At 65.2% G+C, this 56679-nt stretch carries 54 protein-coding genes and 1 riboswitch (2 of these 55 only partly in view); of the genes, 16 read left to right on the top strand and 38 right to left on the bottom strand.

The genetic code is table 11. From position 1 onward, the window contains the following. A protein-coding gene (locus tag ACZ415_RS11880; protein WP_344704517.1) for a flavin prenyltransferase UbiX crosses the window boundary here: on the bottom strand, nt 1-164 show its 5' portion. It extends 487 nt beyond the left edge of the window; only the first 164 of its 651 coding nucleotides appear in the window; the start codon lies at nt 162-164; its stop codon lies off the left edge, out of view. Beyond that, complete coding sequence (gene mpl / locus ACZ415_RS11885) at nt 161-1576, bottom strand: UDP-N-acetylmuramate:L-alanyl-gamma-D-glutamyl-meso-diaminopimelate ligase (protein WP_344704673.1); 1416 nt, start codon at nt 1574-1576, stop codon at nt 161-163. Before mpl ends, ACZ415_RS11880 begins: the two co-directional genes overlap by 4 nt. Before the next feature lie 212 nt (nt 1577-1788). On the opposite strand from mpl, the gene ACZ415_RS11890 reads away from it, so the two are divergent. From ACZ415_RS11890 to azu, 10 genes are all read left to right on the top strand, one after another. Further along, nucleotides 1789-2181 carry a glutaredoxin family protein gene (locus ACZ415_RS11890; RefSeq protein WP_344704515.1) on the top strand — a complete coding sequence of 131 codons (393 nt, stop codon included), beginning with the start codon at nt 1789-1791 and terminating at the stop codon, nt 2179-2181. A gap of 152 nt (nt 2182-2333) precedes the next feature. After that, a complete protein-coding gene (locus tag ACZ415_RS11895; protein ID WP_344704513.1) occupies nt 2334-3932 on the top strand; it encodes an ABC transporter substrate-binding protein in 1599 nt (532 codons plus the stop codon). A gap of 91 nt (nt 3933-4023) precedes the next feature. After that, nucleotides 4024-5070 (top strand): ABC transporter permease, encoded by a 1047-nt coding sequence (locus ACZ415_RS11900; protein ID WP_344704511.1) that lies wholly within the window; start codon nt 4024-4026, stop codon nt 5068-5070. After that, nucleotides 5067-6038 carry an ABC transporter permease gene (locus ACZ415_RS11905; protein WP_344704509.1) on the top strand — a complete coding sequence of 324 codons (972 nt, stop codon included), beginning with the start codon at nt 5067-5069 and terminating at the stop codon, nt 6036-6038. The genes ACZ415_RS11900 and ACZ415_RS11905 overlap by 4 nt, the downstream gene beginning before the upstream one ends. Nucleotides 6039-6090: 52 nt before the next feature. Then, nucleotides 6091-7107 (top strand): ABC transporter ATP-binding protein, encoded by a 1017-nt coding sequence (locus ACZ415_RS11910; RefSeq protein WP_344704507.1) that lies wholly within the window; start codon nt 6091-6093, stop codon nt 7105-7107. Beyond that, complete coding sequence (locus ACZ415_RS11915; RefSeq protein ID WP_344704505.1) at nt 7104-8204, top strand: ABC transporter ATP-binding protein; 1101 nt, start codon at nt 7104-7106, stop codon at nt 8202-8204. Before ACZ415_RS11910 ends, ACZ415_RS11915 begins: the two co-directional genes overlap by 4 nt. A gap of 15 nt (nt 8205-8219) precedes the next feature. After that, on the top strand, nt 8220-9137 hold the full coding sequence (locus ACZ415_RS11920; RefSeq protein WP_344704503.1) for a LysR family transcriptional regulator: 918 nt from the start codon (nt 8220-8222) through the stop codon (nt 9135-9137). Nucleotides 9138-9184: 47 nt separating this feature from the next. After that, nucleotides 9185-10483 carry a Xaa-Pro dipeptidase gene (gene pepQ, locus ACZ415_RS11925; RefSeq protein WP_344704501.1) on the top strand — a complete coding sequence of 433 codons (1299 nt, stop codon included), beginning with the start codon at nt 9185-9187 and terminating at the stop codon, nt 10481-10483. Between the two features lie 105 nt (nt 10484-10588). Further along, entirely contained in the window at nt 10589-10759 is a 171-nt protein-coding gene (locus ACZ415_RS11930) for a hypothetical protein (RefSeq protein ID WP_344704499.1), read from the top strand. 11 nt (nt 10760-10770) lie between these two features. Then, the gene (gene azu / locus ACZ415_RS11935; RefSeq protein ID WP_344704497.1) at nt 10771-11244 is read left to right on the top strand and encodes an azurin; all 474 of its coding nucleotides are present in this window, start codon (nt 10771-10773) and stop codon (nt 11242-11244) included. A 105-nt stretch (nt 11245-11349) separates the two neighbouring features. Here azu and ACZ415_RS11940 read toward each other — a convergent pair whose 3' ends face one another. The 14 genes from ACZ415_RS11940 to cobT all read right to left on the bottom strand — a co-directional run bounded on the left by ACZ415_RS11940 (nt 11350) and on the right by cobT (nt 24659). After that, a complete protein-coding gene (locus tag ACZ415_RS11940) occupies nt 11350-12582 on the bottom strand; it encodes a CynX/NimT family MFS transporter (RefSeq protein ID WP_344704495.1) in 1233 nt (410 codons plus the stop codon). A gap of 226 nt (nt 12583-12808) precedes the next feature. Next, nucleotides 12809-13249, bottom strand: a complete 441-nt coding sequence (locus tag ACZ415_RS11945) for a YtoQ family protein (RefSeq protein WP_344704493.1) — start codon at nt 13247-13249, stop codon at nt 12809-12811. A gap of 197 nt (nt 13250-13446) precedes the next feature. Further along, on the bottom strand, nt 13447-14217 hold the full coding sequence (locus ACZ415_RS11950) for an ABC transporter ATP-binding protein (RefSeq protein WP_344704491.1): 771 nt from the start codon (nt 14215-14217) through the stop codon (nt 13447-13449). Continuing rightward, the gene (locus ACZ415_RS11955) at nt 14214-15188 is read right to left on the bottom strand and encodes a FecCD family ABC transporter permease (RefSeq protein WP_344704489.1); all 975 of its coding nucleotides are present in this window, start codon (nt 15186-15188) and stop codon (nt 14214-14216) included. The genes ACZ415_RS11950 and ACZ415_RS11955 overlap by 4 nt, the downstream gene beginning before the upstream one ends. An 8-nt stretch (nt 15189-15196) precedes the next feature. Beyond that, nucleotides 15197-16108, bottom strand: a complete 912-nt coding sequence (locus ACZ415_RS11960; RefSeq protein ID WP_344704487.1) for a cobalamin-binding protein — start codon at nt 16106-16108, stop codon at nt 15197-15199. Continuing rightward, nucleotides 16098-17936, bottom strand: a complete 1839-nt coding sequence (locus ACZ415_RS11965; protein WP_344704485.1) for a TonB-dependent receptor domain-containing protein — start codon at nt 17934-17936, stop codon at nt 16098-16100. Before ACZ415_RS11965 ends, ACZ415_RS11960 begins: the two co-directional genes overlap by 11 nt. A gap of 158 nt (nt 17937-18094) precedes the next feature. Further along, a riboswitch (cobalamin riboswitch) is annotated at nt 18095-18359 on the bottom strand. Nucleotides 18360-18430: 71 nt separating this feature from the next. Then, nucleotides 18431-18871, bottom strand: coding sequence for a bifunctional adenosylcobinamide kinase/adenosylcobinamide-phosphate guanylyltransferase (locus ACZ415_RS11970; RefSeq protein WP_344704483.1), 441 nt, complete (start codon nt 18869-18871; stop codon nt 18431-18433). Continuing rightward, on the bottom strand, nt 18817-19506 hold the full coding sequence (locus ACZ415_RS11975; protein ID WP_344704481.1) for a histidine phosphatase family protein: 690 nt from the start codon (nt 19504-19506) through the stop codon (nt 18817-18819). Before ACZ415_RS11975 ends, ACZ415_RS11970 begins: the two co-directional genes overlap by 55 nt. Continuing rightward, nucleotides 19458-20225, bottom strand: a complete 768-nt coding sequence (gene cobS / locus ACZ415_RS11980) for an adenosylcobinamide-GDP ribazoletransferase (protein ID WP_344704479.1) — start codon at nt 20223-20225, stop codon at nt 19458-19460. The genes ACZ415_RS11975 and cobS overlap by 49 nt, the downstream gene beginning before the upstream one ends. Next, nucleotides 20222-20812, bottom strand: a complete 591-nt coding sequence (locus ACZ415_RS11985; protein WP_344704477.1) for a bifunctional adenosylcobinamide kinase/adenosylcobinamide-phosphate guanylyltransferase — start codon at nt 20810-20812, stop codon at nt 20222-20224. The genes cobS and ACZ415_RS11985 overlap by 4 nt, the downstream gene beginning before the upstream one ends. Continuing rightward, nucleotides 20796-21878 (bottom strand): threonine-phosphate decarboxylase CobD, encoded by a 1083-nt coding sequence (gene cobD, locus ACZ415_RS11990; RefSeq protein WP_344704475.1) that lies wholly within the window; start codon nt 21876-21878, stop codon nt 20796-20798. The genes ACZ415_RS11985 and cobD overlap by 17 nt, the downstream gene beginning before the upstream one ends. After that, nucleotides 21878-22858, bottom strand: a complete 981-nt coding sequence (gene cbiB / locus ACZ415_RS11995; protein ID WP_344704473.1) for an adenosylcobinamide-phosphate synthase CbiB — start codon at nt 22856-22858, stop codon at nt 21878-21880. Before cbiB ends, cobD begins: the two co-directional genes overlap by 1 nt. Further along, complete coding sequence (locus ACZ415_RS12000) at nt 22855-23574, bottom strand: adenosylcobinamide amidohydrolase (RefSeq protein ID WP_344704470.1); 720 nt, start codon at nt 23572-23574, stop codon at nt 22855-22857. Before ACZ415_RS12000 ends, cbiB begins: the two co-directional genes overlap by 4 nt. Then, nucleotides 23571-24659 (bottom strand): nicotinate-nucleotide--dimethylbenzimidazole phosphoribosyltransferase, encoded by a 1089-nt coding sequence (gene cobT / locus ACZ415_RS12005; RefSeq protein WP_344704468.1) that lies wholly within the window; start codon nt 24657-24659, stop codon nt 23571-23573. Before cobT ends, ACZ415_RS12000 begins: the two co-directional genes overlap by 4 nt. Nucleotides 24660-24777: 118 nt before the next feature. Between cobT and edd the strand changes: the two genes are divergently transcribed. Then, nucleotides 24778-26637, top strand: coding sequence for a phosphogluconate dehydratase (gene edd, locus ACZ415_RS12010; protein ID WP_344704466.1), 1860 nt, complete (start codon nt 24778-24780; stop codon nt 26635-26637). Here edd and ACZ415_RS12015 read toward each other — a convergent pair. The 6 genes from ACZ415_RS12015 to ACZ415_RS12040 form a co-directional block, all read right to left on the bottom strand. Beyond that, nucleotides 26631-27290: a bifunctional 4-hydroxy-2-oxoglutarate aldolase/2-dehydro-3-deoxy-phosphogluconate aldolase gene (locus ACZ415_RS12015; RefSeq protein ID WP_344704464.1), complete on the bottom strand. Its 660-nt coding sequence runs from the start codon at nt 27288-27290 to the stop codon at nt 26631-26633. The two genes, edd and ACZ415_RS12015, sit on opposite strands and share 7 nt — an antisense overlap. A gap of 42 nt (nt 27291-27332) precedes the next feature. Further along, a complete protein-coding gene (gene pgl / locus ACZ415_RS12020) occupies nt 27333-28010 on the bottom strand; it encodes a 6-phosphogluconolactonase (RefSeq protein ID WP_425552753.1) in 678 nt (225 codons plus the stop codon). Between the two features lies 1 nt (nt 28011). Beyond that, a complete protein-coding gene (gene zwf / locus ACZ415_RS12025) occupies nt 28012-29535 on the bottom strand; it encodes a glucose-6-phosphate dehydrogenase (RefSeq protein ID WP_344704462.1) in 1524 nt (507 codons plus the stop codon). 56 nt (nt 29536-29591) lie between these two features. Further along, nucleotides 29592-30392 carry a DUF2797 domain-containing protein gene (locus ACZ415_RS12030; protein ID WP_344704671.1) on the bottom strand — a complete coding sequence of 267 codons (801 nt, stop codon included), beginning with the start codon at nt 30390-30392 and terminating at the stop codon, nt 29592-29594. A gap of 37 nt (nt 30393-30429) precedes the next feature. Continuing rightward, the gene (locus tag ACZ415_RS12035) at nt 30430-30717 is read right to left on the bottom strand and encodes a YeaC family protein (protein ID WP_344704460.1); all 288 of its coding nucleotides are present in this window, start codon (nt 30715-30717) and stop codon (nt 30430-30432) included. 66 nt (nt 30718-30783) lie between these two features. Beyond that, nucleotides 30784-31626 (bottom strand): rhomboid family intramembrane serine protease, encoded by an 843-nt coding sequence (locus tag ACZ415_RS12040; protein ID WP_344704458.1) that lies wholly within the window; start codon nt 31624-31626, stop codon nt 30784-30786. 133 nt (nt 31627-31759) lie between these two features. On the opposite strand from ACZ415_RS12040, the gene tnpC reads away from it, so the two are divergent. Beyond that, nucleotides 31760-33202, top strand: coding sequence for an IS66 family transposase (gene tnpC / locus ACZ415_RS12045; RefSeq protein ID WP_464387713.1), 1443 nt, complete (start codon nt 31760-31762; stop codon nt 33200-33202). 323 nt (nt 33203-33525) lie between these two features. Here the strand turns inward: tnpC and ACZ415_RS12050 are convergent, their stop codons facing one another. The 4 genes from ACZ415_RS12050 to ACZ415_RS12065 all read right to left on the bottom strand — a co-directional run bounded on the left by ACZ415_RS12050 (nt 33526) and on the right by ACZ415_RS12065 (nt 37011). Further along, the gene (locus tag ACZ415_RS12050; RefSeq protein WP_344704304.1) at nt 33526-34506 is read right to left on the bottom strand and encodes a metallophosphoesterase; all 981 of its coding nucleotides are present in this window, start codon (nt 34504-34506) and stop codon (nt 33526-33528) included. A gap of 2 nt (nt 34507-34508) precedes the next feature. After that, nucleotides 34509-35438, bottom strand: coding sequence for an NAD(+) kinase (locus ACZ415_RS12055; protein ID WP_344704302.1), 930 nt, complete (start codon nt 35436-35438; stop codon nt 34509-34511). A 61-nt stretch (nt 35439-35499) separates the two neighbouring features. Beyond that, nucleotides 35500-36384: an EamA family transporter gene (locus ACZ415_RS12060; protein WP_344704300.1), complete on the bottom strand. Its 885-nt coding sequence runs from the start codon at nt 36382-36384 to the stop codon at nt 35500-35502. A gap of 66 nt (nt 36385-36450) precedes the next feature. After that, on the bottom strand, nt 36451-37011 hold the full coding sequence (locus ACZ415_RS12065; protein ID WP_344704298.1) for a YqaE/Pmp3 family membrane protein: 561 nt from the start codon (nt 37009-37011) through the stop codon (nt 36451-36453). A 338-nt stretch (nt 37012-37349) separates the two neighbouring features. On the opposite strand from ACZ415_RS12065, the gene ACZ415_RS12070 reads away from it, so the two are divergent. From ACZ415_RS12070 to putP, 3 genes are all read left to right on the top strand, one after another. Next, complete coding sequence (locus ACZ415_RS12070) at nt 37350-37709, top strand: hypothetical protein (RefSeq protein ID WP_344704296.1); 360 nt, start codon at nt 37350-37352, stop codon at nt 37707-37709. A 186-nt stretch (nt 37710-37895) separates the two neighbouring features. Further along, nucleotides 37896-41087, top strand: coding sequence for a bifunctional proline dehydrogenase/L-glutamate gamma-semialdehyde dehydrogenase PutA (putA, locus tag ACZ415_RS12075; protein WP_344704294.1), 3192 nt, complete (start codon nt 37896-37898; stop codon nt 41085-41087). A gap of 38 nt (nt 41088-41125) precedes the next feature. Beyond that, a complete protein-coding gene (putP, locus tag ACZ415_RS12080) occupies nt 41126-42616 on the top strand; it encodes a sodium/proline symporter PutP (RefSeq protein ID WP_344704292.1) in 1491 nt (496 codons plus the stop codon). A gap of 75 nt (nt 42617-42691) precedes the next feature. Here the strand turns inward: putP and murB are convergent, their stop codons facing one another. The 7 genes from murB to ACZ415_RS12115 form a co-directional block, all read right to left on the bottom strand. After that, nucleotides 42692-43717 (bottom strand): UDP-N-acetylmuramate dehydrogenase, encoded by a 1026-nt coding sequence (murB, locus tag ACZ415_RS12085; RefSeq protein ID WP_344704290.1) that lies wholly within the window; start codon nt 43715-43717, stop codon nt 42692-42694. Beyond that, on the bottom strand, nt 43717-44181 hold the full coding sequence (locus ACZ415_RS12090; RefSeq protein WP_344704287.1) for a low molecular weight protein-tyrosine-phosphatase: 465 nt from the start codon (nt 44179-44181) through the stop codon (nt 43717-43719). Before ACZ415_RS12090 ends, murB begins: the two co-directional genes overlap by 1 nt. After that, nucleotides 44178-44972, bottom strand: coding sequence for a 3-deoxy-manno-octulosonate cytidylyltransferase (kdsB, locus tag ACZ415_RS12095; protein ID WP_344704285.1), 795 nt, complete (start codon nt 44970-44972; stop codon nt 44178-44180). The genes ACZ415_RS12090 and kdsB overlap by 4 nt, the downstream gene beginning before the upstream one ends. Next, nucleotides 44973-45182 (bottom strand): Trm112 family protein, encoded by a 210-nt coding sequence (locus ACZ415_RS12100; protein WP_344704283.1) that lies wholly within the window; start codon nt 45180-45182, stop codon nt 44973-44975. Further along, nucleotides 45175-46188: a tetraacyldisaccharide 4'-kinase gene (gene lpxK, locus ACZ415_RS12105; protein WP_344704281.1), complete on the bottom strand. Its 1014-nt coding sequence runs from the start codon at nt 46186-46188 to the stop codon at nt 45175-45177. The genes ACZ415_RS12100 and lpxK overlap by 8 nt, the downstream gene beginning before the upstream one ends. Then, a complete protein-coding gene (gene msbA, locus ACZ415_RS12110; protein ID WP_425552749.1) occupies nt 46185-47903 on the bottom strand; it encodes a lipid A export permease/ATP-binding protein MsbA in 1719 nt (572 codons plus the stop codon). The genes lpxK and msbA overlap by 4 nt, the downstream gene beginning before the upstream one ends. 73 nt (nt 47904-47976) lie before the next feature. Continuing rightward, a complete protein-coding gene (locus ACZ415_RS12115) occupies nt 47977-50292 on the bottom strand; it encodes a DNA internalization-related competence protein ComEC/Rec2 (RefSeq protein ID WP_344704277.1) in 2316 nt (771 codons plus the stop codon). Nucleotides 50293-50393: 101 nt separating this feature from the next. Here ACZ415_RS12115 and ACZ415_RS12120 point away from each other — a divergent pair, with 101 nt between their 5' ends. Then, a complete protein-coding gene (locus ACZ415_RS12120) occupies nt 50394-50936 on the top strand; it encodes a DUF2062 domain-containing protein (protein WP_344704275.1) in 543 nt (180 codons plus the stop codon). A gap of 27 nt (nt 50937-50963) precedes the next feature. Here ACZ415_RS12120 and ACZ415_RS12125 read toward each other — a convergent pair whose 3' ends face one another. From ACZ415_RS12125 to secA, 5 genes are all read right to left on the bottom strand, one after another. Continuing rightward, nucleotides 50964-51695 carry an ABC transporter ATP-binding protein gene (locus tag ACZ415_RS12125; RefSeq protein WP_344704273.1) on the bottom strand — a complete coding sequence of 244 codons (732 nt, stop codon included), beginning with the start codon at nt 51693-51695 and terminating at the stop codon, nt 50964-50966. A 10-nt stretch (nt 51696-51705) separates the two neighbouring features. After that, on the bottom strand, nt 51706-52947 hold the full coding sequence (locus ACZ415_RS12130; protein WP_344704271.1) for a lipoprotein-releasing ABC transporter permease subunit: 1242 nt from the start codon (nt 52945-52947) through the stop codon (nt 51706-51708). A 74-nt stretch (nt 52948-53021) separates the two neighbouring features. Beyond that, nucleotides 53022-53978 (bottom strand): Nudix family hydrolase, encoded by a 957-nt coding sequence (locus ACZ415_RS12135; RefSeq protein ID WP_344704269.1) that lies wholly within the window; start codon nt 53976-53978, stop codon nt 53022-53024. Nucleotides 53979-54059: 81 nt separating this feature from the next. Beyond that, nucleotides 54060-55289, bottom strand: a complete 1230-nt coding sequence (argJ, locus tag ACZ415_RS12140) for a bifunctional glutamate N-acetyltransferase/amino-acid acetyltransferase ArgJ (RefSeq protein WP_344704267.1) — start codon at nt 55287-55289, stop codon at nt 54060-54062. 91 nt (nt 55290-55380) lie between these two features. Next, nucleotides 55381-56679, bottom strand: the end of a protein-coding gene (secA, locus tag ACZ415_RS12145; RefSeq protein WP_344704265.1) for a preprotein translocase subunit SecA. Its footprint extends 1443 nt past the window's final position; only the last 1299 of its 2742 coding nucleotides appear in the window; the start codon falls outside the window, past its right edge — the gene reads right to left on this strand; the stop codon is at nt 55381-55383.

The raw sequence follows: 56679 nt of genomic DNA on the forward strand, positions 1-56679 counted from the left end.
GCAATCACCATGTGCGCCGCCTTGGAAATCATCACCCAGACTTCGTGGCCGGCCGCCACCAGCACATCGATCAGACGCAGGGCATACTGCGCGCCGGAAGCGCCGGTCAGCGCCACGGTCACCGGCGGCTTGAAGCCGGCCGTCTCGTTTTCTGCCCCGCTCATGCCCGGCTCCCCGCATGGGCGCGCTCAAGGGCGTCCAGCAGCCGCTGGTGAATGCCGCCAAAGCCGCCGTTGGACATCACCACGATGCGGTCTCCGGCCTCGGCGCGGCTGACCACGGCCGCCACCAGCGCGTCGATGTCGTCGTGCAGGCTGGCCCGTTCGCCCTGGGGGGCAATCAGCGAGGCAAGCGACCAGCCAAGCTTTGCCGGCTGGTACCAGAACGCATGATCGGCGCTTGCGACACTTGCGTTGAGCTGCGCTTTGAGCGCGCCCAGACGCATGGTGTTGGAGCGCGGCTCGATCACCGCCAGCAGCCGGCCTCGGGCCGTGGCGGCGCGCAGGCCGGAAAGCGTCGCGGCAATGGCTGTGGGGTGGTGGGCAAAGTCGTCGATCACCTGAACGCCGGCGACCTCGCCGCGCACTTCCTGACGCCGGTGCGGGTTCTCAAAACGCGCAAGCGCGGCACAGCCGCGCGCCAGGTCCACCCCGCAGGCGTGCGCCGCGGCCAGTGCGCCAAGCGCGTTATAGGCGTTGTATTCGCCGGTCAGCGACCATTCCACCACGGCGTCGTCGCCGTCTTCCACCGCGTGGGTTACGGCAAAGCGGCTGGCGTCGGCGTGCTCAAGGGCCAGCTGCCATTCGCTGGCGTTTGCGTCTTCCTTTGCCGCCTTGCCAAAGCGTGCCACCGGCGTCCACACGCCCTGGGCAAGCGCCCGCTCAAGGGCCGGCTGGCCGTTTGCCACCAGAATCTTGCCGTTTCCCGGCACGGTGCGCACCAGGTGATGAAACTGGCGCTCGATGGCGGCCAGATCAGAAAAAATATCCGCGTGATCAAATTCAAGATTGTTGAGCACGGCAATGTTGGGCCGGTAGTGAACGAACTTCGAGCGCTTGTCGAAAAACGCCGTGTCGTATTCGTCGGCCTCCACCACAAAGGGCGCATCAGCCCCGCCAAGCCTGGCCGACACGCCGAAGTTGCGCGGCACCCCGCCGATTAAAAAGCCCGGATTCTGCCCTGCACTTTCCAAAAGCCACGCCAGCATACTGGCCGTGGTGGTCTTGCCGTGCGTGCCGGCCACGGCGATGACGTTTCTGCCGGGCAAAACATGCTCGCCGAGCCACTGAGCCCCCGAAGTATACGCCAGCCCGCGGTTGAGCACGGCTTCCACCTCCGGGTTGCCCCGAGACAGCGCGTTGCCCACCACAACCAGCGCAGGCGCGCTGCCCGTAGCGGCGTCCAGATTCTCCGCGCCGTAGCCTTCCTGCAGGGCAATGCCGGCGTTTTTCAGCTGGGTGCTCATGGGCGGATAGACGTTGGCGTCCGAGCCGCTGACCCGGTAGCCCCGCTCCCGGGCGAGCAGCGCCAGGCTGCCCATGAAAGTGCCGCAGATGCCGATGATATGCAGATGCACGGTAGTCATGCCCTCCTGAAAATAACCCGTGTACGGCCGGCGTTGGCCGCCTTGGCAGCCGCGCGTGGACGGCGGCAAAGCCTAGCATGGCGTGGCCGGGGCTCACAGCGATGTGACAAACGCCGCTGCGTGCGTCACGATGGCCGGCACTACGCGCCGGTCAACGGCGTTTTCCTCCGCTGTTTTTTTACCTTTGCTGTTAAGGAAGGCCCATGCGTATTCTGATTCGCTACTTTTTTCGCGGCGTGCGGCTTTTGCTCGCGCCGGTGATGCTTGTTTCCGAGAAACTCTCCACGCCCAAGGCGGTGGAGCGCTCCGAGGCCGAGCAGGCCAAGGTCGATCGCGCCTGCGAAAAGCTCGCGCTGTATCAGTTTCGCACCTGCCCGTTTTGCATCAAGGTGCGCAAGGAAATGGCGCGGCTAGGGCTTGACATCGAGCGCCGCGACGCCCAGCTCGACCCGGCCCACAAGCAGGCGCTCAAGGAAGGCGGCGGGCGCGTCAAGGTGCCTTGTCTGCGCATCGAAAACGACGATCAAAGCGTTGAATGGCTGTACGAATCCGACGACATCAACGCCTATCTCAACCGCCGCTTCGGCGCGGCCTGAGACCTTGGCCGGCGGCGGCCGGCCGCCTTCATTCGGCGGATGAATACCCCCTGTCATTATTTCGATTGTACCGCTGGCGTGCTCGGCCAACAATCAACGACGCTACCGTCGTTATAAAGCGCTACCAACAACAACCACAGAGACTTTCCGCCATGACCGTGACTTGCACGCCCCGCGTCAACAAGACGCTGATCGCCGCCGCCGTTGCCGCCGCTTTTGCCGGCGGTGCGCTAAACGCCGCCGCCCAGGAAGATATCACGCTGCGCATGGCCTACGACGCCGACCCGGTGTCGCTGGACATCCACGAGCAGCTCTCCGGGGGCATCATGCAGCTGTCCCACCTTTTGTTCGACCCGCTGGTGCGCTGGGACCAGTCGCTGAACTTCGAGCCCCGCCTGGCCAGCGACTGGGAGCAGATCGATGACACCACCATGCGCATGTCGCTGCGCGAAGGCGTCACCTTTCACAGCGGCAACCCGTTTACCGCCAAGGACGTGGTCTGGACCATTGAGCGGCTGAAGCAAAGCCCGGACTACAAGGCCATCTTTGCTCCCATTGAGCGCGCCGAGATCGTTGACGAGCATACCGTCGAGATCCACACGACCAAGCCCTACCCGCTGCTGCTGAACCTGGCGACCTACATCTTCCCCATGGACAGCCGGTTCTACTCCGGCAGCGCGCCGGACGGCGACCCGAAAGACGAAATCGTCAAAAACGGCAACTCCTACGCCTCTTCCAACGTCTCCGGTACCGGCCCGTTCACCGTCACCGAGCGCCAGCAGGGCGTGCGCACCGAGTTTGCCCGCAACGCTGACTACTGGGATGAAAGCTCGCCGGGCAACGTCGACAACCTCGTGCTGACGCCCATCAGCGAAAACGCCACCCGTGTGGCCGCACTGCTCTCCGGCGACGTGGACTTCATCGCCCCGGTGCCGCCCAACGATCTGGAACGCGTGCGCCAAAGCGACGACGCCAAGCTGGTCACCATGTCCGGCACGCGCATCATCATGCTGCACATGAACCAGCAGCGCGTAGAGGCCTTTGAAGACCCGCGGGTGCGCAAGGCCTTTGCCTACGCCGTCAACCAAAAGGGCATCGCCGACCGGCTGATGAAAGGCTTCGCCACCCCGGCCGCTCAGATGTCGCCGGAAGGCTACGTGGGCCACGTGGACTCGCTCAATCCGCGCTACGACGTCGCCAGGGCCAAGGAGCTCATGGCTGATGCCGGCTACGCCGACGGCTTTGACATCACCATGATGGCGCCCAACAACCGCTACGTGAACGACGCCAAGATCGCCCAGGCGGTCGCCGCGATGCTGGCCCGCATCAACGTCGACGTGGACCTCAAGACCCTGCCCAAGGCCCAGTACTGGGGCGAGTTTGACGATCGCGCCGCGGACATGATGCTGATCGGCTGGCACGCCGACACCGAAGACAGCGCCAACTTCCACGAGTATCTCACCGCCTGCCCCGACGCCGACACCGGCGCCGGCCAGTACAACGCCGGCAACTACTGCAACCCGGAGCTGGACAAGCTGGTCAAGGAAGCCAACCAGGAAATCGACCTGGAAAAGCGCGCCGCGATGCTCCAGCAGGTCGAACAGACGCTGTACGACGACGCCGCTTTCGTGCCGCTTCACTGGCAGGATCTGGCCTGGGCTTCCGCGCCCAGTGCTCAAATCGAGCCGGTGCTCAACGTCATGAACTTCCCCTATCTGGGAGATCTGGTGGTCAACGCCGACGCGGAATAACCCCGCCGTCTGACCGCCCTGTCTGACCCGCTTGATGACGCGCCCCGCTCGGGGCGCGTTGCTTCCCTGTTGCCGCTACGGGATATTTTTCATGATCGCTTTTCTGATCAAGCGCCTTTTTCACGCGCTGCTGGTGATGTTTGTCATCAGCATCATTGCCTTCGCCATTCAGGACAACCTGGGCGACCCGATCCAGCAGCTGGTGGGCCAGTCGGTCCCCGAAAGCGAGCGCGAGGCGCTGCGCGAGGAGTTCGGGCTGAACGATCCGTTCTTGACCCAGTACCTGCGCTTTGCCGGCAACGCGCTGCAGTTCGACTTCGGCTACTCCTACGTGTTCAACCAGCCCACCACCGAGGTTATCGCCCGCCACCTGCCGGCGACTCTGGAGCTGGTGGCCGCCTCGACGTTTTTGATCATTGCGCTGTCGATTCCCATCGGCGTGTACAGCGCGATCAAACCCAAGGCCTGGCTGACGCGCTTTTTCATGAGCGTGTCGATTGTGGGCATCTCCATTCCGGTGTTTCTCACCGCCATTGTGCTGATCCAGCTGTTTGCCATCGGCGTGAGCGTCTCGCCCTTCCCGGCGGATACCGGCTGGGGCGCCTGGCTCAACGACGTACTCTCCACCGAAGGCGGCATGCCGGCCTACGGCCGCGGCGATCCGGTGCCCGTGTTCGGCACCTGGGAGACCAACTTCGCAAGCCTCGACGGCCTGACCTATCTGGTGCTGCCGGCGGTGTCGCTTGCCTCCATTATGCTGCCGCTGTTTATCCGCCTGATACGGGCGGAAATGCTGGAAGTGCTGCAGTCCGAGTACGTCAAGTTTGCCCGGGCCAAGGGCATCTCCATGCGCCGCATCTACTTTTTGCACGCGCTGAAAAACACCATGCTGCCGGTGATCACCGTAGGCGGGGTGCAGATCGGCACCCTGGTGGCCTACACCATTCTCACCGAGACGGTGTTCCAGTGGCCGGGCATGGGGCTGATGTTTCTTAACGCCATCCAGCGCTCGGATATTCCGCTGATCGTCACCTACCTGATGATCGTGGGCCTGATTTTCGTGATCACCAATACCCTGGTCGATCTGATCTACGGCCTGGTCAACCCCACCGTCAAACTCACAGGGAAACCCGCATGAGCCAGCCGACACCGACTCCCGAATCCCGGGCAGATGCCGCGCCGGCGCTACCCGGCCGCTGGGAACGCTTTCGCGATTCCTATCTGCTCTACAGCTTCAAGCGCGACGTCATCGCCCAGCTGAGCCTGGTAGTATTCATCGCGCTGGTGGCCATCGCCGTCTTCGCCCCCTGGCTTGCGCCGATGAACCCTTACGATCTGGCCCAGATCGACATTCTGGCATCAGAGCTTCCGCCCTTCTGGGTCGACGGCAGCGACCCGGCCTATCTGCTGGGCACCGACGCCCAGGGCCGGGACATGCTATCGACGATTCTCTACGGCGCCCGGGTCTCGCTGGTGATCGGCTTTGGCGCGGTAGCGCTGCAGGCGATTCTCGGCGTCACCTTCGGCCTGATGGCCGGCTATCTGGGCGGGCGCATCGACGCCTTTTTGATGCGCCTGGCGGATATTCAGCTGTCGTTTTCCACCCTGATGGTGGCGATCATCGTCGGCGCGCTGGTCAAGGCGGTGTTCGGCGGGGCGACGTTCAGCACCTACGCCGTGCCGCTTTTGGTGGTGATTATCGGGCTGGCCGAATGGCCCCAGTACGCGCGCACCGTGCGCGCCTCGGTGCTGGCGGAGAAAAACAAGGAGTACGTCGACGCCGCCCGGGTCATGGGGCTCAAAAGCCGGCGCATCATGTTTCGCCACGTTTTGCCCAATACGCTGTCGCCGATATTTGTGATTTCCACGGTGCAGATTGCCAACGCGATCATTTCCGAAGCCGCGCTTTCGTTTCTCGGCCTTGGCATGCCGGAAACGCACCCGTCGCTTGGTTCTTTGATCAAGGCCGGCTTTGACTACATTCAGTCCGGCTCCTGGTGGATCACGCTGATCCCCGGCGCGGTGCTGGTGGTGCTGGTGCTGTCGATCAACCTGCTGGGCGACTGGCTGCGCGACGTGATGAATCCGCGCTTGTACAAAGGCTAAGTCGACAAGGGCTAAAAGCACAAAGGCTAGAACAACAAGGGCTGAAAACACTATGGCACTGCTGGAAGTCAACCATCTCGACGTTCGCTTCGCCCTGCGCAAGGGCGAGGTGCGCGCCCTGCGCGACGTCAACTTTACCCTGGAGCGCGGCGAGCGGCTGGGCATCGTCGGCGAGTCCGGCGCGGGCAAATCCGTGGCCGCCTTTTCACTTTTGAACCTGATCGCCAAGCCCGGCTTTATCGCCGGCGGCGAGGTCACCTTCGAAGGCAAGACGCTCAACCACATGAGCGAGCGCGGCCTGCGCAAGGTGCGCGGCAACCGCATCTCGATGATCTTTCAGGACCCGATGATGACGCTCAACCCGGTGCTGTCCATCGGCGAGCAGATGGTCGAGTCGCTCAAGGCGCACCGGCGCATCAATACCAAAGCCGCACGCGAGATCGCGCTTGATCGGCTGCGCCAGGTGCAGATCCCCTCGCCGGAGGCGCGGCTCGATCAGTACCCCCACGAGCTTTCCGGGGGCATGCGCCAGCGCGTGATCATCGCCATCGCGCTGCTGCTCGACCCCGACATCATCATCGCCGACGAGCCCACCACCGCGCTTGACGTGACCATTCAGGCGGAGATCATGGCGCTTCTGCTCAACCTTTGCGAAGAGCACAACGTCGGGCTGATTTTGATCACCCATGACCTGGGCGTGGTCAGCCAGGTCACCCAGCGCATGCTGGTGATGTACGCCGGCCGGGTAATCGAACAGGGGCCGACCCGAGAAATCATCAACGACCCCCAGCACCCCTACACCCAGGGGCTGATCAACGCCCTGCCGCAGATGGCCACACCGGGCGAGCCGCTCAACCAGATTCGCGGCAGCATGCCGTCGCTTTCCAATCTGCCCGGCGGCTGCGCGTTTCATCCGCGCTGCGACTTTATTCGCCGTGCCGACGGCGAGGTGCGTCCGGCCTGCGTAGAACAGGTGCCGGGCTTTACGCACTCGGGCAATTGCCGCGTGGCCTGCCACATGGTCGCGGAACTGCAGCAGGACCGCCGCACGAAGGAGGAAGGCCAATGAGCGCCCCCGCATCCCGCATTCCCGCCGTTGCGCATGCCGAAACGGCCCAGACCTCCGCGACGGCCCGGCCAAGCGAAACGCTGCTGGAAATTCGCGATCTGGAAAAACACTTCTCGCTTTCCGGCGATTTTCTCGACCAGCTCAAGTTCAAGGGCGGCAAGCTCATCCGCGAGCAGAAGTTTGTCCACGCCATCAACGGCGTCAACCTCAACATCCAGCGCGGCGAGGCGCTGTGCGTGGTGGGCGAGTCCGGCTGCGGCAAGTCCACCGTGGCGCGTACGGTGATGGGGCTTTTGCACCCCTCCGCCGGGGAGATCCGCTACGACGGCACGCGCATCGACAACCTTGATACCAAAGCGCTGATGCCGTTTCGCCGGCGCATGCAGATGATCTTTCAAAACCCCTACGCCTCGCTCAACCCGCGCATGACCATCCAGCAAACGCTGGAAGAGCCCGTGCGCCTGCACCACCCCGACTGGAGCCGCCAACAGGTGGCCGACCAGGTGGAGCGGGTGATGGCCTCGGTGGGCATCGACCCGGACTGGGGCAAGCGCTTCGGCCACGAGTTTTCCGGCGGCCAGCGCCAGCGCATCGCCATCGCCCGGGCGCTGGCGGTGGACCCTGAGTTTATCGTCGCCGACGAGCCCATCTCGGCGCTGGACGTGTCCATCCAGGCCCAGGTGCTCAACCTGCTGATGGACGCCCAGCGCGAACGCGGGCTGACGTATCTGTTCATCACCCACGATCTGGCCGTGGTGGAGCACTTCGGCACTCGCGTGGCGGTGATGTATCTGGGCACGGTATGCGAAATCGCCGACACCGCCACGCTGTTTGCTCGGCCGCGCCACCCCTACACCCAGGCGCTGCTCTCGGCGATTCCGCGCCTCGACGACGACGGCCCCCGCCACATCCGCCTGGAAGGCGAGGTGCCCACGCCGGTCAACCTGCCCTCGGGCTGCGTGTTCCACGGCCGCTGCCCCTACGCCAACGCCCGCTGCAAGGCCGAAGTGCCCGCGCTCATCACACAGGATGACGGCGTGCGCGTGGCGTGTCACGCTGTAGAGGAAGGACGCCTTCAGGCGGCCGAAGATTCCTGACGGGCAGAGCAGACTATGGAAATACGCTGGCTGGAAGACTTTATTGCGCTGGCCCGAACGCGGCATTTCTCCCGCGCCGCCGATGAGCAGCATGTCTCCCAGCCGACGTTTTCCCGACGTATCAGGCTGCTGGAAGAGGAAATGGGCGCCACGCTGATCAACCGCCAGACCCTGCCGCTATCGCTGACCGCCGAGGGCGAGGCGTTTCTCGCGCTGTGTGAAAAAACCACCGAAGGCGTGCGCCTGACCCGGGAGCGCATTCGCGATATCAGCGCCGGGCACGAGCGGCGCATCAGCGTGGCCGCCCCGCAAAGTCTGCTGGCGCATTTCTTCCCCGACTGGCTTGCCATCAACGGGCTGGAAGGCCGCATGCAGCCTGACCTGCGCGCTACCGGCTGGGCGGCGGCGGACTACTTCAAAGCGCTCAACCGCGGCGAATGCGACCTGGCGCTGTGCTACTGGCCGCTTGCGCGCTGCGACCTGGAGCTGGATACCCGGACGTGTCGCTACCGCACCGTCGGCCATGAGCGCTTGATCGCGGTCAGCGCGCCCACCTCTGCCGGTACGCCCTGCTTTACTCTGCCTGCCAGCCGCGAAGCGCCGGTGCCGTGGTTTGCCTACCCCCGGCTCGGGCTTTTGGGTGCAGCACTGCACACCCACCTGGCACGGCTGCCCGAAGCGCCGGGGCTGGCGGTCAAAAACCAGGACCTCTACGTGACCAGCATCAAAGAGCTGGTGATGCTGGGCTACGGCATCGGCTGGCTGCCCGAGCGCGCCATACGCCAGGCGCTTTATGCCAACACCCTGGTGCGCGCCGGCGACACCCGCTGGGATGTACCGCTGGCGCTCAGGCTGTATCGTCACCAGCACCACCATCATGCCGAGCTCGACACTATCTGGAATGCGCTGCCCCAGGCCAGCCCGCCCCCCTGATCTTTTGGTGTCAACGGCGTATCCCTGTCACCCACAAAGGAGGCCCCATGGCCCAGACTCTTGATCGTCTGCAACAAGACCACATCCAGCGGCTGCTGGCTGCCTATCGCACGCTCATGCAGCAGCACGGGCTGGACGCCATTGCCCTTTACAGCGGCCACGCGCTGCCCCACTACGGCGACGACCAGTACCCCAACTTCAAGGCCGCCGGGCATTTCGTCCACTGGTCACCGCTGTTTGAAGCCCAGCACAGCTGGCTTGTGATTACACCAAACGCCAAGCCGCGCCTTTTGCTCCACGCGCCCACGGACTTCTGGCACCTGACGCCTACGCTGCCCGACGAGCCCTGGGTCGGCGAGTTTGATGTTGAGCTTGTCAACGAGCCGGCCACGCCGGCCCTGCAAGGCAACGTGGCGCTCATCGGCGACGTGGACGCCCTGCAGCAAGGCCCCGTCGCGCTGCCCCACGGCGAGGCCAACCCGCCCGCCCTGGTGGCCGCGCTGGACGAGCTGCGCATGCACAAAAGCGCCTACGAAATCGCCTGCCTGCGCGAGGCCAACCGCCTGGCCATGGCCGGCCACGAAGCCGCCCAGGCGGCATTCGCCGGCGCCGGCGCAGAGCTTGATATCCAGCTGGCCTACCTGGGCGCCAGCCGCCAGCGCGAGTCCCACGTGCCCTACGACAACATCGTCGGGCTTAACCAGCACGCCGGCGTGCTGCACTATCAGCACTACGACCTCCACCCGCCGGCCGGACGCTACAGCCTGCTGGTGGACGCCGGCCGGCGCTTTCGCGGCTACTGCTCCGACATTACCCGCACCTGGGCCGGCCCGGACGCGCCGACGCTTTTTGCCGAGCTGATTAAAGCCGTACACGAGCTCAAGGACACGCTGATTGCACGCATTGCCCCGGACGTGGACTACGTCGAGCTGCAGCGGGCCATGCACCGCCAACTGGGCGAAATTCTTGTGCGCCACGACCTCTACCACGGCTCGGCCAGCGACTGCGTTGCCAGCGGCGTTACCCGCGCCTTCTGCCCTCACGGCGTCGGCCATTCGCTGGGTATCCAGGTGCACGATATTGCCGGACTCAAAGCCCCCGATGCCACGCCCGCACCGCCGCCCGAAGAGCATCCGGCGCTGCGGCTGACCCGCAAACTGACCCCGGGCATGGTCGTTACCATCGAGCCTGGGCTTTACTTCATTCCCATGCTGCTTGACCCGCTGCGCGATACCGGCGCTCCGATCAACTGGCCACTGGTTGAACAGCTCATGCCCTGCGGCGGCATCCGCATTGAAGACAACGTCGCGGTAACCGATACCGGCCATGACAATCTGACGCTTTGAATCCGGGTCTTGAAAAGCGGCGCTGAAAGATGCCGATAGAAAAATCCTGAACTTTATTTATACAGGCCAGTCACAAAAGGTGCACAAGCGCAGGGAGGCGCTGCCTTGACAGACACCGCCAAGGCATCAAGAATGGAGCGCGCATCACGTATGACTCACATAACCGAACGGCCAACAGCACCGCTGCTGTCCGGCAACGCCCTCACCCTGACGACCGTTGCCGCCACCGTTACGGTATTACCGCAACGCGGTAATTCGCCCGTCAACCAAGCGTAAGGACCATCACCATGAAAACATCCTGGATGCTGATTCCCGCCGCCGCTTTTGCCGCCATGGCTTTCGCATCTCCGACCATGGCCGCCGACGATGAGGCGTGTAACCTCACCATCGAAGGCAACGACGCCATGCAGTTCAACAAAGACGCAATGAGCGTGCCGGCCAGCTGCGACGAAGTCACCGTTACGCTCAAGCACACCGGCCAAATGGCCGCCAGCGCCATGGGCCACAACTGGGTGCTGTCCGACTCTGACGTTTACGAAGACGTCGCCAAGGCCGGCATGAGCGCAGGCATGGACAACGACTATCTGCCCCAGGACGACGAGCGCGTCATTGCCTCTACCGACGTCATCGGCGGCGGCGAAGAAACCAGCGTGACCTTCTCCACCGAAGGCCTGGAAGACCGCGATCTGACGTTCTTCTGCTCCTTCCCGGGCCACTACGCCGCGATGAACGGCAGCTTCACCATCACCAAGGAAGACTAACCGCAAAAGCGCTCGGGCCACGCCCGGGCCAGCGTTTAGCCGCACGCCGGCAGGCAAGCCCTGCCGGCGTTTTTGCGTGCCGGGCAAAGCCGGCCATCTGCTGGGTTACCGCGCGGCACGGCGCATGACCGCGGGGTAGCGGGCAGGATTAAAGCGCAGGGTAACGGCCAGCATAGCGACGATGCCCACGGCCAAAAGCGCCCAGGCTGCGATGAAGCTGCCGGTCATTTCCCGCAGGGTGCCGCTGATCCACGGCGACATGGCGTTGAGCATAAAGCCAAAGCCCTGCATAAAGGCTGCCAGCCGCCCTGCCGCACGGGCGTCGGGCAGATGATCCAGGGCAAGAATCAGCCCCAGCGAGAAACACGCCCCCAGCCCAAAGCCGCCAACGGCATTCCAGAGTAGCGCAAGCGAGGTCGGCATGAAGAGAAAACCCAGATACCCGATAAGCTGCATCACCAGGCTTATCGCCAGCAGCAGACGCCGGTCAGCGGTCTTCTGGCGCTGGGCGATCATCGGCATGGTCAGTGCGGCCAGCACCTGAAAGAGCGTCATCCACGCCAGCAGCCGGCCGCCGGCCACCGCGCTCCAGCCAAGCTCCTGGTAATACTGCGGAAGCCAGGTCACCACGCTTGAATAGCCCGAGTTGATCACACCGAAAAAAAGCGCCAAAAGCCAGGCGCGCGGCAAACGCCAGGGGCGCACGCCTTCAATCGCGGCGGTATTCGCGGCGGGCGCACCGCGGCGGCGAAAAATCAAAAACCAGCCGGCAAGCGTCACCAGCGCCGGCACCCACCAGATGCCCACGCCCAGCTGCCAGCCGCCCATCTCGGCCAGCCGCGGACTGATCCACGCCGAAAGCCCGCCGCCGGACATCAGCGAGGCCGAATAAAATCCCATGACCAGCGGCATGCGCGAACCAAAGCGGCGCTTGACCAGCCCCGGCACCAGCGCCTGAATCAAGGCAATACCCGCCCCGCCCAGAAGCGCCGTGGCGAGCAACGTCACGCCGGTGCCGCTTAGCTGGCGCAGCGCGCAGGCCACACCGATAGCGGCCAGCGAAAGCATGATGCCGCGATTTTCACCCAGCAGCCGGTGCAGCCGGCCGCTGGCCAGCGCCACCGCGCCCATGCACAGAAACGGCAGCGTGGTCAGCCAGGCAAGTATGCCGTAGCCCAGGCCCGTCGCGGCGCGAATATCCTCCATCAGCGGGCTGGCCGAAGCCAGCAGCGGACGCAGGTTAAGCCCCAGCGCCATGATGAGCAAAAGCCCGCCGATAAACGCCAGCGTTTCCGTGTGGGCCGCTTTTACGCTGGCCGTATTGCCCGATGTGGTCATCGTCGCCTCGTGGTTGCGGTTTAAAGTGAGGCACACTTTTAACACGCTACCGGATAAAACTGTATATAAGACCCGCCTGCATACCAGAACCTGCCTGCAGCAAGAAGTGGCCGGGCCGCTTCGCCGGCCCATGCGTGCCAGACAAGCCCCGGCCCCCGTCAACGCATAAAAAAAGCGCCCTTCCGGGCGCTTTTTACATGGCGCGGCAGGCGCTACCCCCTACCGATCAGGCCTTGAGCACGTAGCGCAAAATCTCCACCACCTGGTCGGTTGTGGTGCTCCACGCCTGGGCGTCGGCGTCGACTTCTTTCAGCGGGTGAACGATGTCTTCGCTGTGCAGGGTAACGTAGGGCTTGTCCAGCGCGGCGCAGTAGCCGGCGTCAAAGGCCGCATTCCACTGCTTGTACTTGTCGCCGAAGCGCACCACCACCAGATCGCTCTGCTCGATCAACGTGCGAGTGCGGATGGCGTTGATCTTGGACGACTGATGATCGCGCCAGAACGGTTTGTCCTGTGCGCCCAGATGGTCGCCGGCCGCATCGCTGGCGTCGTGGTCGGTGACCGGCGCGGTAAACACCACGTCCAGGCCGGCGGCTTCGGCGCCGCGCTGGATTTCATCGCGCCAGTCGGTGTGAATCTCGCCGGAAAGGTACACGTAAAAACTCATAATGATCGCCTCCTGCTATGGGTCACAGAACGTGTGTCACACACGGCCTGTCATAAATAATGCCCATGATAGCCCATATAACTTTTTATGGAAAACATTTCCATAAATATTTTCCATGAAGATCTTCCATAAAAACCTCCATAAAAAGCCTTTTAAAAAGTAGCTCTATAAAAAACGTGTCTGCAGACGCGCCGCCGCTAGCCGTTTACCGGCACAAACACCGGCGCGCCGTCGACTTCCACTACCCTGAGCCGCTGGCGGTAGAGCCGCTCAAGCGCGTCGGGTACCAGCATATTCTGCGCCGCGCCCCAGCAGGCCTCGCCGCTGGGGTAGAGCAGCAGTACGTGGCTGCACCAGCGGGCGGCCAGGTTCAAGTCGTGCAGGCAAAGCATCAGCGCCCGCCCCGCCGCGGCCTGTTCGCGCATTAGCGCCATCACCGCGCTCTGGTGGTGCAAATCCAGATGATTGGTGGGCTCGTCGACCAGCCACACCGCCGGGTCCTGGGTTAACAGCGTGGCAATCGCCACCCGCTGGCGCTCGCCGCCGGAAAGCGTGCCCACCGGCCGCTGCCTTAAATGCGCCACGTCCAGCCGCTCAAGGGCGGCCTGCACGCGGCGCATATCCTCGGCGCTTTCCCGCTGCCAGTACGATAAATACGGATGCCGGCCCAGCATCGCGGTTTCTTCAACCGTCGCGGGAAAGCCGTCCACTCGCTCCTGAAACACCACCCCCAGCCTTTGCGCAATCCGGCGACGGCGCAGCCGGGCAAGCGGCGTTTCATCCAGAATCACGCTGCCCGCGCGGGGCGGGTGCAGGCCGGCCAGGGTGTGCAAAAGCGTCGTCTTGCCCGCGCCGTTGGGGCCCAGCACGCCCCACACCTGCCCCGGCTCAACGGCGAGGTTCAGCACCTGGCCGCTTTGGCGGCCGGGCACGTCGATGACCAGATCACGCGCGGCAAGCACGCTCATGGCCCGCTCCGGTAGAGCAAAAACAAAAACGTGGGCACGCCGAGCAGCGCGGTGATCACGCCCACCGGCAGCTGCTCCGGGGCGATGACCGTGCGCGCCAGGGTATCCGCCAGCAGCAAAAGCGTGCCGCCGGCCAGCGCGCAGGCGGGCAGCGCAATACGCTGGTCGTTGCCCAGCACCAGGCGCAGCATGTGCGGCACCACCAGCCCCACAAAGCCGATGCTGCCCGCGGTGGCCACGGCCACGGCGGTGAGCAGGCTGGCGATGGCGTAAATGCCCCACTCCAGCAGGCGGGCATCCACGCCCAGCGCGGCGGCCTGACGGGGCCCGCGCGCCAGCACGTTCAGGCTGCGCCCCAGCGGCAAAAGCCCGATGCACGTCAGGGCCAACAGCGCCAGCGGCAGCCCCGGCTCGCGGGCGTAGGAAAGATCACCCATCAGCCAGTAGAGCATGCCCGGCAGGCGCTCCGCCGGCGTCATCGCAAGCATCAGCGTAATCATCGCGCCCCAGCCCGAGGCCACTACAATGCCGGTGAGCAGCAGCCGGGTAGGCGCCCAGCCGCCCCGGCCGTGGGCGAGGCCAAAGACCAGCAGCGTGGAAAACAGCGCACCGCCGAAGGCCGAGGTAGACGCCAGCATACCGCCCAGCCCCAGCATCATCGCGCCCAGCGCGCCCATCGCCGCGCCGCCGGAAATCCCCAGCACGTAGGGGTCGGCCAGCGGGTTGCGCAGCAGCACCTGCATTAAAGCGCCGGCCACGGCCAGAAGCCCGCCCACGGCAAACGCCGAAAGCGCCCGGGGCAGGCGCAGCTCCAGCACCATGGTGCGCGCCAGGCCGTCGCCCTCACCCAGCGCAATCGCCCAGAGCCGGTCAAGCGGGATCGACGCGCTGCCCACCCCGAGCGACACGCCAAGGGCCGCCAGCGCGCCCAGCGCCAGCAGCCCCAGCGGCACAAACGCTTGCAGACGCATATCCCGCATTACTCGGTGCGAGCCCGCTTTTCACGCGCCCGGTCTATACGCTCACACAGGCTTTGCGCGCCCTGCAAAAAGCGCGGGGTGGGCCGCACCAGCGGGTCGGCGGGCACCGTATAGAGGTTCTCGCGTTCTACGGCGGCCATGCTGGAATACGGCTGCCAGTGGGCAAGCCACTGGTTGCGCGCGTTCTCATCCGCATCGCGGCTGCCGGTAATAATCACCTCGGGGTTGGCGGCAAGCACCGCCTCGTCGCTCAGGCGCGGCACCAGCCGCGGGCGCGCGCCGAACACGTTGACCCCGCCGCAGTCACGGATCGCCCGGCCGATCAGATGCTCGTCGTTGAGGCTCATCAGCGGCGCATCCCACACCTGATAGAACACGCGCACCGGCGCGCGCTCGGCGTAGCGTTCCTTGAGCGCGGCCATGCCTGCCAAAAACGTCTCCGCTTTTTGTTCAGCGGTCGCCTCGCTGCCGGCAAGGCGGCCCAGGCGGGTCAAGGCGTTGGCCACACCGGCAGCCGTGCGCGGCTCGATGTAGAACACTTTGGTGCCCAGCGACGCCAGCGTTTCCAGCTGCTTGCCGGGATTGCCGGTTTCCCAGCCGACCACGAGATCCGGCTCAAGGCCCACCAGCGCTTCCAGATCAATGCGGTTGTAATCCCCTACCGAGGGCAGTTTTTGGGCAGGCGGCGGATAGTTGCTGTGCGCTGACACCGCAACGACCCGATCTCCCGCGCCGGCGGCAAAGGCAAGCTCGGTAGCGCCGGGGGACAGCGCCACAATGCGCCGAGCCGGCGCCTCAAGGCAGACCTTGCGCTCCAGATCATCCACGGCGCAGGGCTTGGCGCTGGCCTGGGCGACGCTGGCGACGGCGCCCAGCATCAGGGCGCCGACCAGCAGAGGCTTAGCGGCCATCGATACCCACGCTCAGCATGACGCTGCGGCCGGGGTTCTCATAGGCAAAGCCCTGAAAGCTATCAAAGGCGGTGACGTAGTCCTTGTCGAAGACGTTATCCACGTTGACCCGGGCAAACCAGGCCGGAGCAAAGCGCCAGGTGGTGCGCAGGTCGAGCTTGCCGTAGCCGCCCAGACGCTTGTCGTTGGCGCCGCCGTTATAGCGGTGGTCTTCCGCCACCAGCGAGCCGCCCAGGGTCCACTCGCCCAGGGTGCGGTCCACGTCAAGACGGGCGGACTGGGTGACCTCCCGGGCCAGGCGGTTGCCCGTTGCGCGATCTTCGGGGTCGGTGTAGGCCAGCGCCGCCTGGATATCCCAGCCGCTCATCGAGACGCCGCCTGCAAGCTCCACGCCGCGAATTCGGGCTTTGTCGACGTTTTCCGGCCGGGTGACAAAGACGATCTTGTCGTCGATATCGGACTGATAAATCGCCGCATCCCAGTACCAGCTGCCGTATTGGCCGCGAGCGCCCAGCTCGTAGGTTTTGGCGGTTTCGGCTTCTACGTCGGGGTTGTTGGCGCCCGGGTAGTACAGATCGTTGAACGTCGGCGCGCGGAAGGCGGTGGCGTAGCTGGCGCGCAGGGTGTGGGCATCGTCCAGGTCATAGCCCAGCGCCAGGCTGCCGGTAACTTCGTCGCCGTAGGCTTCGTTATCGTCAAAGCGCAGGCTGGGCTGCAGGGTAAAGGGGGCGAAGTCCAAAAGCCCTTGGGCAAACACCGCCTTGTTGTCGCGGCTGTCGGCGTTATAGGCCGTGGTGCTGTCGACCTTGTCTTCCAGATACTCGGCACCGACGATCAGCTGGTGGCGGCCGATGCTCAGCGTGTTATCCAGCCGTGCGACGCGGGTTTGCGTGTTGAACTCACCCGGAAAGCTGGAAAAGTCTTCCATCTCGTCGCGGGATTCGCTGAGCGTAAGCCGGCTGGTCCAGTGCTCGCCCAGCGCCACTTCGCCGTACACGCCGCCGACCTGCTGCACAAAATCCTGCTCGCCGCCGATATATTCGGTATTGCCCCGAGCGCGCAGCGCCAGCAGCCCCACTTCCGCCCCTTCGCCCAGCCGCTGAGACAGGCGCACCAGCGCGCTGGTGTTGTCGTAGGACTTTTTCTCGCCGCCCTCGCGCAGCTTGATGCCGTCGGTATCAAAGCGGCTGGCGGCCACGTGGTAGCGGGTGGCGCCGTCGCTGCCGGAAAACGAGGCGCTGGCGCGCCGGGTATCAAGGCTGCCGCCGCTGAGCGTCACGGAAGGCGTTGGCTTGCCGTCGCCCTTGGGGGTAAACAGCTGCACCACGCCGCCCATGGCGTCAGCGCCGTAGAGGCTGCCTTTGGGGCCGCGCACCACTTCGGCGCGCTCGAACATGCGCGGGTCCAACAGCTGCCAGGAGGCCCCGCCGGCGGTGGCCGAATGCAGGCGGATGCCGTCGATCATCAGCAGCGTGCCGCTATTGCCTGCGCCGCGAATGCTGACGCCGGTGGTTTTGCCAAAGCCGCCGTTGGAAGAGACGTTCACCCCCGGCTGGCCGCGCAGCAGATCGGTTACGTCGGCCGGGTCCTGGCGGCGCAGCGTGGCCTCGTCCAGCACGGTGACCGAGGACAGCGTCTCGTCTGCGGTGCGCGGCGCGCGGGTAGCGGTGACCACTACAGGGTTTAAGCTAGCGACAGCAGCCTGGTCGGCGGGCTCGGATGCAGGCGGGGTCTGGGCAGAAACGGCCAGCGGCAGCGCGGCCAGCGCGAAAGGCACAAGCGTTTTGCCGGCGGAAAAACGGTTAGACAGGAAAAGACGGTTGGACATGAAAGTTCCCTTGCTCATCGTGCTCACCCGCACGGATATTTTCGTTTTATGCCGGGCGAAGGGGATGGCAGGAAAGCAGCAGAGGGAGTCGGCGCGCGCCAGTCCGCCTGCCAGCGCCCACCGCGCCACGGCCTGTATCGCTCCGGCGCCGCGTTGAAGCGGGCCGGACGGCTCAGGCCGGTCTCCGGGCTGACGAGCAAAAGGCTTTTTTCACCCTTGCGGGCGCTGGGTCACCAACATAGAGCCTTTATGCCGCCGCGCCCTTCCCACGCGTTTTTCTTTATAAAACAGAAAAAGCGGCGCAGTGGCTTGCGTGGCGGCTGTCTCGATCACCGTTGCGGGGGCAGCGTCGGATTGGGCACCGACTTCCCGTTTCACCGCCGCGACGATCGCGCGGCTGGCACCTGAGAGTGCGCGTAAGCTAGCAATTTGCGCGCGCTAAAGCAACGCTGCCGGAAGGAGCAAAGAGGGCGTGCGCCGTGGGCAAGCCACTATTACCCTTTAAGCGCCATGACCAGCCCGTGGCGCACCAGCCAGACGCGCTCGGCGCTCGCGGCGACGTCCTGATTGAACCAGCCGTTCATGTCGCGCAGGCGGCGCTCAAGGCGCGCCACGGGCACAATGCCTCGCCCTATTTCATGGCCGATGATAATCAGCGGCGCGGCATGAAACCGCGCGTCGAGCGCGGCAAGCGCCGCCTGCCACTGCCGGCGCAGGGCGTCGTCGTCATCGCTTTGAGCCAGAGCATCTTCAAGCCAGGGCAAAACGCCGTGAAGCACCGCGGGCTTATCTTGCACCACGGGCGGCACGCGCGCTGCCCAGTCGGCGAGCGTCTCACCGAGCGTAAGCGGCTGCCAGCGGGCCCCGGGCCAGCGGGCGGCTACGGCGTCGCGCTTGCCGGCGCGGGCACCGCCGAGGAACAGCTGCACTGCCACGGGTCGTCTCCCTTTTTGTCTGCCTCGGGGGAATAGCTCAGCTGCCAGCGCCGGCCTTCGGCCTGGCGCACGGTGGAGTCCCAGAACGCCACCTTTTCAAAACGCCGGCGCAGCTCGCGAATCACCCCGCCGTGGGCCACGGCCAGCACCTTGACCGGCTGGCCAACCGGCGCTTCAACGCGTTCCGCCACCTGCCGTGCCGCGCAAGCCACGTCGTTTAGCCAAGCGTCCAGCCGGGCGCGCAGATCGGCGCCGTTTTCACCGCCGGGGATGCGCCGCTCGCCGACGCTGTCGATCCATGCGCGGTAGTCCGGGCGGTGTTTCAGCTCGTCGTAGGTTTTGCCCTCGTAGTCGCCGAAGTCGATCTCGCGCAGGCGCGGCTCCAGCGCGGGCGCAACGGCGCTTTTTTCTGCTGCGCCGGTCCACTCCAGCGTGCGGCGACAGCGGGTCAAATCGCTTGAGTAAATCAGCGCAAAGCGCTCACGCTCAAGGCCAAGACGCAGCCGCTCCAAGGCCGCCTCGGCCTCGGGAAACTTAAGCGCAATATCGCGCTGGCCCTGGTAGCGTCGCTCCAGGTTCCAGGACGTCATGCCGTGGCGAACGGCCACCAGCTCCACAGACACAGCAGCAGCCATAGCTCTCCTCCTTCAATCATCGCACCGGCCAGATCGCCGGTCACGCCGCCAAACCAGCGCTTGAGCGCGGCGCGCGCTACAAGAAAATAAAGCCCCGCGGCGGCAATGGCCAGCCACACGCCGGGCCAGATAAAGGCCAGCAAAAGCGGTGCCACAAGTCCCAGCGCGGCGTCCATGGGGGTAAGCGAGCGCTGCCAGGCATGCGCCAGCCCGCCGGGCTTGGCACAGGGAATCAGCGCCAATGAGGCCGCACCCAGCCAGCGGCCAAGCGCGGGTACGGCAACCAGCCAGCCCACCGGCGCGGCGTGCGCCAAAAGCGCCCACAGCAGCACGCCCTTCCACGCCAGCATAAAAAACAGCGCGAGCATACCGAAGCTGCCCACGTGGGGGTCCTGCATAATGGCAAAGCGGCGCTCCAGCGGCTGGTTGCTGCCCAGGGCGTCGGCCATGTCCATCAGGCCGTCCAGATGCAGGCCGCCAGAAAGCCCCACCCAGAGGCTAAGCAGCACAAGGGCGGCAAGCGGCGCCGGCGTGGCGGGGAATACGTGCGTCATGGCATACGCCGCCAGCGCCAGCACGCTGCCCAGCAGCAGGCCCGCCAGCGGATAGGCGCGCACCGCCCAGCGGCGAGTGGCGGGCGTCCAGGGGCAGGCCACCGGCACGGGGATGCGGGTTAAAAACTGCAGCGCAAGTATCAGCCCGAAGGCGGCGTTTTTCATCGCTTGGCGTCTCCTTGAAATGGCCTACTTCCCGCGCGGCTCTCAGGCTTCCACTCAACGCAGCCTCCGGCCACCACTTCCAACACCGAATCCGCACGGCCGGCGACCAGGCGGTGGGCGCGCTGTAAAAAATCCACGTAGCGCCACGTTTCAGCACTTGCGTCACCGGTGGGCAGCAGCGCTTCGTTAAGGTCGTTGGAGACGATTACAAGCGCCACCCCGCGCCGGCGGGCGTCTTCAAGGCAAGCAGCCAAATCCGCCAGCGCCTGCTCGGGCGTGGGGTGCCGGGCACTATCGGCCGGCGGGTAAAGCACCTGGCTTGCCCACAGCGTCAGGCAGTCGATTAGCCCTACCCCGCCGCCGGGCACCTGAGCGATGGCCGAGGCAAGCGCCAGCGGCGCTTCGAGGGTGACCCAGCCTTCGCCCCGGGAGCGCCGGTGGCGCGCCACACGCTCGGCCATTTCACCGTCGCTGACGTTGGCGGTAGCCACGTAATACGCTGGCTTCTCGCCGGCGGCTCGGCGCACCGCCGCCTCGGCCACCGCACTTTTGCCCGAGCGCGCCCCGCCGCTAACGAAGACAAGCATCAAGCACCTTGAGCAGCCGGTGGTTGGCGCGTTCATCGCGCAGGGCGAGGCGCAGCCATTCGCCGTCAAGCCCCGCGTAGCCGTGGGTGTGGCGGGCCAGTATTCCGCCGCCCAGTAGCCACTCAAGCATGACCTCGGCGGTGATGCCCTGCCGGCGAAGCGCAACGCCCGGACGCAGCAGAAAAAAGCACGTCGCGCCGGGGGCGACCTCAAGCCCGCGGCGTTCAAGCGCTTGCTGCATGCGCGGGCGCTCGGCGGTAAGCCAGGCCTGGGTGCGCGCGGCAAAGTCGCTATCTGCCAGCAGCGGCGCGACCAGCCCCGCCGCCAGCTGATTGACGCTCCAAGGCGGCTGGCGGCAGGCCATGGCGGCAATCAGCGCCTCGCTTGCCAGCGCGTAGCCCAGCCTGAGCCCGGGCAGGGTATAAAACTTGGTCATCGAGCGCAGCAGTATCAGGTTAGGATGCGCGGCCAGCCTTGCCGGCAGCGCATTGGCATCTTCATCAACGGTCAGATCAATAAAGGCTTCGTCGACGATTAACCGACAATCTGCCGCCGCGGCGCGGGCGAGCAGCGCCTCCACTTCTACAAGCGCCAGCAAACCGCCGTCGGGGTTGTTGGGCCGGCAAAGAAACACCGCGTCGAGGCCGTCGAGAGGGTGGGTAAAAGATATCTCACACACCTCAGCGCCTACGCCATCCAGCGCCCGAGCGTATTCATTAAAGGTGGGAGTCAGCACCCCGGCGCGGCCGCCGGCGCAGAGCGACGCGGCGAGAAAAATCGCCTCGCCGCCGCCGTTGGTGAGCAGCACCTGATCCCGGCTTACGCCGTGGTGAGCAGCAATGGCCTCGCGCGCTGCCACGTAGTCCACGTCCGGGTAGCGGGTAAGCTCGCTTACGTGGCGCTCAAGCCACGCGGGCACCCAGTCAGGCGGGCCCAGCGGGTTGAGGTTGGCGCTGAAGTCCTCAATGGGGTGATCCGGCGGCAGCCCGAAGCGGGCAAGCAGCGCGGCCGCCTGACCGCCGTGGCGGGGCCACTGTGAGGTTTTATATCGGCTCCTCAATGGCATTAGCTTCCGCCTCCTGCCGCCTGTATTAGCCACTCAATGGCAAGAATCAGCCCCGCCGCCAGCACAAAAAACCGCACCCAGGCGTGGTGCATCAGCGTAATAGCGCGCTGAATATGCCGCGCATCGGGGGCTTCAACGGGCTCGCCAAGCGTGGCGCTGTGCAACACCACGCCCTGATAGGTGCTAGCGCCGCCGAGCTGTACTTTCAGCCGGTAGGCCATGGCCGCCTCGGGCCAGCCGGCGTTGGGGCTTGCGTGTTTAGGGGCATCCCGCCGCGTGCCCTGCCAGGCTTTTTGCTCCATGCCCCGTCGACTCAGGCAAAAACACAGCGCAGTGAGCCTTGCCGGCAGCCAGTTGGCGGCATCGTCCAGTTTGGCGGCGGCGCGGCCAAAGTCTTCATGGCGCGGAGTGCGATAGCCGATCATGGAGTCCAGCGTATTCACCGCCTTGTAGGCCAGCGCCAGCGGCGCACCGCCAATCAGCGCCAACAGCAGCGGCGCGGTAATGCCGTCCGAGGTGTTTTCCGCGACGGTTTCGATCGCGCCTCGGGCAATGCCGGCTTCATCAAGCGCCTGGGTATCGCGCCCCACCACTCGGCCCAGCGCTTTTCGAGCGGCGGGCAAGTCGCCCCTTTTAAGCGGTTCCGCCACGGCGCGGCCGGCGTCCCCCAGCCCTTTTATCGCCACGGCGGTGGAGACCAGCCACAGCTCGGCGGCCGTGCCAAGCCAGGGGTGAATCGCCCCAAGCCCCCGGCAGATCAGCCAGGTCACGATGAACGTGCCGGCTACCGTGACCAGCACCGTCAACCGCCCGCCCCGCCGGCGCGCGCGGGCAGAGCCGCGGTTGAGACGGGCCTCCAGCACGCTGATCAGCCGCCCGATCAGCACCACCGGATGCGGCAGCCGGCGCGGATCGCCCACGACGAAATCCACCGCGATGGCGGCGGCCACAAGTGCGGTCAGCGCAATACCCGGCGTCATCGTCCGCGCTCCGCGTCGCTGCCGGCACGTAACGATTCACCCACGGCCAGATACACCGTGCGGCCGATGGCGCGGCCAAGCTCAGTGCCGGAGCCGGCATAGGGCGTGGCCGCGCCGCGCTGGGTGGCGGCAATGCTTACGCAGTCGGTGGAGGTGCCGGTGGCGAGCGTTTGGCTATGGGCATCGATGACATTTGCATCGCGCATGGCCGCCACCTTGGCTTCAGTTACCGATAAGCAGGCGTTGACTAATGCGCCGGGCGTCAGATGCGCGTCCACAAACACAAAGACGTTGACGGTGCCGGCCACCAGCCGGGGGTCTGTGCCCTCGGCGGTGATATCCACGGCGTTACCGCTGCCCGCGGTGGCAAGGGTCAGCACGGCGTTTTCACGATTACCCAGCGGAGCGCTGTGCATGGCGGCGTACTTGAGCTTTACCGCGGTCATCATCGCGACCGCACTGCCCGCCTCGATGTCGCGTTCGCCAAGCCAGCGGGCAAGGTCGTCCGCCGGCGCGTGGCCGGCGTAGTCCCTGTCCACGTAGAAGTTGCAGAAGTCCCGCGCCGAGCCCAGCCCGCCGCCGATAAGCGCGGAGCTTAGCGTGGCAAGCGGGGCGTCGGCGCGCAGGTGGATCGCGTCATGGGTAAAGTGCCCGCAAAGGCCGGCGCTAAAGGCCAGGCGCACGGCCCCGGCGTTGCCTAATACGCCTGTGGTCACGAGCGGCTGTCGTCAACGCCGGCATCGGCAAAGGTGGCCATCTCGCGCAGCATGGCGCAGGCGGCGTCCAGCAGCGGAAACGCCAGCGCCGCGCCGCTGCCCTCGCCCAGGCGCATGCCCAGCGCCAGCAGCGGCGCGGCGTCAAGCGCTTCAAGCGCCACGTCATGGCCGGGCTCTTCGCTGCGATGGCCAAATATCAGATAGCCGCGCACCTCGGGGCACAGCTCGCAGGCCAGCAGCGCCGCCACGGTGGCTATAAAGCCGTCCACCAGGCAAGGCACGCCGCGAGCGGCGCCGGCCAGGTAGGCGCCGGCCATGGCGCCGATTTCCAGCCCGCCGACGTTTGCCAGCACGTCCAGCGGGTTGCTTACGTCCATCCAGCGAGCCTCGATGGCGCGCTCGATCACGCTGACCTTGTGGCTCAACCCGGCGCTGCTGATGCCGGTGCCGGTGCCCACCACGCCGGACACCGGATGCCCGGTCAGCACGGCGAGCATCGCACTGGCCGCGGTGGTGTTGGCAATGCCCATTTCGCCCACGATCAGGCAGCGGCAGCCGGCATCCAGCGCACGGCTGGCGGCCTGGGCGCCGGCATCCAGCGCGGCCACGGCTTCTTCGCAGCTCATGGCCGGCTCGGTGAGGATATTGCCGGTGCCGCGGCGTATTTTGGCGTTGACCACCGGGTTGTCGGCAGTGCCGGTATCGGCCATATCGCCGGCGACGCCGACGTCGACCACCTCAAGGCGTGCATCAATACAGCGGGCAAAGGCGTTAATCGCCGCCCCGCCGGCGGCAAAGTTGGCCACCATCTGAGCGGTAACTTCCTGATCGAAAGCCGACACGCCTTCGGCCGCCACGCCGTGGTCGGCGGCAAACACGATGCACGCCGGCGGGGTGACCTCGGGCTTGGCCTGGCCGGTGATTTCGCCAAGTTGCACGGCCAGCGCCTCCAGATCACCGAGGCTGCCCGGCGGCTTGGTCAGCGTATCCAGATAGGCGCGGGTGGCGTCTCCGGCGCGCCGATCCACGGGACGAACGCGATCCGCCAGCGTTTTGAGCGCAGGCGCATCAGATAAAGGGGGCATGGCGGGGCTCCGGTGCTTCAGGTCATGGTTACAGGCGGCGATGATAACAAAGCCCTGCGCCCGATACCTGCATCCGCTGTATGCTGGTAGCAGCAAAGGACGATAATACGAGGTGCCCATGCCCGGCCAGCCGCACAGCCAGACGCTAAACCCTACGGTGGCCGAGGTGACTCGGCGCATTGCTCGGCGCTCCGCCAAGCGCCGTGCCCGGTATGAAGCGCGCATGGCCGAGCAGCACGCCCGGGGCGTACACCGCGCCACGCTGTCCTGCGGCAACGTGGCCCACGGCGTTGCCGCCTGCGGCTCTATTGATAAAAACGCGCTGAAGCTGATGAACGCCGCCAATATCGGGATTATCTCGGCGTATAACGACATGCTCTCGGCCCACCAGCCGCTGACGACGTTTCCCGAGACGATCAAGGCCGCCGCCCAGCGCATGGGCTCTACCGCGCAGTTTGCCGCCGGCGTGCCGGCGATGTGCGACGGCGTCACCCAGGGCCAGCCGGGCATGGAGCTGTCGCTGTTCTCCCGGGATGTGATCGCCATGTCCGCCGCCGTGGGGCTTTCGCACAACATGTTCGACGCCGCGCTGTACCTGGGCGTGTGCGACAAGATCGTGCCGGGGCTGTTTATCGCCGCGGCGCGCTTTGGCCACCTGCCGGCGATGTTTGTGCCCGCCGGCCCCATGGAAAGCGGCCTGCCCAACAAGGAGAAGGCGCGCATTCGCCAGCTGTACGCCGAAGGCCGAGTGGGCCGCGACGCGCTGCTGGAGGCCGAGTCGGCTTCTTATCACAGCCCCGGCACCTGCACCTTTTACGGCACCGCCAACGCCAACCAGCTGATGATGGAGATGATGGGCCTGCACCTGCCGGGCACCTCGTTTATCAATCCGGGCACGCCCCTGCGCGAGGCGCTGACCGCGTTTGCCGCCGAGCAGGCGATTCGCAACAGCGAGCCCGGCGGCGAATACCGGCCCTTCTACCGCCAGATCGACGAACGCGCCATCGTCAACGCCGCGGTGGGGCTTTTGGCCTCGGGCGGCTCAACCAACCATACCCTGCACCTGGTGGCCATGGCGGCGGCGGCGGGCATCACCCTGACCTGGGACGACTTCACCGCGCTGTCTGCCGTCACGCCAAGCCTTACGCGCATCTACCCCAACGGCGAGGCCGACGTGAACCACTTTCACGCCGCCGGCGGCATGGGCTACCTGTTCCGCGAGCTGCTTGGCGCGGGGCTCTTGCACGGCGATATTCCCACCGTGTTCGGCACGGATTTAACCGCCTACACCCGGGAGCCCAGGCTCAAAAACGGCGAGCTTACATGGGAGGAAGGTGCGACCCAAAGCGGCGACGTTAGCGTGCTGCGCGGCGTCGCCGAGCCCTTTGCGCCTACCGGCGGGCTTACCGTGCTTGACGGCAATCTGGGGCGCGGGGTGATCAAAACTTCCGCCGTCGCGCCCGAACACCGCGTCATCGAAGCGCCGGTGCGGGTGTTTCACGAGCAGGAAGAGTTAAAGGCCGCCTTTGACGCCGGCGAGCTGGACCGGGACGTGATTGCCGTGATGCGCTTTCAGGGGCCGCAGGCCAACGGCATGCCCGAGCTGCACCAACTCACGCCGATTTTGGGCGTGCAGCAGGATCGCGGCTTCAAGGTGGCGCTGGTCACCGACGGGCGCATGTCCGGCGCATCAGGCAAGGTGCCGGCGGCGATTCATATCACCCCGGAGGCGCTCGACGGTGGCCCGCTGGCGCGCCTGCGAAACGGCGACGTGGTGCGGCTGGACGCCAACGCCGGCACCCTTGAAGCGCATATCAGCCCGGCAGAAATGGCGGCACGGCCTGTTAGCAAGGGGACGCACCTGGCCGATCATCACTCAGGGCTGGGGAGAGAACTATTCAGCGGCTTTCGCCGGCTGGCCGGCCCCGGGGAGCTCGGGGCCAGCGTGTTTGGCGGGTTTGAAGACGATGATCAGTGATGAAACCGCTCGGCGGCCTGACGGGCCAGCTCACGGATGCCGTCCCAGTCCTCGGCGTCGATCAGCGCCTTCGGCGTCAGCCAGGAGCCACCCACGCACATGACGTTATCCAGCGCCAGATAGTCGCCGGCGTTGTCCATGCTGATGCCGCCGGTGGGGCAAAAGTGCGCCTCGGCCAGCGGCGCGCCAATGGCCTTGAGCGCGGGCACGCCGCCGCTGACCTCGGCGGGGAAGAACTTGAAGCGGCGGTAGCCGTACTGCCAGCCGGTCATCACCTCGGACACGCTGGATACGCCGGGCAGCATCGGCACCGGGCTTTCGATGCCGTGGCGATACAGCGCCTCGGTGGTGCCCGGCGTGACGACAAAATCCGCCCCTGCCTGCTCGGCCTGGCGGTACTGGGCCGGGGTTAACACCGTGCCCACGCCCACGCTTACGCCCGGCAGGGCTTTGCGGATGCGAGCCACGGCGTCCAGCGCGCAGGCGGTACGCAGGGTGACTTCCAGCACCGAAAGCCCGCCTTCCACCAGCGCCCGGGCCACGGGCACGGCGTCTTCCAGACGCTCGATGATCATGACCGGCAGCACCTCGGCCTTGAGGCAGATGCTGTCCAGCTCGGCGGTGCGGGTTGAGGGCAGCTGTTTATCGATCATGCGCGTCTCCAATGTGCCAGTATGTCGAAGGCCCGTTCAGGCTCAGGGGGCCCAGTATACCGCTAACGGGCAGGCCAGAAAGGTGCGTATGGGCAGCTCACGGACGTCGTCGCCCACCATGGCATGGGCCAGCACGGCGCGCTTGTGCTCGCCGGTAATGTGCAGAAAGTGCCGCCGGGCACGGTGCAGGTAGTCCGCCGAAAGCGTGATTCGCGGCTCAAGCCCCGGCGTACGCACCGCCACCAGGGGCTCCGAGGTGGCCAGCGCCCGCTCAAGCTCGGGGCTGTCGGCAAACAGCGAGGCGGTATGGCCGTCCTCACCCATGCCCAGCACTACCGCACTCGCTGGCCAGGCCAGCGGGGTGATGCGCTCGGCGGCTTCGGCCACGCCCTCCTCTGGCGTGCCGTCGGGGGTTTTCAGGCCGACGAATCGGGCACCGGCGGCGTGGTTTTGCCGCAGCGTCTCGCGCACCAAGCGAGCATTGCTGGCAGGATCGCTTTCCTCTACCCAGCGCTCGTCGGCAAGGGTGACGTCCACGTGTGTCCAGTCCAGCGGGAGGGTGGAAAGCGCACGCAAGAACGCCGCCGGAGTGCTGCCGCCAGAGACCACCAAAAGCACTCGCGACTGATGCTCAAGATCTGCTTTCAGCGCTGCGGCCACGGCCTCGGCCAGCTGTTGGGCCAGCGTTTCGCGGGGCGAATTCACATCAGCACCTTTCATATCAGTACTCCTCATACCAGCTGCGGCCGTCCCGGGTGATCATGGCGATGGAGGCCACCGGCCCCCAGGAGCCCGCCGGGTAGCGCCGGGGCGGGGTATCCAGCGCCTGCCAGTGGTCGAGCAGCTGCTCGCACCAGCGCCAGGCGTATTCGACCTCGTCCCGGCGCACAAACAGGTACTGCCGCCCTTTCATCACTTCCAGCAGCAGGCGCTCATAGGCGTCGGGGATGCGCGCCTCGGGGAAGGCGCTGTTGAAGTCCAGATGCAGCGGGCCGGGGCGCAGGCGCATGCCCTTTTCCAGCCCGCTGTCCTTGGTCAGCACCTGCAGGGCGATGCCCTCGTCCGGCTGCAGGCGGATGATCAGCTTGTTGGCGGCCAGGCTGCGCTGGTCGGGGTCGAAAATATAGTGCGGCTGCTGGCGGAAATGAATCACGATCCGGGAGCGCTTTTCCGGCAGGCGCTTGCCCGTGCGCAGGTAAAACGGCACGCCGGCCCAGCGCCAGTTGGCGACTTCGGTTTTCAGCGCAACGAAGGTTTCGGTGTGGCTTGCCGAGTCGGCGCCGTCTTCTTCCCGGTAGCCGGGCACCGGCTGGCCGTCCCGGGTGCCGGCGATGTACTGGCCGCGCACCACGTCCTGCTCAAGCGCTTCTTGAGTCAGCGGTTTCAGCGCCTTGAGCACCTTGACCTTTTCATCGCGAATGGCGTCGGCGTCAAGGCTCGAAGGCGGCTCCATGGCGATCAGGCATAAGAGCTGCAGCAGGTGGTTCTGCACCATGTCGCGCAGCTGGCCGGCGCCGTCGAAATAGCCAAAACGGCCCTCGATGCCGGCGGTTTCCGCCACGGTGATTTCTACATGGGAAATATGGTTTTGATTCCACTGGTTGCCAAACAGCGGATTGGCAAAGCGCAGGGCAATCAGGTTTTGCACCGTTTCCTTGCCCAGATAGTGGTCGATGCGGTAGGTGCGCGATTCGGGAAACACCGCGCCCACGGCGTCGTTGACCGCGTGGGACGAGGCCAGGTCGTGGCCCACGGGCTTTTCCACCACCACGCGGTCGTGTTCGCCCAGTGCGCCGCCGCGCTCAAGCCCGGCGCACACGTCGCCGTAAAGCGCCGCGCCCACGGCCATGTAAACCACCAGCGGGCGGGCGTTTGACCCCTCGCCCCTCAGCTCTTGTCGCCATCGGGCGATCGCGGCGTAGTCGTCGGGGCGGGTGAAGTCGAGCCGGCGATATTCCAGGCGCGCCGCGAAGCGTTCAAGGCTTTCGGCGTCGCGCTCGTCGCCGTTCAGACCGTCCTCAAGCAGGCCGACAATCTTCCGGCGAAAGTCGTCGGTGTCGCTTTCGTGGCGGGAAAGCCCCAAAAGCCGGGTGCTGCGCGCCAGCAGGCCTTCGCGGTCGAGCTGATAAAGCGCCGGCCACAGCCTGCCCCGGGCGAGATCGCCCAGGGCACCAAAAATCGCCAGATCCACGGCGCGGTCAGCGTTTTCAGCGCTACCGGCTGCGGCTTTTTGATCCGGCTTCATGGGCGCTCCTTGTAGCAGGCATCAAGCACTACCGGCGGCCGGCAAGCGTCTGGCGTTTATCCGGTCGTGACGCTTACCCGGTAGCCGCTGAACTTGCGCAGGTTGATAACGCCGGTATCGAGCAGCAGGTACTGGCCTTTTATACCCTCAAGCACACCTTCTATCCGGGGTGTTTTTTCCAGATTGAGCGATGCCACCTTGTGAGGAAACGTCCTGACCGGATACGTAAAGCGCTGAGCGGGTGCGTCCAGCCGCCGGATGGCATCCGCGCCGTGGGTCTTGCGCAGCTCGGCCAGCGCCGGCTCAAACCGCGCCAGCAGCCGGTCGCGCTCGGCGTCAAGATCCAGCAGGTCAATCTCACCTTTGAGCATGGTGCGCCAGTTGGTGCGGTCAGACACCGCGTCTTTGAGCATCACTTCTGCCTGCCCCGCCTGCTGGCGGGTGGCCACTTCCAGCATGGGGATGCCTTGCACTGCGCCCTGATCAAGCCAGCGAGTGGGCAGCTGGGTCTTGCGGGTAATGCCCACTTTCAACCCGGACGAGTTGGCCAGATACACCACATGAGGGGTGAAGCAGTGCGCCTCGCCCCATTCGGGCTCGCGGCAGGTCCCCTGAAAATAGTGGCACAGCTCGGGTTTGACGATGCACATGTCACACCGTGCCAGGCGCTTGAAACACGGGTAGCAGTGCCCCTGGCCATAGCTTTTGCGGGTGCGGCGCTTGCAATGCACGCAGTGAATAACGCCTTCCCACTCCAGGCGCAGCGGCGCACCGATGCAGGCGTTGAGGTCGGCTTCATACTCGCCTGCCCGCAGGCGGTATAAAACCTGACCCCGGGCATCCGGTGCCGCCTTCATTTTGCGCAAATCGCCAACGCCCTTTGCGGCCGGGAGCTCAGCGGCCACGCGTTGCGTCCGTGGCCAGGCCGGCCATTTCCGGCGATACGCCGCTGCCGTCGTTTCCGCCACCGCAGGTGCGGCGGCGCAAATAGCCGACGCGAGCCTCTTCGGGCACGTTGTTTTCCACCTCGTAGCGCATTACCGCTTCCAGGCACAGGTTTACCTGTTCGGTGCTCAGGCGCCTGCCGTCCGGCCATTTGCCAAGCGCCACCGCTTCTTTCAGGCTGGCGTATATGCTCGGCGTCATCTGGCCGATCATCTTGTCAAAGGTCATCTCAGTCATCCCATGCTCCAGGCCGATGTATGAAGGGGCTCAGCATAGCATTCTTACGAAAAAAACCCGCAGCGTTCAGCGCCGCGATGAGGCCACCCAGCCGGTAACCAGCCCAACTACCAGCCCGCCCAGGTGGGCTTCATTGGCAACGTTGCCAAACCCTACTCCATCTGCCATGGAGGTCATGGTGAAGACCATCCAGCCGAGCATGAAAATCACCAGCATGGACGGCACAAAAAATCCGCTTTGCGGCGCGCGGCGTGACATCACCCAGACGTGGCCCAGCAGCGCATACACCACGCCGGACATACCGCCAAACAGGGCCGTGCCTGCCGCGTACTGGGCCAGGTTGGCGCCCACCCCGGCAATCAGCAGCAGCGCCAGCATCCAGCGGCTGCCCTGCAGCGTTTCCACTTGACGGCCGAAATACCAAAGCCACATCAGGTTGAACACCAGATGCATCCAGCCAAAATGTAAAAACGCCGGCGAGATCAAGCGCCATAGCTGACCGTCGGCCAGCGCTTGGGTCAGCGTGCCGTAGGCCAGCTGGTCACCGGCAATATGCACCGGCACGATGGTCAGCTGCACGATCAGCCAGTCGCCGAATACCCCGATCAAAGCAAAGATGGCAAGGCAGAGTACAAGGGCCGTCGCCGTTACCGGCACGCGCTTGGCCAGCGCCGGCAGGCCGGCTGCACGCGCCCGCCGGCGCGACGCAGGCGGTGTGGTATCCAGCGGAGCACCGCGCTGCCAACGAGCGACAATTTCCTGCAGGGCATCGTGCTGGGCAGGATCGGCCAGCCACAGCAGCTGGCCTTGTTCCTGGGTGGTAATACGGTGGCCGATACGGTGCTGCCAGAGGGCCTGGCGCAGCGGCCGGGTATCGGCGTCGAGGGGCAAAAGCATGACAGGCTGCATGTAATGTCTCTTGTGGAAGGTGGCTTACACGAAACCGAAACGTAACTATTCAGGTGGCGTCGGGTGAGACTCGCCAACCCGCTGTTCCTTCAGGCATAGTACCGTCATTCGACTCCCCCACCCAGCAGGCAACATGACCATCAGAGATATCAACGTCGACGAGGCCCTCGAGCGGGTCCGGCAGCAGCTCAAGGAAGACCGCACGGTCTCTCCTTCGCTGCGCGCCGCGATCGACGTCCTGATGCTGCTGGTCAAGCTGATGGCGGACCGGCTGGCGACCAGCAGCCGCAATAGCAGCAAGCCGCCGTCACAGGACCTCAACCGCCAACGCCGCTCCCGGGCAAAGGGCGAGCGTCGCCCCGGCGGGCAACCGGGTCACGAAGGCAGGACGCTGGAGCCGGTTACCGACCCGGATGAGGTCGTATCGTTGCGCGTCGATCGCCGCACTCTGCCCAACAAGGGGAGAGCGTATCACTCGGTCGGCGTTGAGAAGCGTCAGGTCCAGGACATCGTGATCCAGTCGGTGGTGACCGAGTACCAGGCCGAGGTGCTGGAGGATGATCGGGGCCAACGCCATGTAGCGCCGTTTCCCGACGGCGTGACCCGCCCGATCCAGTATGGCCCGCGTCTCAAGGCGCATGCCGTCTATCTCTCCCAATACCAGCTGCTGCCTTATGCGCGCATTCGGGAGCTGCTGACGTCGCAGTATGGCCTGTCACTGAGCACCGGCACCCTGTTTGCCTTCAACCAGGAGGCCTGCCGACGAGCCGAGCCCTTTGCCGAGTGGGTGATCCCGGCGCTACGTGAAGCGGCTACCGTGCATGCCGATGAAACCGGGATGCAGGTCGGTGGCAAGCGCTACTGGCTGCACTGCGCCTCGAATGAAGCCTTGACCTACCTGGCGCCTCATGCAAAGCGCGGCCAGGAGGCCATGGACGCCATCGGCATCCTGCCTTACGTCCAGGGAGTACTGGTGCATGATCATTGGAAGCCCTATTACCGCTACCACGATTGCCGGCACGCGCTGTGCAATGCCCATCACCTTCGCGAACTGACCGGCGTCCGGGACAACGACCAGCAAACCTGGGCGACGTCGCTGCATGATCGGCTGTTGGCCATGAATCGCGCCGTCGATGAGGCGGGAGGCTGCCTCCCGGCAGACGAGGCGCAGCGCTGGCGAGTTCGCTACCGGGACTGCCTGGCGGAGGGTGAGGCCGAATGTCCGCCACCGGCCAGGCCACCCCCCGGAACCCGTGGGCGCACCAGGCGCACCAAAGCGCGCAACCTGCTCGAACGCCTCCGGGCGTATGAGGATGACGTGCTGCGCTTCCTCGAGGATCCTGCCGTTCCCTTCACCAACAACCAGGGAGAGCGCGACCTGCGGATGACAAAGGTCCAGCAGAAGATCTCGGGCTGTTTCCGCTCGTGGGAAGGGGCGGAGATCTTCTGTCGGATGCGCAGTTTCCTCTCGACGGCCGTTAAACAGGGCCTGGCGGCGCACACGGCGCTGGAGCAACTGTTTGCCGGTGAGGTGCCTGCCTTCATGCGAGAGGACGAGCTGGATCAGGCAGCATGAGCTAAATAGTTACACCGAAACTTTCTTAGCAAGCTTTCTTAGCAAGTTTTCTTGGCAAACTTTCTTACGCAAAGGCGCGCGTGAAACATCTTCAGCGTCGCGCACCGGCTGCGTGCTTAGCATGACACAGCGAACAAGACGACTCATGCCACGAACAAAAAAAGGTCACGGGGCAGAAAAACAAACGTCCAGACGAAAAAATCCGGCGGTGGAAGCCGCCGGAAAAAGCAAGGGATCATTCAAGGGAACACCTACTCTGACGGCCACCGGCATGGAAAGTTCACCGCGTTGCTGAAAAAAATGTAACGGAAAGTAAAATGCGCTCAGCCCGACAGCAGGCTTTCTTCCCGGGGAACGTGCACCCAGACGAAGCGATCGGCGTTGAGCGTTTGCTCACCGCTCCAGCGATACGCCACCAGACGGCCGTATTTCACCGCGCTGTAGTCCAGACAGGCAATGTTGTGAGTCGGCAGCGCAGGCACGCCTTCACACCAGTAATGGCCGATAAACAGCGGCGGCTGATCGCCGCCGTAATAGCTCAGGCGGCGGCGCTCTCCCGGCTTGAGCAGCCGCGACTCCAGATCCCCGGGCAGGTTGTCCGGCTGAAATACCACATCCCCCCACACCACGGGGTCTTCGCTCCAGAAATGTGCGCGAAAGCTTTGGCGCGTAAAGCCGTCTCCGGAGTGGATCTGGATGCCCCGGGGCAGCGGGATATTGGCGCCGCGGGTCAGGCGGTCCAGAATGCGGAACGCTTCGGTCGAGGCATCGACAGACTCTTTGAGAAACGCATCGTCCATGCAGGCGTCCGGCCGGCGCGCCAGCAGCCGGTCGATCAGCGCCTGGTCCCAGCAGGCGTGCACCACGCGAATGCCGTCGATTTCCAGGCACAGCGGGATAGTCTTGAACCAGGCCAGGGTGTCTTCCCACTCGTTGGTGTAGTCGTAGTACTGCTCCAGGGTCTCGCGGATCAGGCGGTTGTTGCGCGGGGTGTGCTCGCGCAACCAGCGCTTGCCGCTGCCGGCGGGCGCCGGGTAGCTGTAGGTCAGCGCGTTATACTCGTGATTGCCCATGACGATATACGCCTCGCCCTCTTCCACCATGCGCCGGGCTACGGTGACCGCCAGGCGAATGCGCGGCCCGCGGTCGATCAGGTCACCGAGAAAGATCACCTTGCGCCGAGGATGGCGATACACGCCGGCGCGACATTCATAGCCGAGTTTTTCCAGCAGCGTGACCAGGGTGGCGCCACAGCCGTGAACGTCGCCGATCAGGTCGTAGCCTTCCAGCCGCGGTTTGGACATGCTCAATCTCCCAGCCGGTGGCTCCAGCCCAGCTTGCTGCGCAGCACTTCGTAAAAGTTGTGGCCCAGCGGATGCACCAGCTGTACCCGTTCGGGCTTGCGCTTGATCACCAGCACGTCGTCGGGCTTGGCCACGGCCCGGGTCTGGCCGTCGCAGCTGACGTGGGGATACGCCAGGTTGGTTTCGCCGATGTGAATGCGAATCTCGCTGGCGGCGTCGAGCACCACCGGCCGGCTGGACAGCGTATGCGGAAACATGGGAACCAGCGTGACCACTTCAAGCCGCGGGTGCATGATCGGCCCGCCGCCGGACAGCGCATAGGCCGTAGAGCCGGTGGGCGTGGCGATGATCAGCCCGTCGCTGCGCTGGCTGTAAACAAACTGGCCGTCCACGAACAGCTCGAATTCGATCATGCGCACGGCCTTGCCCGAATGCACGACGACCTCGTTGAGCGCCTCGCCGTGGCCTACCGCCACGCCGCTGCGGTACAGCTCGGCGTCGAGCAAAAAGCGCTCTTCACGTTCGAAGTGGCCGGCCAGCACCTCGCCGACCCGGTCTTCCAGCTCGCAAGGGGAAATGTCGGTCAGAAACCCCAGCCGGCCGCGGTTCACGCCCAGCAGCAGCGTACCGGTTGCGCACAGCGTCCGCGCAGCTCCGAGCAGGCTGCCGTCGCCGCCCACCACGATCACCAGGTCACAAAGCTCGCCCAGCGCCCGGCGGCTGGTTTCGGGCATGCCGTGGTCGGGAATCACCGTAGCGGTGCGATCTTCGACGACTACGCGATAGTCGCGCTCACCCAGATAGCGAATCAGGCGCTTTAAAGAATCGACGACCTCGTCGCTGCCCAGCCGGCCGATCAGGCCGATGGTGGCAAAAGGCCGGGCGCTGCCGGGTGCATCCGGTGCGCCGGTAGCAGAAGCTGTATCAGTCATTGAGGCAACCCGTTGGCATCGGCCTGCATTATGTCGGCCCGGGCGGCAAGGGGCAAATGCCTCAGCCGTTGCCGGCGCGTGGCACAAGCGCTTGCCGCCGGTGATAAAACCGCTGGTTGAGCCACAAAGACGCTATGATAATCGCCCCACCCAGCGCCAGCCGGCCAAGCTCTGTCTCGCGATTCCAGAGCACCAGGTTCACCGCAAGTCCGGCCGGCACCAGGGCATTGTTCATAATCGCAAGCACCCCGGCGTTGACCCGAACCGCCCCGCGATTCCAGAGAAAATAGCCGCCGCCGGACGCCGCCAGCCCCAGCCAGCCAAGCACCAGCCATTGCGTGGCGGTGTGCGGCAGCGCCGAGCGATCGCCCAGCAGCCAAAAGGCCGGCAGAGCTACCGCCAGCGCGCCGAGAAAAAACCAGCCGAATACGCTGTGCCAGGCAAGCGACGCCGGCAGCGTAGCGGCCAGCCGCCGGTAGCCGACCTGGCCCAACGCAAAACACAGGTTGGCCCCCTGCACCACGCCAAAGCCCAGCCAGAAATCACCGCGCACGCCGTCATAGCGGATCACCGCCGCGCCCGCCACGGCCAGCAGCGCGGTCAACAGATAAAGCGGGGTGAAACGGCCAAACAGCGCATCGTCAAGCAGGGCAATATAAACCGGCGTCAGCACGGTAAACAGCAGCACTTCCGGCACCGACAGCAGCAAAAACGACTGATAAAAAAACAGATACATAACGCCCAGCTGCAGCGCGCCGATCGCCATCAGCGCCAGGCGCTTTCTGCCCTGCAGCCGGCGCGGGCGCAAAAACGGCAGAAACACCAGCGAGGCAAGCAAAACCCGCACCAGTACGGCAAAATAGCCGTCGACCTGGCCGGCCAGATACGCGCCGATCAGCGAAAAGGAAAACGCCCAAAGCCCGGTCACGCCCACAAGATAGCCCAAAGTAAACCTCTTTTTTAAAAAACGTTTACTCGAGTATACCGGCTCGGGCAGCACGGCCCAATAGCGTCAGCGGCGGCGCAGCCAGGCAACGGCATAGATAACGCCGGGTATCCACAGCAGCAGGGTCAACGCCGCACTGATCGCCACGCGCCGGCCGTTGCCCTCGCTCAGCCCCACGGCCAGCGGCGGCAGCAGCACCGCCAGTGCGGCGTAGGCAACATTCAGCACCGCCGGGGTGTCTTCCTCGGGGACGCAAGGCATGTGCAGCTCGGGCGATTGTTCCCGCGCGGGCGGGGTGAAATGCCCGACCGCAGCGCTGGCCGGCTTGATGGCTTCGGCGGCGGGCTGGCTTGTTTTTTCCGGCGTGACGCCTGCGCTCGGCGCTTGTTTTTGTTCCTGCCGGCGATGGGCCTGCCTGTCGATTTTCTGCTCCAGGCCGGCCGCTTTGTCGGCCAGATCGTCGTGGTAGCGCTCCCAGTCTTCCCAGTCGTGGGGCGTGCCTGTTTTTGGACGGTGCTGGCCGGCCTGCCGGGCGCGCTCCCAGGCTTTTTCTTCCAGCGTATTCGGGCGGTCCGGATCGCTGTCCAGCGCCACACCTTTGCGGCTTAAATACTCGCGTGCATCCATGGGCCTGCTCCTGGCGGGTCAGTCGCTAAAAAGGGCTGCGCCCAAGATGGCGGCCGCCGGCGCATTATTCAACTGCCTTGGCCGCGTGCGCGCAGACAAAAAAGCGCTGCCCGAAGGCAGCGCAAGCAAGGGATCGAAACAATAGCCAGTCTCACAATGTTGGCAAGGCAACAGCCTTGGCGACTGCTCTCGCTATGCGACCGGTACCGTCTCTGACAGCGCGCGTCGCAAAAGTTCACTTGCCGGTATGCTTTCCCGGCAGATTTGTCTGCGTATAATGCAGTGGCGTTTTATCCACTATGCTGCGTAGCCGCTACGCACAGGCCGGGAGCCGCCCAATGGCCCTTTACTTGCTGGTGTTTGGCGTTTGCCTGCTGGTTATCGGCGCCACTGTCGCCGTTTTGCTGTCGACGCGCACGCCGCGCTATCGTACCGAAACCGATGATTTACTGGCGCTGTTTGACAAGGCGCTGACAAGCCACGTCAGCGAAAGCGAATGGCACACCCTGATCGGCTATCCGATTCGCCACGATGAGTATCTGGAGCGCGTGCGCCGAAGGGCCGCTCACCTGATGGAAGAACACGGCCGGCGCTGGCAGATCGCTCAGGGCAAGCCGCTGCTCAACGCCACCGGCCAGGCAGAGCTTCAAGCGCTGCGCGACCACCTGGCCGCGCATCAGCGTTTACGCCGCCGGTGAGATTTATCAACGTCACTGGCGAGCTTTTTGCAATGCAACTAAAGTATTGGAGAGAACGGCTTGCCAGGACGTTTATCATGGATGGATTGCGTTTCCCGATAGCGCCCTGCCTGGGGCCACCGGCTTTTCAGCACCCGCCGGCGGGCAGCGTACTATCCGATCACACCTCTTCTTCCGGGGGCTTCAATGCTCAATGCCAAGACACTGCGTGACTCAGCCACCTGGCAAACCGATCCCGATACGCTGTTAGAGCGTATCAGCCAGCACTATATTGTCGACGAGGATCGTTTTGTCCACGAGCTGGTCAAGCTGCTGGACACCGACCGCGAGGCCTTCTCCCGCATAGAAGAGGACACCGCTTCGCTGGTGCGTGAAGTGCGCAACATGGACACGGCCGTCGACACCATCGACGAGCTGCTTCAGCAGTACAGCCTGGACACCCACGAAGGGCTGATGCTGATGTGTCTGGCCGAGGCCATGCTGCGCATTCCCGACAAGGCCACCGCGGACGCCCTGATTGAAGACAAGCTTGGCCCCGCCGACTGGAACGCCCACGTCGGCAAAAGCGAATCGTGGATGGTCAACGCCTCGACCTGGGGGCTTTTGATGACCGGGCGAGTGCTCAAGCTTGACGACGACAAAGACGGCCAGCCCGCCGGGTTTATCAACCGCATGGTCAACCGCATGGGCGAGCCGGTGATTCGCCGCGCCATGGTGGAAGCCATGAAGATCATGGGCCGCCAGTTCGTGCTCGGCCGCGATATCGACGAGGCCTTAAAGCGCTCAAAGCCGCTGTTCGACAAGGGCTACACCTATTCCTACGACATGCTCGGCGAAGCCGCGCGCACCCGGGACGACGCCCGGCGCTACTTCAGCGACTACCAAAACGCCATCCGCCGCGTGGGCAAAACGCGCGAACATCTAAGCGACGCCACGCCGGCGCCGTCGGTTTCCATCAAGCTTTCTGCCCTGCACCCGCGCTACGAGTTCGGCCGCCGGGAACAGATTCTCACCGAGCTGGTGGAGACCGTCAAAGAGCTGGTCAGCACCGCCCGGGCGCTGGACGTTGAGCTTACCATCGACGCCGAAGAGGTGGACCGCCTGGAGCTCTCCCTGGAAGTCTTCCGCGCGGTCTACGAAAGCGACGCCGCCCGGGGCTGGGGACGCTTCGGGCTGGTGGTGCAGGCCTACGCCAAGCGCGCCCTGCCTACGCTGCACTACGTCAACCGGCTGGCCGACCAGCAGGGCGATGAAATCCCGCTTAGGCTGGTCAAGGGCGCCTACTGGGATACCGAGGTCAAGGAATCCCAGCAGCTCGGCGTCGAGGGCTATCCGGTATTCACCCGCAAGGCCGGCACCGACGTGGCCTACCTTGCCTGCGTCGAGTTTTTGCTGTCCCACGATACCCAGGGCCGCATTTTCCCGCAGTTCGCCACGCACAACGCCCACACCGTCACCGCCATTCTCGACCACGCCAACCGCTACGATCGGCCGTTCGAGTTCCAGCGCCTGCACGGTATGGGCGAGGCGCTTTACGACGCCGCACTCAAGCGCGCGCCCCAGGGCACCTACTGCCGCATTTACGCCCCGGTCGGCGCGCACAAGGACCTGCTGCCCTACCTGGTACGCCGGCTGCTGGAAAACGGCGCCAACTCTTCGTTCGTCCACCAGATCGTCGATCCGGACGTACCCGTGGAGTCTCTGTGCGAGCACCCCGTTGACACCCTGGCCGCCCACGACACCTATTCCAACCCGCGCATTTTGCTACCCCAGCATCTTTACGGCCCGCGGCGGCCCAACGCCCGGGGGGTCAACCTCAACATTCGCAGCCATTACGACCCGCTCATGGAGCAGATGGCCGGGTTTATGGATAAAACCTACACCGCCCGGCCGCTGCTGGCCTTTGAGGTAGAAGACAACGCCGCCAGCACCCACGCCGTCACCTGCCCTTTTGATCGGCGCCAGCGTTTGGGCAGCATCCAATGGGTGACCGCCGAGCAAACCGCCCGCGCGCTCGACGCCGCCTGGGCCGCGTTTGCCGACTGGGAGGCCACGCCGGCTACCGAGCGCGCCGCCATTCTGCGCCGCTTTGCCGATCTGCTGGAATCCCACATGGCCGAGCTGATGACGCTGTGCTCCCGAGAGGGCGGCAAGCTTCTCACCGACGGCGTGGATGAAATCAAGGAAGCGGTGGATTTCTGCCGCTACTACGCCATGCGCGCCGAAGACATTTTTGCCGAGGCGATTGAGCTGCCCGGCCCCACCGGCGAATCCAACACCCTGCAGATGGGCGGCAAGGGCGTGTTTGCCGCCATCAGCCCGTGGAACTTCCCCGTGGCCATTTTCTGCGGCCAGATGGTCGCCGCCGCCGTATCGGGCAACACCGTGCTGGCCAAGCCCGCCGAGCAGACATCGCTGATTGCCCATCGCGTTGTTGAGCTGCTCTACGCCGCCGGCATGCCGCGCAACGTAGTACAGCTGCTGCCCGGCGACGGCAAGACCGTGGGCAGCGTGCTCACCGGTGATCCGCGCATTACCGGGGTCGCCTTTACCGGCGGCACCGACACCGCTCAGGTCATCAACCGCTCGCTGGCCGCGCGGGAAAACGCCCCGCTGCCCACGCTGATCGCCGAAACCGGCGGGCTCAACGCCATGATCGTGGACTCCACCGCCCTGCCCGAACAGGTGGTCGTCGACGTTATCCAGTCGGCTTTCCAAAGCGCCGGGCAGCGCTGCTCGGCGCTGCGCGTGCTCTACCTGCAGGAAGACGTGGCCGATCGCGTTATCGGCATACTGACAGGCGCCATGGCCGAGCTGCGCGTGGGCGACCCGCGTGATCTGGGCACCGATGTGGGGCCGGTGATCGACGAAGACGCCCGGGAACAGCTCCAGGCGCATATCGATGCGCTGACAGCCCAGGGCCGGCTGATTGCCCAGACGCCGCTGGACGACGAGGCCACCCAGCACGGCACGTTCGTCGCACCCACGGCGTTTGCCATTGACGGCATCGACGCGCTGCAAAGCGAAAAATTCGGTCCTATCCTGCACATCGTGCGCTACAAGGCCAGCGAGCTCGATCAGGTCATCGACGCCATCAATGCGCGCGGCTACGGGCTGACGTTTGGCGTTCACAGCCGCAATGCCGCTTTCGCTGCCGATATCGCGCGGAAAATCCGCGCCGGCAACGTCTATATCAATCGCAACATCATCGGTGCCGTCGTTGGCGTACAGCCGTTCGGCGGCCAAGGGCTTTCAGGCACCGGCCCCAAGGCGGGCGGTCCCAACTATCTGCAGCGCTTTGCCTCGGAAAAAACCGTCACCAACAATACGGCGGCGCTTGGCGGTAATGCTTCCCTGCTGGCCATGGGAAACGACTAGAACAACAACACAGCAAGCATCAAACCGGAGGGATCATCATGGCAATTGGCGTCTGGATCAGCCTGTTTACGTATTTCGCCCTCATGCTGGGCATCGGCTTTTATGCCATGCGCGCTTCAACGTCGACCTCGGAGGGCTACATACTCGGCGGCCGCTCGCTGAGCGCGCCGGTGGCAGCACTTTCCGCCGGCGCATCCGACATGAGCGGCTGGCTGCTGCTGGGGCTGCCCGGGGCCATGTTTGTCTCCGGCTTCGCCTCCGCCTGGATCGGCATAGGGCTGTTTGTCGGGGCCTTTGCCAACTGGATTCTGGTGGCACCGCGCCTTCGCGAACAGACCGTGCACTACGGCAACGCCATCACCATCCCGCAGTTTCTGGCCAACCGCTTCCCTACCCGGGCCATACCGCTGCGGACCGTATCGGCCATTGTAATCGTGGTGTTTTTCGCGGTGTACACAGCGTCAGGGCTGGTAGCGGGCGGCAAGCTGTTTGAAAGCGCGTTTACCGACGTGCTCAACATCGGGGGAATCAGCGACTACTCGGCCGGTATTATTCTCACGCTGGGCATCGTGCTGGCCTATTCCGTTATCGGCGGCTTTCTGGCCGTGAGCATGACGGATTTCGTACAGGGCTGCATCATGATGCTGGCGCTGGTGATCATGCCGCTGGTTGTGCTCTTTGGCGAAGGCGGCGGCGGGTTTGCCCAGGCGTCGGAAATCCTCAACGAAACCGACCCCACCCTGCTCTCGTGGACCGACGGGCTGACGTTTATCGGCTGGCTCTCGGCGGTGACCTGGGGGCTTGGCTATTTCGGACAGCCGCACATCATCGTGCGCTTCATGGCCATTCGCCGTTTGAAAGACGTGCCCGCAGCGCGCAACATCGGCATGAGCTGGATGTTCATCTCGCTTCTCGGGGCGGGCTCCATGGCCGTGCTCGGCCGCGCCTACGCGATCCGCAACGGCATGGACATCGAAGATCCGGAAACCATCTTTATTATCCTCGCCGAGCTGCTGTTTCATCCGCTGATCACAGGCTTTCTCTATGCGGCACTGCTGGCCGCTATCATGAGCACCATTTCCAGCCAGCTTTTGGTGGCCTCTTCATCGCTTACCGAAGACTTCTATCGCCTGTTTTTGCGTAAAGACGCCACGGAAAAAGAGGCCGTGGGTATCGGCCGGGTAAGCGTGGTCATCGTAGGCCTGGTAGCCGCTGCCATTGCGTCTAACCCGCAGTCTCAGGTGCTCGGCCTGGTAAGCAACGCCTGGGCCGGCTTTGGCGCCGCCTTTGGCCCGCTTATCATCCTTTCGCTGATGTGGTCGCGGACCAACGGCGCCGGCGCCATCGCCGGCATGGTTGTCGGGGCGGTGACCGTCATGGTCTGGATTGCACTGGGCTGGAACGCAAGCTTTATGGGCGGCCCCGGCGTCTATGAAATCATTCCCGGCTTTATCGCTTCTTTCCTTGCCATTCTGGTGGTAAGCCGCACGACCGCGGATGCCGGCGAGTACCAGCATATCGCGCGTTAACCGCTCGGATCGCCAGCCCTTGGCATAATAAAAAGGCGCCCGCGGGCGCCTTTTTCGTGCCTGTTGCCTGCCGTCTTACGCCTTGATCGTGCGCGGCTCGATTTCCAGCGCCACGCCGAAGCGTGCCTCGACCGCATCGGCAACCTGCTTGGCCACGCGTGCCAGCCCGGCGCGATCGCCGCCGCCAAAATGGACCAGCACCAGCGCCTGGCGCGGGTGTATACCAAAAGCGCCGAAGCGCCGCCCTTTCAGGCCACAGCGCTCGATCAGCCAGCCGGCGGCGAGCTTATAGCCTCCGCCCGTTTGGGGAAAGTGCGGCATATCAGGGTAGGCGTGCTGCAGCCGCCGGGCGAGCGCCTCGTCCACTATCGGGTTTTTGAAAAAGCTGCCGGCGTTGGGCATATAGCGAGGATCGGGCAGCTTTTCCCGGCGAATGGCGCTCACCGCCTGCGCCACGTCCAGCGCGCTGGGCGCCGGCCCGACCCGCGCGGCCAGGTCGCCGTACCCCAGCACCGGCCGGGGGGTGCGCTCAAGTTCGAGCACCAGGCGGGTGATTACCACCTCGCCTGCCAGCGAGCGTTTGAAAATGCTGTCGCGATAGCCAAAGCGGCATTCGCGGCGCGATAGCCGACGCATCCGGCCGTCGCTTAGAGACATCACGTCAACGGCGTAGAGCACATCGGCCAGCTCCACTCCGTAGGCGCCGATGTTTTGCACCGGCGCGGCGCCGCAGTCGCCGGGAATCAGCGCCAGGTTTTCCAGCCCCCAGAGCCCGCGGGCGGCGAGCGCCATGACCAGCCCGTGCCAGTTCACCCCCGCCCCTGCGTAGGCCCGGACCCGCTCGCCTGCACGCTCCAGCCACCACTGGCGAAGCGCCGGGCGCACTACCGCCCCGCCGAGCCTGGGCGGCAGCAGCACGTTGCTGCCGCCGCCAAGCAAAGTAACGCGGTGCCCTGCCCGGCGCGCGTCGCCCAGGCAGTCGCGCAGGGCGCCAAGCGTTGTCGGCGCGGCAAAAAACGCCGCCCGGCACGGCAGGCCCAGCGTATTCGCCCAGGTAAGATCCCGGTCAGGCTGCCACAGCCGCGGTACCGACGGCTGCATTAGCCAGCGGCCTGAATGTGCTCGACCAGGCCCTGGGAGGCCGCCTCAATCATATCGAGCACCTCTTCAAAGCCTTGCTCGCCGCCGTAATACGGGTCCGGCACTTCGCCTTGAGGTATACCGGCAAACGCCAAAAAAAGCTCGATGTGTGCGCCGTGCGCGTCCGGCGCCATGGCGCGAATATCGCGCAGGTTGCCGTAGTCCATGGGCAGGATGTAGTCGAACGCGTAAAAGTCTTCACGCCGAAGCTGGCGTGCGCGCAGGCCGCTGATGTCGATTCCCCGACGCCTGGCCGCCGCCTGCGCCCGCTCGTCGGGCGGATTACCCGCGTGCCAGTCGCCGATCCCGCACGAATCCACGGTAATACGCAGCGCAAGCCCTGCCTGCTCTACCGCCCGGCGAAACACGCCTTCAGCGCTCGGCGAACGGCAGATATTGCCCAGGCAGACAAATAGCACCTTCATGATGGCTCCCCGTCAGAATGATGGTCACAAGCCGCGATCAGGTGGCGCACCCGCGCCAGATCATCCGGCGTATCCACACCGGGCGGATTGTTCACGCACGCCAGCGCGACCTGCACGATATGGCCGCGCTGTAGCGCACGCAGCTGCTCAAGCTGTTCGAGCTGCTCAAGCGTCGCCGGCGGCCAGTCGCGAAAGGCGTGCAAAAACGCCGCGCGGTAGGCATAGATGCCGATATGGCGCAGCCAGGCATCGGTGGCCAGCATCGCCGGCGGGCCGCTGAAGTGTTCGCGGTCCCAGGGCACCGGCGCCCGGGAAAAGTACAGCGCCCGGCCATCAAAGGCTCGCACCACCTTGACCACGTTGGGATTAAACAGCGAAGCCACTTCTGTGAGCGGCTCGGCGAGCGTGGCCATCGACGCCTCGGCGTCGTCGGCCAGCCGCGCGGCAACCTGATCGATCAGCACCGGGGGCAGCAGCGGCTCGTCGCCCTGGACGTTAACCACCAAAGCCTCGTCGTCAAGCGCCAGCGCCTCGGCTACCTCGGCCAGCCGGTCGGTGCCTGTCGCGTGGTCCTTTTGCGTCATGACCACTTCGGCGCCGTAGGGCCGTAGCGCATCGCGAATACGCGCGTCATCGGTGGCAACCACCACGCGTGCGGCCCCGCTTTGCCAGGCGCGCCGCCAGACATGGGCAATCATGGGCTCGCCGGCAATGGGCAGAAGCGGCTTGCCCGGCAGCCGGGTCGAGGCGTAGCGTGCGGGAATCACCGCAATAAACGCCGGCACTGCCATTCAAGCGTCTCCCTGGCGGCCCGCCGATGCCGGCAGTTTTTCATCCACGCTCAGCGGCCGCGCCTCTTCGGCCAGCATGACCGGAATGCCGTCTTTTATCGGATACGCCAGGCCGTCATAGCGGCAATAAAGCTCATCGGCCTGGCGCACATAGTCAAGCTTGCCCTGGCACAAGGGGCATACCAGCATCGCCAGCAGTTGTTTATCCATAAGCCTGTCTCCTGCAGGTAAGAGCTGACAGCCGTGCGGCCAGCCAGCGTTCAAAGTCAGCGGGCAGCACGGCCTCGACGTCCAGCACCCAGCTGTCCGGCGGGGCCAGCTCCCGGCATTTCACCGCGTCCTTGGCCGTCATCACCAGCGCCTGCCCGTTATCGGCCTTGAGCTCTTCGGCCGTGAAGCGGTGATGATCGGCATAGCCCTGCCAGCGACCGTGCACGCCCAGCGCTTCCAGGGTGGCAAAAAAGCGCGCCGGCCGGCCGATGCCGGCCACACCGCGCACCGGCAGCGCAAACGGCAGCGGGCTAAGCGCAAACGTTTGCCCGTCGGCCAGCCGGCGCCAGCGCGTCGGCGCCAGGTGCATGGGCTGCGCGGCCACGCTTAAAGGCGCGGCCAACGGGCCGTTGACCAGCACCGCGTCCACGCTTTGCAGCCGTTCGGGCGGCTCGCGCAGGGGGCCGGCCGGCAGGCACTGGCCGTTGCCCAGCCCTCGGGCGCCGTCCACCACGGCCAGTTCGATATCTCGCGCCAGCGCCAGGTGCTGCAGCCCGTCGTCGCTTACGACGATGTCGCAGCCGGCATCCACCAGCGCTCTAACCCCGCGTGCGCGGCAAGGGTCGGCCACAACCGCCGCCCCGGTCTGCTGCGCCAGCATCAAAGGCTCGTCGCCGCTTTGCGCCGGCGGCGTGTCCGGCGTGACCCAGAGCGGATAGTCCGCTCGGCCGCCGTAGCCGCGGGTGATCACCCCCGGCGAATAGCCCCGCTGGCCAAGCCAGCGCACAAGCCAGGCCACCAGCGGCGATTTGCCCGTGCCGCCAAGGGTAATATTGCCCGCCACGATCACCGGCACCGGGGCGCGCCAGGCGGCCTTTTTGCCCGCGACATAGGCCCGCCGGCGGCGCGCTAACGCCAGACGATACAGCGCGGCCAGGGGGCGCAGCAAAGACAGCCACCGACTGCCCCGATAGGCCGCGTTGACCCAGCGCTCGGCCAGGCTCACGCGGCGTCCTGAAACTGCAGCCTATGCAGCGCAGCATAGGCGCCGTCGGCTTCGAGCAGCTCGCGGTGAGTGCCCTGCTCAATCACTCGGCCCTGCTCCATGACGACAATGCGGTCGGCGCGTTCAATGGTCGACAGGCGGTGGGCAATTACCAAAGTGGTGCGCCCGTGGCAGACGTGCTCAAGGGCCTGCTGAATATAGCGCTCGGACTCGGTATCCAGCGCCGAGGTCGCCTCGTCCAGCACCAGAATCGGCGCGTTTTTGAAAATCGCCCGGGCAATGGCAAGACGCTGGCGCTGCCCGCCGGACAGCATCACGCCGTTATCCCCCACGCGCGCTTGGTAGCCCTCAGGCAGCGCATCGATAAACTCGTGGGCGTACGCCGCCTGGGCCGCCGCTTCGATGGCGGCCGGATCAGGATCAGCGGTGCCGTAGGCGATGTTGTCGGCGATACTGGCGTTAAACAGCGTTACCTGCTGAGACACCAGGGCAATCTGGCGGCGCAGCGGACCCAGCTGGTAGTCGGCAACGTCAACGCCGTCAATGGTAATGCGCCCGCCGGTGCAGGTATAAAAGCGCGGCAGCAGGCTGGCAAGCGTTGACTTGCCGCTGCCCGAGCGCCCAACGATGGCGATGAGCTCGCCGGCGGCCACGTCCAGATTGATCCCGTGGAGCACGTCGGGCTGGTCGTCGGCGTAGCGAAAGCGCACGTCGTGAAAGCGGATATCGCCGCGCAAACGCTGAGGCAGGCGCTCGCCGCTGTCGTCTTCGGTGGGCTCGTCGATCAGGCCAAAAAGCTCGGTGGCCGCGGCAATGCCCTTCTGTATCTGGCTGTTGATTTCGGTGAGCTGGCGCACCGGCTTGACCATCAGGGCGGCGGCGGTAATGAAGGCGACAAACTCCCCCGGGGTCATGTCGTTGAGCAGCGAAGGCGCCATGGCCACCCACACCAGCACGGCCATGGATACGGCCACCAGCATCAAAATCACCGGCGAGCTTGCCGCCTTGGTGACGGCTTCTTTCATGCTTTGGCGGCGGTTTTCTTCGCTGACCGCCTCAAAGCGGCGGATTTCGTGGGCCTCAGCGCCGTGGGTACGCACCACGCGATAGCCGGAAAGCGCTTCAGAGGCCACATGAGTCACATCCCCCATGGAGTGCTGAATCCGCCGGGAAATACGCCGAAAGCGCTTGCTGACGTAGCTGACCACCAGCGCGATCAGCGGCGTGACGGCCAGAAACAGCAGCGTTAAAAGCCAGTTGGTCCACAGCAGATAGCCCAAAAGCCCTACCACGAAAAGGCCTTCGCGCAGCAGAATCGTCACCGCCTTGGTGGCCGCGCCGGCCACCTGCTCCACGTGATAGGTCACCCGTGAAACCAGATGCCCGCTTGAATGATGATCAAAGAAGATGCCCGGCAGGCGCAGCATATGGGCAAAGACGTCGCAGCGCAGCGTATGGATCACGTAGCGCCCGACGTAGGCCATAAAGTAGGTACTCAGAAAAGTCCCCAGCCCGCGGGCGGCGAACATGCCGATCACAAACAGCGGCAGAAAGACACGGAAGGCAGCGTCCGGGTTCTGAATGCCGTCAATCAGGCGCTTCATCAGCTCAGCCAGAGCCGTGCTTGACGCGGCATAAATGGCAAACCCCGTCACGGCCAGGGCAAACGCCCGCCAGTGCGGTTTGACGTAGCCCAGCAGGCGTCGATAGATCATCCAACCTGTTTCGTTCACGCGGACTCCCGACGCTAATGGACAATAGCGCGATTCTACCTTAACCCGGCGCCCTTCAACACCGCCCGCGCCGCAGCACTTTACGCTCGGCCTGCGCGCGAAGCGGCTCGCCCGGGACCAGCCAGAACGTCAGCGCGCCGTCGTGAGCGGTGCTCCAAAGGCAGCTTTGCTGCTCGCGAAAGCGACGCACCACCGCATCCGCCGGGTGCCCGAAGCGGTTATCTCGCCCGGCGCTAAACACGACGTGGCGCGGGGCAGCGGTCCGCACAAACTGCACGCCGGAACTCGTGGCGCTGCCGTGGTGGCCGGCCACCAGCACGCTGACCGGCACGTCGGCCGCTGTCAGCAGCCGCCGTTCGACCCGGGCGCCCACGTCACCGGTGATCAATAGCCGGTGCTCGCCTGCAACGACCTGGAGCACGCAGGAACGGTCGTTGGCTGACAGTTCGCCGGGCTCACCTGCCGGCGGCCACAGGTGCGTAAACGTCACGCCGTCTTGCTGCCAGCGCTGGCCGCGCCGGCAAGGCTTGCGCTCGGCTGTCACGGTGCTTGCTAGCGGGGCCAGCCAGCGCTCTACCTGATGATCCCGGGCAAGCGCGGCCGCGCCGCCGGCGTGATCGGTATCCGCGTGGCTGACAATCACCCGGTCAAAACGCTGCCCCGGCGGCCACAGGGTCGTCAGCGGCATAAAGCCTGAACGAAAGCGCGGGCCGGCATCAAAAAGCGTGCGCGAACGGCGAGTGCGCAGCTCGATCAGCTGGCCCTGCCCTACGTCATACACTCGCACCCGCAGCGCGCCGTCGGGCAGCGCCGGCGACGACGGCATAGCGAGCATCAGCGCCACCAGCAGCACGCTGCCCGCGCGCAGCCATCGGGGCACGGCCGGCAGCCCCCAGCACAGCGCAGCCAACGCCAGCGACACGGCAAGGACGGTCACCTGCTCGGCTGCCGGTTCCCATAGCGGTGCCAGCTTGACGGCAAACGCCAGCAGCGCGCGCAGCAAATCGAGCGCCTGGCCGAACAGCCCCCAAAGCAGCGTGCTGGCGTAGGGCAGCGGAGCGGCCAGCCAGCCCAGCAGCGCCAGCGGCACCATCACCATGCTCACCCAGGGCACGGCCAGCAGATTGATCAGCGGCGCCAGCGGCGCTACCCGGCCAAACGCCAGCAGCACCGCCGCGGCCATGAGCGGGGCGAGCAGCAGCTGAGAACGGCACAGCGCCCACAGCCAGCCGCGCCATCCGGCCGGCCGCCGCCTTCCCTGCCAGATCACCATCAGCCAGGCCACGGCAACAAACGAAAGCCAGAATCCCGGGCGCCACACGGCAAGAGGATCGCATATCGCGATCACGGCTATCGCCAGCCACCACGCCTGCCAGGCGCCGGGCGCGTGGCGTCCAGCCAGGGCCCAAAGGCCCACCAGCGCCATGACCATGGCCCGCACGGCCGGCGGAGACAGCCCGGCAAGCCAGGCGTAGGCCACGGCACAGGCGCCGGCAAACCACCACGGCCAGACGCGCAGACGCCAGTTAGCAGGCGAGACCCGGCGGGCAAGCGCGCGCGCCAGCCACAGGCCGAACCCGGCCACCAGCCCTACGTGAAGCCCGGAAATCACCACCAGGTGGGTGGTGCCGCTGGCGTTTAACATCTGCCAGTCGTGCTGCGTCAGCGCATCGCTGTCACCCAGCGTCAGCGCGGCCAGCCAGCGGCGGGTGACGGCATCCTCTGTGTGGCGGTCGATGTAGGCCAGCGCCCCGGGCTTGAGCGCGGCCGTGGCCGGTGCGATACGCACCGGCGCCGGGTGCTTACGCACGTAGCCGGTAGCGTGAATGCCCTCGCGCCACAGCCAGGCCTGGTAATCGAAGGCGCCGGGGTTGCGAAACCCGTGGGGCGGCCGCAGGCGCAGGGTCATCTGCCAGCGTTCGCCCCGGCGCATGGGCGCCTCGCCGTAAACGCTGACCCGGACGTTGCCCAGTTCATCGCAGCGCGGCAGCCCGGCCGGGGCCTGACAGCGCCGGATCGCCAGTCGCAAACGCGTTATACCCGCGCGGTTACTGGTCTCGATTACCCGAGCGCTGACACTGAGGTCGGCACCGCTGAGCCCGGCGGGCAGCCGGCGGGCCTGTTCGTGGATAACGCTGCCGGCGGTCAGCAGCGCCACTGCCAGCCCTATCGCCCACAGCGGCCGGCGCCGTCCGACAAGCCCCGCCACCAGCACCGCCGCCACCGGCAACGCGCCGGCCAGCCGCGGATAGTGGCCGGCTATATCCGTGGCCGCCAGCCCGACTCCCAGCAGTGCGGCGGCGGCCAGAGGCAAGGCCAGCCCCATGCGCCGGCGCAGCCCGCCCGTTACGCTTCGCGTCTCCTCCGCCATTGCCTGCCCGCTCCCTGGGACTTGCGTAGCCGTTACGCCTGCATAGCCGAAGCCGTCCACTATATGGATAATGGGGCACTTCGCAGGCCAGAGTCCTCATCATGCCGCGCCGTTTTCTGCAGCGCTACATGCCCCGTCCCGATACGCTGAAACGCCAGCGCTCGCTGCGTTTCATGGCGCCGCTGATCGCTGATTCGAGGCTTTGGCTGCTCACCCGCCGAAGCGTCGCCAACGCCTTCAGCGTGGGCATATTCTGTGCGCTTTTGCCCATTCCGTTTCAGATGCTTGCCGCTGCCATCGGCGCTCGCCTGAGCCGCTGCAACCTGGCGCTGGCGGTGGGTTTGGTGTGGATTACCAACCCGCTGACCATGCCGCTGATCTTTTACGCCAACTACCGGCTGGGCTCGCTGTTTCTCGACGCCCCCGTACGCATCGCCCCGATGCGCCTGTCTATACGCTGGCTTACCGAGCAAATACACGACATCGTGCCCGCGCTTTTTCTTGGCTCGCTGCTATCCGCGGTAGTACTGGCAGCGCTGGCCAACCTGGCGATCCGGCTTATCTGGCGCTGGCACGTCTCCCGGCACTGGAAACGCCGCCAGCGCCGGCGCCGGGCACGCCTTGAAGCCGAGTTTGACGACTAAGCTTGCCGCCGCCCAGACTCGCCGCTGTCAGGCCTTGGCGTCTGCCACCAGAAACCCGCTATCCAGGCGCAGCACGCGATCCTGGTGCGCTGCCAGCGCGGTATCGTGAGTGACGATAACGAAGGCACAGGCGCTTTCCCGGGCCAGCTCGTCCATCAGAGCCAAAATGGTGGAGGCGGTGGTCTGATCCAGATTGCCGGTGGGCTCATCCATCAGCACAAGGCCGGGGTCGGTCACCAGCGCCCGGGCAATCGCCACGCGCTGGCGCTCGCCGCCGGAAAGCTCGCCGGGCTTATGGTCGGCACGTTCAGCCATGCCCACCCGTTCCAGCAGGGCTCTTGCCCGCTTTTCGGCGTCGCGCTTGCGCTGGCCGCGAATGATCAGCGGAAGCGCTGCGTTTTCCAGCGCGGTAAACTCGGCCAGCAGGTGGTGAAACTGGTAGACAAAGCCGATGTAGCAGTTGCGAAAACGCCCTAGCGCCGCCTCGCCCAGCCCGGAAAGCGGCTCGCCGGCTATGATGATCTGCCCTCGGCTGGGGCGGTCAAGACCGCCCAGCAGGTTTAACAGCGTGGTCTTGCCCGAGCCGGAGCTGCCGACAATCGCTACGCGCTCGCCGGCATGCACGCTAAGCGAGAGCCCGTCGAGCACCGTGAGATCTTCCGGGCCTTCGCTGTAGATCCGGGTCACGTCGCAACACTCCAGCATGACCCGGTTTGCGGCGTTCGGCGCGGCCGCCTGTGCGGTTTTGGTCGTCGTCATGGCGGTATCCTCACTCATAGCGCAGCACGTCGGCGGGCTGCACCCGGGCCGCCCGCCAGGCGGGGTACAGCGTGGACAAAAACGTCAGGCCAAACGCCGCTCCCACGATGTTGAGCACGTCGCCGCCGCGCAGCTGCGAGGGCAGCTCGCTGATAAAGTAAACGCCGGCATCCAGAAAGTGGATGCCAAACACGCTCTCCACCCAGCCGATCAGATCCGACACCGTCAGCGCCAGCAGCACCCCGGCGGCGACTCCGATGGCAATGCCGATCACGCCGATGGTCAAACCCTGCACGATGAAAATGCCCATGATCGAGCGCGGCGTGGCGCCGATGGTGCGCAAAATGGCGATATCGGCACGCTTGTCGGTGACCACCATGACCAGCGTGGACACGATATTGAACGCCGCCACAGCGACGATCACCGTCAGCAGCAGGCCGATCATGCGCTTTTCCATCTGAATGGCCTGAAACAGGTTGCCCTGGGTCAAGGTCCAGTCGCGGCCGCGATATCCCGGCCCCAGCTCGTTGATAATGGTCTGGGTTTCGCGGCTGGCGGCAAAAAGGTCATCGAGCTCCAGGCGCAGCCCGCCTACCGTATCGCCCGTACGGGCCAGGGTTTGCATGTCGGCAAGATTGGCATACGCCAGCCGCGCGTCCAGCTCGGCGCCGACGCTGAAAATGCCGCTGACGGTAAAGCGCTTCAGGCGCGGAAACACCCCGGCCGGGGTAATCGAGGCTTCAGGGACCAAAAGCGTTACCCGGTCGCCCACGCCGACGCCCAGGTTGCGCGCCAGCGCCGAGCCCAGCACCACGTTCCAGGTGCCGGGCTTAAGGTCATCGAGGCTGCCGCGTTCCATGTGCTCGTCGATAATCGAGACCTTGCCCTCCCAGCCGGGCTTGATGCCGGTCACCATGCCGCCCTGGTTGCGCCCGCCGACGGAAAACATGCCCTGCTGCTCAACGTAGGGCGCCGCACCGATAACCCGCTCGCGCTGGGTAAGCCGCTCGGCCAGCCCCTCCCAGTCCTTGAGACCGTCGGTGGCTTCGATCTTGGTATGCGGCACCATCCCCAGAATGCGCGTGCGCAGCTCATGGTCAAAGCCGTTCATCACCGACAGCACTAAAATCAGCACGGCCACGCCAAGCATCAGGCCCAGCATGGAGGTCAGTGAGATAAACGAAATGAAATGGTTGCGACGTTTGGCGCGCACGTAGCGCAATCCCACCAGAAAAGGCAAACGGTCAAGCATCACGTGCTCCTTGTCAGCAAGCGCTCGGGCAAAGCCGGCCCGACGACAGCGGTGCGCGCCGCCAGCGTAGCGGCCTAGCGCCAGAAATCACGGATTGAGGCGATGCCCTGCGCGCCGACAGCCCGGGCACGGTTGGCATGAAAGCGCGTCATGCCCCCCAGCGCAAAGACGGGCATACCGGCGTGCTCCACGCACTGCTGGAAGTCGTGCCAGCCCATCAGTACCGCGTCCGGGTGCGAGGGCGTAGGCGCCAGCGGCGAAAGCGTGACCAGATCACAGCCAAGCGCGCCGGCCTTTACCAGCTGCTCGGCGCTGTGCGTCGAAGCACCCAGCCATTTGTTGGCCGGTATGGGCCGCGTGTCCAGCTGCAGCAGCCGTTCGCTGGTCAAGTGAATGCCGTCGGCGTCGATGTCTTCAAGCAGCGCTGGGTCACCGTTGAGCAGCAGCCGGGCGCCGTACTCCCGGCATAGCGCCAGCGCCTGGCGAGCGCGTGCCAGGTACTGCGGGTGATCCAGCGTCTTGGCACGCAGCTGCACCAGGCGCACGCCGTCTTCGTGCAGCGCACGGGTCAAACGCTCGGCAAAGACGTCGTCGTCGGCTTCCTCGGCGGTAATCAGGTATTCGCTGGGCAGCATCACCGCGCGCAGAATCGGCAGGTTGGCCGCGGGGAAGGGATAGCCGGAAAGCTCTTCCATGGGCACCCAGCGTACGGCCTGGCCTTCGCGGCCAAACGGCTCGCCGGCAAAGTCGTGCACCTGCCAGACGTCCAGCAGGATACGCTTATCGGGGTATTCATGATGCACGCGAATCAGCGGCTGAGCCCGGGTAATTTCAACGCCCAGCTCTTCGTGCAGCTCGCGCTTGAGCCCTTCCAGGCCGGTTTCGTACGGGGCCAGCTTGCCCCCGGGAAACTCCCACAGACCGCCCTGGTCAAAGCCGGAGGGCCGGCGCGCTATCAAGACTTTCCGCTTGTCGGCGCTGATAATGGCCGCGGCAGCCACGTGAACCCGTCGTTTTACCATTGCTTTCATTGCGTCTTTTTCCACTGTTTTGCTGATCGGCCGGAAGCCGGCGCCCTCTTGCTGCGCTGATCACGGCCACGCTGGCCGTGATCAGCTACGATAGTCAGCGTTGATCGATACGTATTCGTGAGACAGATCAGAGGTCCACACCGTTGCCTGCGCATCCCCGCGTCCCAGATCAATGCGAATCGTGATGTCCTCACGCGCCATGACGGCACTGCCGGCGGCCTCGGTGTAGTCCGACGCGCGGCCGCCGCCTTCCACCAGGCGCACTTCGTCAAGGTCAATGGTGACGCGCTCGACGTCAAAATCGGCGACCGGCGCACGCCCTACCGCGGCGAGAATCCGCCCCCAGTTGGCGTCCGAGGCGTAAAGCGCGGTCTTGACCAGCGGCGAGTGCGCCACGGTAAAGGCCACGTCCAGCGCTTCCTGACGCGCGGTGGCGCCGACGACGTCAAGCGTGACGAACTTGGTCGCACCCTCGCCGTCGCGGATGATCGCCTGGGCAAGCGATACCAGCACCTGCTGAAGACCGGCGGCAAACGCTTGCACGTCGGCGTCGCGGGTGATCGAGGCCCCGCACCCGGTGGCCGCCAGCAGGCAGGCATCGTTGGTGGAGGTATCGCTGTCTACGGTGATGCAGTTGAACGAATGCTCCACCGCCTCGCACAGCAGCCGGTCCAGCAGCGCCGGCGCGATCTCGGCGTCGGTGACCACAAAGCCGAGCATGGTCGCCATGTCCGGCCGAATCATGCCCGACCCTTTGGCAATCCCGTTGAGCGTCACGCGCTGAGCGCCAACCGGCACATCAACGCTTGCGCCTTTGATGCGCGTATCCGTCGTCACAATGCCCCGGGCCGCCTGCTCCCAGGCCGCCGCGTGGCAGGCGCGGGCGTCAAGCGCCGGGGCAATACCGGCAAGCAGCGCCTCCATGGGCAGCGGCTCGCCGATCACGCCGGTGGAAAACGGCAGCACCTCGTGGGGCTGAGCGCCGACGTGTTCGGCCAGTACCCGACAGCTTTCCCGGGCGTCGTGCATGCCTTGCTCGCCGGTGCCGGCATTGGCATTGCCGGTGTTGATCAGCCAGTAACGCGGCGCTTTTCCCTGCTCACGGCAGGCGGCCAGGTGCGCTTTGGCGACGTGTACCGGCGCGGCACAAAACGCGTTGCGGGTAAATACGCCGGCAACGCTTGCCGTTTCGGGCAGCTCGATGACGACCAGATCACGCTGGCCGGGCTTTTTGATACCGGCCGCGGCCGTACCCAGGCGCACGCCGTCAAGCGCCGGCATGGTCGGAAACGGTATATCTCCTACCGCCATAGAAGGAAGCCTCCTTTCTGCTGCCCGGGCGCATCCGCCAGGGCTCGTTGATCCAGAGCGCCTGCCGACAGGGCGGCAGCAACGCTTACACTCAGCTCAGCTTGCCGCAGCACTGCTTGTATTTTTTGCCTGAACCGCACGGACAGGCATCGTTGCGCCCTACCTTGGGGCCTTCCCGACGCACCGGGCGGCCGTCGGCGCCGGGGGCCTGCTCCCCCTGGGCGGCAGCCTCATCGGCGCCGTCGTCCGGCTCATCGTGGCGGCTGGCGGCGGTGGCCTGCTCGCGCTCCAGGGCCTCGCGGCGCTCTTGCTCCAGGGCGTCCACTTCTTCGGGCTGGCGCACCTGCACGTGGCTGAGAATCCGCGTGACGTCGGCCTTGATGTGGGTCAGCAGCTGCTGGAACAGCTCGAAGGCCTCGCGCTTGTATTCCTGCTTGGGGTTTTTCTGCGCATAGCCGCGCAGGTGGATGCCGCGACGCAGATGATCCATGGACTGCAGGTGCTCTTTCCAGCGGGTATCCAGCACCTGCAGCATGACCTGCTTTTCAAACCGCCGGATCAAGGTTTCGCCGGCGGCCTCCACCTTGGCCTCGTAGGCTTCACGGTGCATGGCCTGCAGCCGCTCGCGCAGCTTTTCCTCGCTTAGCCGCTGGTCTTGCTCGGCCCACTGCACGACGGGCGCTTCCAGGTTGAGCTCGGCTTTGAGATGGGCTTCCAGGCCGGGCAGGTCCCACTGCTCGGCCAGGGTCTGGGGCGGAACGAAGCTGCTGATCGCCTCTTCCATGACCTCTTCACGAATGCCCGCCACGGCATCGGCCACGTCTTCGGATTGGAGGATGTCGTTGCGCTGTTCGTAGATCACTCGACGCTGATCGTTGGCCACGTCGTCGTATTCCAGCAGCTGCTTGCGGATATCGAAGTTGCGCCCTTCTACCTTTTTCTGCGCGCGCTCCACGGCGTTGGAGACCATCTTGTGCTCGATGGCTTCGCCTTCTTCCAGACCCAGCGCCTTCATCATCCGCTTGACGCGCTCGGAGCCGAAAAGGCGCATCAGGCTGTCTTCCAAGGACAGGAAAAACCGCGTGGAGCCCGGGTCTCCCTGGCGCCCGGAGCGCCCGCGCAGCTGGTTGTCGATGCGCCGGGATTCGTGGCGTTCAGAGCCGATCACGTGCAGCCCGCCGGCCTCCAGCACCTGATCGTGGCGCTTGCGCCATTCCTCCTTGAGCGCGTCGATATCAGCCTGGGCGGGGTTTTCAAGCTTGGCAGCTTCGGCCTCCCAGTTGCCGCCCAGCACGATATCCGTGCCGCGGCCGGCCATGTTGGTGGCAATGGTAATCGCGCCGGGACGCCCCGCCTGGGCGATGATTTCCGCCTCGCTCTGGTGCTGCTT

Source organism: Halomonas cibimaris (assembly GCF_055379665.1).

Coding starts and splice junctions, on each gene's coding strand:
- ACZ415_RS11890 (WP_344704515.1), top strand. CDS start 1,789: ATGCGTATTCTGATTCGCTACTTTTTTCGCGGCGTGCGGCTTTTGCTC.
- ACZ415_RS11895 (WP_344704513.1), top strand. CDS start 2,334: ATGACCGTGACTTGCACGCCCCGCGTCAACAAGACGCTGATCGCCGCC.
- ACZ415_RS11900 (WP_344704511.1), top strand. CDS start 4,024: ATGATCGCTTTTCTGATCAAGCGCCTTTTTCACGCGCTGCTGGTGATG.
- ACZ415_RS11905 (WP_344704509.1), top strand. CDS start 5,067: ATGAGCCAGCCGACACCGACTCCCGAATCCCGGGCAGATGCCGCGCCG.
- ACZ415_RS11910 (WP_344704507.1), top strand. CDS start 6,091: ATGGCACTGCTGGAAGTCAACCATCTCGACGTTCGCTTCGCCCTGCGC.
- ACZ415_RS11915 (WP_344704505.1), top strand. CDS start 7,104: ATGAGCGCCCCCGCATCCCGCATTCCCGCCGTTGCGCATGCCGAAACG.
- ACZ415_RS11920 (WP_344704503.1), top strand. CDS start 8,220: ATGGAAATACGCTGGCTGGAAGACTTTATTGCGCTGGCCCGAACGCGG.
- pepQ (WP_344704501.1), top strand. CDS start 9,185: ATGGCCCAGACTCTTGATCGTCTGCAACAAGACCACATCCAGCGGCTG.
- azu (WP_344704497.1), top strand. CDS start 10,771: ATGAAAACATCCTGGATGCTGATTCCCGCCGCCGCTTTTGCCGCCATG.
- ACZ415_RS11940 (WP_344704495.1), bottom strand. CDS start 12,582: ATGACCACATCGGGCAATACGGCCAGCGTAAAAGCGGCCCACACGGAA.
- ACZ415_RS11945 (WP_344704493.1), bottom strand. CDS start 13,249: ATGAGTTTTTACGTGTACCTTTCCGGCGAGATTCACACCGACTGGCGC.
- ACZ415_RS11950 (WP_344704491.1), bottom strand. CDS start 14,217: ATGAGCGTGCTTGCCGCGCGTGATCTGGTCATCGACGTGCCCGGCCGC.
- ACZ415_RS11955 (WP_344704489.1), bottom strand. CDS start 15,188: ATGCGTCTGCAAGCGTTTGTGCCGCTGGGGCTGCTGGCGCTGGGCGCG.
- ACZ415_RS11960 (WP_344704487.1), bottom strand. CDS start 16,108: ATGGCCGCTAAGCCTCTGCTGGTCGGCGCCCTGATGCTGGGCGCCGTC.
- ACZ415_RS11965 (WP_344704485.1), bottom strand. CDS start 17,936: ATGTCCAACCGTCTTTTCCTGTCTAACCGTTTTTCCGCCGGCAAAACG.
- ACZ415_RS11975 (WP_344704481.1), bottom strand. CDS start 19,506: ATGGCTGCTGCTGTGTCTGTGGAGCTGGTGGCCGTTCGCCACGGCATG.
- cobS (WP_344704479.1), bottom strand. CDS start 20,225: ATGAAAAACGCCGCCTTCGGGCTGATACTTGCGCTGCAGTTTTTAACC.
- ACZ415_RS11985 (WP_344704477.1), bottom strand. CDS start 20,812: ATGCTTGTCTTCGTTAGCGGCGGGGCGCGCTCGGGCAAAAGTGCGGTG.
- cobD (WP_344704475.1), bottom strand. CDS start 21,878: ATGCCATTGAGGAGCCGATATAAAACCTCACAGTGGCCCCGCCACGGC.
- cbiB (WP_344704473.1), bottom strand. CDS start 22,858: ATGACGCCGGGTATTGCGCTGACCGCACTTGTGGCCGCCGCCATCGCG.
- cobT (WP_344704468.1), bottom strand. CDS start 24,659: ATGCCCCCTTTATCTGATGCGCCTGCGCTCAAAACGCTGGCGGATCGC.
- edd (WP_344704466.1), top strand. CDS start 24,778: ATGCCCGGCCAGCCGCACAGCCAGACGCTAAACCCTACGGTGGCCGAG.
- ACZ415_RS12015 (WP_344704464.1), bottom strand. CDS start 27,290: ATGATCGATAAACAGCTGCCCTCAACCCGCACCGCCGAGCTGGACAGC.
- pgl (WP_425552753.1), bottom strand. CDS start 28,010: ATGAAAGGTGCTGATGTGAATTCGCCCCGCGAAACGCTGGCCCAACAG.
- zwf (WP_344704462.1), bottom strand. CDS start 29,535: ATGAAGCCGGATCAAAAAGCCGCAGCCGGTAGCGCTGAAAACGCTGAC.
- ACZ415_RS12030 (WP_344704671.1), bottom strand. CDS start 30,392: ATGAAGGCGGCACCGGATGCCCGGGGTCAGGTTTTATACCGCCTGCGG.
- ACZ415_RS12035 (WP_344704460.1), bottom strand. CDS start 30,717: ATGACTGAGATGACCTTTGACAAGATGATCGGCCAGATGACGCCGAGC.
- ACZ415_RS12040 (WP_344704458.1), bottom strand. CDS start 31,626: ATGCAGCCTGTCATGCTTTTGCCCCTCGACGCCGATACCCGGCCGCTG.
- tnpC (WP_464387713.1), top strand. CDS start 31,760: ATGACCATCAGAGATATCAACGTCGACGAGGCCCTCGAGCGGGTCCGG.
- ACZ415_RS12050 (WP_344704304.1), bottom strand. CDS start 34,506: ATGTCCAAACCGCGGCTGGAAGGCTACGACCTGATCGGCGACGTTCAC.
- ACZ415_RS12055 (WP_344704302.1), bottom strand. CDS start 35,438: ATGACTGATACAGCTTCTGCTACCGGCGCACCGGATGCACCCGGCAGC.
- ACZ415_RS12065 (WP_344704298.1), bottom strand. CDS start 37,011: ATGGATGCACGCGAGTATTTAAGCCGCAAAGGTGTGGCGCTGGACAGC.
- ACZ415_RS12070 (WP_344704296.1), top strand. CDS start 37,350: ATGGCCCTTTACTTGCTGGTGTTTGGCGTTTGCCTGCTGGTTATCGGC.
- putA (WP_344704294.1), top strand. CDS start 37,896: ATGCTCAATGCCAAGACACTGCGTGACTCAGCCACCTGGCAAACCGAT.
- putP (WP_344704292.1), top strand. CDS start 41,126: ATGGCAATTGGCGTCTGGATCAGCCTGTTTACGTATTTCGCCCTCATG.
- murB (WP_344704290.1), bottom strand. CDS start 43,717: ATGCAGCCGTCGGTACCGCGGCTGTGGCAGCCTGACCGGGATCTTACC.
- ACZ415_RS12090 (WP_344704287.1), bottom strand. CDS start 44,181: ATGAAGGTGCTATTTGTCTGCCTGGGCAATATCTGCCGTTCGCCGAGC.
- kdsB (WP_344704285.1), bottom strand. CDS start 44,972: ATGGCAGTGCCGGCGTTTATTGCGGTGATTCCCGCACGCTACGCCTCG.
- ACZ415_RS12100 (WP_344704283.1), bottom strand. CDS start 45,182: ATGGATAAACAACTGCTGGCGATGCTGGTATGCCCCTTGTGCCAGGGC.
- msbA (WP_425552749.1), bottom strand. CDS start 47,903: ATGATCTATCGACGCCTGCTGGGCTACGTCAAACCGCACTGGCGGGCG.
- ACZ415_RS12115 (WP_344704277.1), bottom strand. CDS start 50,292: ATGGCGGAGGAGACGCGAAGCGTAACGGGCGGGCTGCGCCGGCGCATG.
- ACZ415_RS12120 (WP_344704275.1), top strand. CDS start 50,394: ATGCCGCGCCGTTTTCTGCAGCGCTACATGCCCCGTCCCGATACGCTG.
- ACZ415_RS12125 (WP_344704273.1), bottom strand. CDS start 51,695: ATGACGACGACCAAAACCGCACAGGCGGCCGCGCCGAACGCCGCAAAC.
- ACZ415_RS12130 (WP_344704271.1), bottom strand. CDS start 52,947: ATGCTTGACCGTTTGCCTTTTCTGGTGGGATTGCGCTACGTGCGCGCC.
- ACZ415_RS12135 (WP_344704269.1), bottom strand. CDS start 53,978: ATGAAAGCAATGGTAAAACGACGGGTTCACGTGGCTGCCGCGGCCATT.
- argJ (WP_344704267.1), bottom strand. CDS start 55,289: ATGGCGGTAGGAGATATACCGTTTCCGACCATGCCGGCGCTTGACGGC.